This is a genomic window from Acidimicrobiia bacterium (assembly GCA_035651955.1).
Classification (GTDB): Bacteria; Actinomycetota; Acidimicrobiia; order IMCC26256; family JAMXLJ01; genus JAMXLJ01.
In genome coordinates this window covers 1-56,053 of record DASRES010000003.1, presented here as the reverse complement: position 1 = coordinate 56,053, position 56,053 = coordinate 1, and the positions used below count along the sequence as shown (strand labels likewise).

The following is a 56,053-nucleotide window of genomic DNA, read 5'->3' as shown; positions in this document are numbered from 1 at the left end:
GCCGTCATCCACTGACCGCGTCAACGCCGAGCGCGCTCGATCGTCTCCAGCACTACGCGCGCCAGCGCGGCGGGCGCGCGCACCGGGAGCAGGTGACCGATGCCGTCCACCTCGACGAGCTGCGCGTCGGGGATCGCGTCGGCGAGCATGCCGGCCGTCGCGGCCGGTACGAAGTGGTCTCGAGTTCCCGTCACGACGGCGGTCGGTGCGCGCACGTCGCGCAACGAGGCGTTCACCGCAGGCAGCTCGGTGTAGAGCGCGCGTTGCTCGACGAGGAAGCTGCGCCACGTCGGCCGCCGTTGCGCGCCGGCGATCGACGCCTCCGCGGCGCGCCGCGCGTCGTCGTCGATCGCATCGAGACCGACCGCGCGCCGCAGGCGCCGGCGCGCGAGCTGCCCACCGAGCACGAACGCGGGCGCGACCAGCACCTCGCCGACACCCGGCATGGCGAGCACACGGTCGACCCAGTTGAGACAGTCCGGACCGACCGACGCGGCGAGCACGAGCGAGTCGACGCGCTCGGGGAACCGCTGCGCGACCGCGAGCGCGACCCCGCCACCCCAGCTGTGGCCGACGAGCGTCGCAGCGGCGATCCCCGCGTCGTCGAGCAACGAGACCACTGCGCATGCATTCCCGAAGAACCCGGTCGGCGGCGACGGGTTCGCGCCGTAGCCGGGGCGGTCGGGCGCGAGCACGTCGACCGACGACGGGAGCGCGCGCCGCAGCCGCACGGAGTCGACGGCGCTGCCCGGTTGCCCGTGCAGGATGACGACGGTCGGGCGGGTGCTCAAGTGCTCAGCAGAGAGGTGACCACGAAGACGTGCGGAGCAGTCGGCTCTCCCAGTCGTCGCGCACGCGCAGCGCGTCGTGCATCCAGGTGCCCGGCCCACGATGCTCGGCCGGGATCTCGGTCGTGAGCAGCCCGGAGATGCGCGACGGCTCGATCACCTTCTGCCACAGCACGACCTCGCGCCGGCGACCCGAACCCCACGCGGTCTGGAACACGGCCTGCAGCTCGAGCAGCGCGCGCCCCCCGTGACGGCCTTCGGCGAGGCTCGGCGCGTAGTGGTCGTGCGCGGCGGTCAAGTACTCGTCGAGCATCGCCTCGTGCGGCCACGCGGTGTCCTCCATGAACAAGGACAGCGGGCGCTCGCCTCCCTCGACGGGAATCGTCGCGAGGTCGAGCGCGTGCATCGGCGACCACGGAACCTGGACGAGGACCTTTCCGTCGACGCCGTGCCGGTTCCGATCGATCGCGGCCGCCCACTCGCGCAGGTCGCCGGTCTGCACGCGCTCGACGAGACGCTGATACGCGGCGCCGTCGCGCACCACGGTGATCGTCACGACGACGTACGCGCGCCCGCTGCCGTGCGCGTGGTGCAGGAAGTAGAGCAGCCGTGCGTCGTCGTCGCGCGCGAGCGCCGGCATCCAGCCCTCACGGTACGCGGTCTCGAACTCGTGCTCGCGTGCGCCCGCGACCCGGTGGACCTCGTGCACGAACAGCATTCGGCGCTCCTGTCGTCCCGCTAGCCGGCCGTGAGGTTACGCACGATGTCATCGATCGCGCCGTCGGCCAGTGCCCGGACCTCGTCGTCGGTGCGGTCCTGGATCGGGTGCGGGACGAACACGCGGGCCGGGTCGGCACCCAGTGCGTCCGCCTGCACGCTCGCGGCGTCGACGAACGCCGACGACGCGATCATCACGGACGGCAGGCCCCGACTCTCGAGATCGACGATGTCGTGCACACTGCACGACGTGCACGAGCCTCAGTCCGCGAGCGCCTCGATCACGACGTCGCACTGTGTCGCGATCTCGTGACGGAGGTCGATGGGCGCAGGCTTCGTGAACGTCGGCTTCGCGAAGCGCTTCACGGTCAGCCCCCGTCCCGCGAGCTGTTCCTCGACGCGGTCCAGGAACACGTTCCCGCGCGCCTTGGCGATGTCCAGCAGGCCGACGACCTTCCCGTCGAGCGACGCCGGCCGCGCCGCGCGTGCACGCGTCGTGGGTGCGAGCTCGCCCGTCGGATCGAGCAACACGCGTTGGCTCACGTACCGACCTCCCGTGTCACCGCCTGACTGCCGCCTGCGCCGCTCGCCCACCCGCCGATGATCGCGGAGAACAAGCCGGCACCACCGCCCGCATGCACGATCAGCAGCCCGCCGTCGCGGAACTTCGGCAACGTCGCGTCGGCGAGCACCTCGGGCAGACCTTCCGCGATCCCACCCGCGCCGCGGACCATGTCCTTGCCGTCGAGCTGCAGCAGCGCGTTCAGCTCCTCGTGCAACCGCGCTTTCGTCCAGCCGGCCTCACGGAAGACGCGCGCGTGCTCGGGCGAGACGACGAGCATCGCGTCGAACGCGATCGCGATCTTCGGGTGTGTCGTCGTGCGCAGGCACCACGCGAAGCTCCGGGCGAGCGACTCCGGCTCGCGGGAGAGCTGGTCGATGATCCCGCGCGGGCCTTCGCCGGCGAACAGCGTCACGGTCGACGTGTCGCGTCCGAAGCCGCGCTCGACGTGCAGCGGCTCCCACGGCGAGCCGGCTTCGTCCTCCGCGAAGCAGAACGTGTACTTGCCCGGCTGGCCGAGCGTCGCGCGGTCGATCTCGCCCGGCCGTCCGCCGCCGACGTTGCGCACGACGAGCTGGAGCGCGCGGCCGATCGACGCGTTCGCGCGGTTCCCCTGCCCCATGGCGTTGACGCCGGAGTTCATGCCGACCGAGCGTGCGGCCGGCCCGTTGACGACGACGACCGGGCCCGCGAACCACGTCGTCGCGAGCAGCCCGTGCATGTTGAACTCGTCGGTGCACGCGGCCTCGACGGTGGCGAGCACGATCGGGAGGTACTCCGGCCGGCAGCCCGCCATCACGGCGTTCGCGGCGACCTTCTCGACGGTGCACTCGACGAGGTCCGGCGGTACGACCGCGACGACGTCCTCAGGTGCGCGGGTCGTCCCGATCAGCATGCGCGCGACGCGCTCGGGCGTCGGGGGGACGACGGGAAGGCCGTCCGTCCACCCGCGCGCGAAGCAGGCCTCGGCGTCGTCCTCGTCGGAGCCGAGCGTCACGGTGCGCGATCGCAACCTCGGCGTGATCTGCGCGACGGCATGGGCCTCGGCGATCGCCGGGTCCTGCGTGCGCGACGCGCACCCGGGCCGGTGCTCCGGCAGCCCGTCGCCGAGCGCGTCGTGACCCGTGAACTCCTGCCACGCGTCGCGGCTCCACCCGACGACGCGCCCGATCTCGTCGCCGTTCTCGACGCGCAGCAACGTCGGCACGGTGTCGAGGTCGAGGGCGAACGACACGTCGAGATCGCGGTCGTCGACGACGGTCATGCCGTCGGGGAACGAGGGGTCGTCCTGGGAGACGACGGTCAGCTTCTCGTCGTCGCGGGCGAGCTCGGCGAGGACGGGCGCCACGAGGTTGCACGTCGGGCAGTCCCGCTTGACGACGGCGACGAGGCCGTCCGGCACGGGAAGCATGCGGGGAGGATCGCCCGCGCGCCGGGCAATCGTCAACGCGGTCGGATTTCGGTTTCGTCGCACGCCTCCGCGCGGCCACAGTCTCGTCGTGGACTCGATGCGTGCGACGCCCCCGGTCGTGAGCCGGCTGCTCGCGGCTCAGTTCCCGCAGTGGGCAGACCTGCCGCTTCGCCGCGTCGATCCCGACGGCTGGGACAACGTGACGTACCGCCTCGGCGACTCGCTGTCCGTGCGACTGCCGAGCGCGGACTGCTACGCGGCGCAGGTGGAGAAGGAGCATCGATGGTTGCCCCTGCTCGCGCCGCGGTTGCCGTTCGCGATCCCGCAACCGGTCGCGCGAGGCGTGCCGAGCGCGGACTTTCCGATGCCGTGGTCGGTGTACCGGTGGCTCGACGGGGATGTCGCGACGGTCGACCGGATCAGCGATCTGAGCGTGTTCGCGTCGGACGTTGCAAGGTTCCTGGCCGCGCTGCGCGACGTCGATCCTGTGGGCGGACCTCGGCCCGGTCTGCACTCGTGGTTCCGCGGCGGCCCGCTGTCGACGTTGGACGGTCCGACGCGCCGAGTCGTCGCGGCGCTCGACGGAACGATCGATCGGACCGCGGTGTCCGCCGTCTGGGACGGTGCGGTCGATGCAACGACCGAGGGCCCGGACACCTGGGTTCACGGTGACGTCACCGGATCGAACCTGCTCGTGGTCGACGGGCACCTCTCGGCCGTCATCGACTTCGGGTGCTGTGCGGTCGGCGATCCTGCATGTGACGTGGCGATCGCGTGGACGCTCTTCCACGGCGAGAGCCGGCGCGCGTTTCGTGCTGCCATCGGCGTCGACGACGCGACCTGGGAGCGCGGCCGAGGATGGGCGCTCTGGAAAGCACTGATCGACGTGCCCGCGGAGCTCGACGGCGAGACGGAGGCTTGGCGCCGAATGGGATGGCGGGTCAGCGCGCTGGGCGTCGTCGCCGAAGTTCTCGCGGACGCACCGGCGTGACCTGCGTGTTGGACGGTCCCGCGGGACCGGGGAAGACGGGGCACTGAGCTCTTGGCTGCCGCAGTGCTCGGCGCGGTCGCGTCGGACGCGATGTCAACACTCGAGGACGGCGTGACGCCCTCGGCGTGTCGTTCCGGGCGGTGCGGGCGGCCCGAGGCGACCGCAGGTCGCGTCGTCGCGCGTCGGCGACGCGCGCGAGATGTCGTAGATGATCCCGTCATGCTAGCGAGGTGTGCGCACGGCGATGAATCCGAGCGTGCGGCGCCGAGGGGTGCGGACGCGCTACGACGTCATGTCGCCGCCGGCGACGCCGCATGCAGCGTCGACGCGGATCGACCTACCGGGTTGGAGCAGCGCGTCGACCTCGCTGCAGTACGCACCCCGACAGTCGCCGACGACGACGGGTCGCGGCGTGTCGTTGCGAATGACGACGCTGCTGTAGTTCGCCGGGTCCGTCGGGTCGACCGACCCGCATCCGAGGTGATCGAGCACGAGACCGCCCAGCATCGCGATCGTGATCGCCGCTTCGATCATCACGAAGAGGAGCACGACCGCGACGGGCCCGAGCCAGCCGGGGGACGACGACGCGATCAACCAGGTCCAGTGGGTCCCCGTCCACCAACGGAGGCGAGGGCGAGGTCCGTACGGATCGGGATACCAACCGGGCGGTGCCGCGGGCATGACCCGAGTGTGCGCACCTACGGCGGAACGAGCGGCGAGCCGGTGCGATCTCCTCGGAATCCCCCTCGTGTCGACGACTCGTTCACATGGCCGGTCCCGCGGGACCGCTCGAACCGCGCACGAGTCAGGTCGTGGACATCTCGACCACCGCGACGTCACCGTCGCCGTGCACGGCGACGACCCGAAGCCCGGCCTCGCCCGCGAGCGCGCGCAGCTGCTCGACTGTGCGCTCACGTCCACCGAAGAAGGCGAGGAGGCGCAGGTCCATCGCGGTGCGGTCACCCGCGCCCTCACGGACCGGCTTCTCGATCACGAAGACGCGCCCGGCTGATCCTGCGGCCTGTGCGCACCGGCGCAGGATCGTGCGAGCGGAGTCGTCGTCCCAGTCGTGGAGGATCGCGCAGAGCAGGTACGCGTCCGCGCCCGCGGGCATCGGTTCGAAGAAGCTCGCCGCGACCGCGTCCGCGCGCGACGCGAGCCCGGCAGCCGTGAACGATCGGCGGGCGGTGTCCGCGGTCGCGGGTTGCTCGATGACCGTGCCGCGCAGGCGTGGATGCGCGCGCAGCAACGCGATGAGCAACGTCCCGTCGCCGCCGCCCACGTCGACGACGTGATCGAAGGACCCCCACGGGTACGACGCGAGGACGGCCGGTGCCCACGTCGCCACGTCGCTCGCCATCTGCGCGTCGAACCACGCGCGACGCCGCGGGTCCGACGCGACGTCGTCCCAGAACCCGTGGCCGAACTCGAGCGGGAAGCACGCCTCGCCGGTGCGCACCGAGTGGAGCAGGTGCACGAGCGACGCCTCGCTCCTGCCGAGCGCTCCCTCGAGGTCGAGACGATCGCGCAGGCCCGACGGGTGACCATCGCGTAGGGACGCGCCCCGCGCGGTCAGCACGTACCGGCCGTCGGGCTCGTATGCGAACAGCCCGACCGTGACGAGATGGCGGAGCAGACGGTCGAGCGCGTCGGCGTCCGCGTCGACCTGACGAGCGATCTCGGTCGCGGTCCCGCCGTCGCGTCCGACGCGGTCGGCCAGGCCGAGCGTGGCCGCGACGCGCACGGCCATCGCGGTGACGAGGTCAGCGGCGGCCCAGACATCGGCAGCGTCGTCCACGGTCGCGATGATGCACGCGGTGCACGACTCCCGTTGGGGATGGCCTACGTCCGCGGGCGCGCTCGTCGAGATGCAGCACGCGCTCGCGCGCGCCGCACGCGACGTACCGCCGTGGTCACCGGCCGACACAGCCGTCGTCGGCGGTTGCTTCGTCGCGTTCGCGCGGGGCGAGCAGGGCCCCGGCGCGCCCGGCGATCATGCGTGGGCGGGCGCGGTCGCGTGGCACGACGGACGGGTCGTCGCGGAAGCCGTCGTCTTCGACCATGTTCCCGCGGCGTACGAGCCCGGAGTGCTCGCGCTCCGGGAAGGCCCGATCCTCGAGGCAGCGGTGCGTGCGCTCGCGACGCAACCCGACGTCCTCCTCGTCGACGCCACCGGTCTGGACCATCCCCGCCGTGCCGGGCTCGCGCTGCACCTGGGTGCCGTCCTCGACGTCCCCACCGTGGGTGTGACGCACCGGGCGCTCGTCGCGCACGGCGACATGCCCGCCGGCGAGCAGCGCGGCGCGAGCGCGCCGCTCACGCTGGACGGCGAGGTCGTCGCCCACTGGATCCGCACGCGAGCGGGGACCCGCCCGGTGATCGCGCACGCCGCGTGGCGGACGACGCCCAGTACCGCGACGCGCGTCGTCCTCGAAGCATCGCCGGGCGATGCCCGCACACCCGCCCCGCTCCAGCACGCCCGCCGTATCGCACGTGCGGCGCGCCGCGGGCAGGTATGACTAGCGCGTGCGTTCGAGGCAGGGGTTGTCCGCGGTCTGCGCGGCGTTCGTCCTCGCGGTCGGCGCATGCTCCAGCGGCGACCACAGCGCCACGAACGGCCGGTGCAGGGGCCTGCCGGGACACGCGGTCGCGCTCGGCGCGAGCGAACCGTTGACCGTCGAGGTCGGCACCCCCCGTGTACCCGTGTGGTTCGACCGCCATTGGTGGGCGTTGTCGGGCGCCGCGTCGCCCGCGCCGCTCGCGCTGCACGGGACGATGACGTTGGTGCGTCCCGACCTTTCCCTCTTCCGCGCCGACGACGGACGGACGTTCAGCTTCACGACCACCACCGTCGGGTGTGCGTGAGGCTGGCTGGCGTGACGCGGGCTGTCTACTGCACCAAGATGCAACGCATGACCGACGTTGCCACGGCCCTCGACGTCCGCCTCCTGAGCTCGACCATCGGCGCCGAGATCCACGGCGTCGACCTGTCGCAGGACTTGCCGGACGACGTGATCGACGCGATCCGCCAGGTGTGGCTCGATCGGCTCGTGGTGTTCTTCCCCGACCAGCACCTCGACGACGACCGCCACCTCGCGTTCGCCCGCCGGTTCGGGACGCCCACCGAGGGCCACCCGATCGAGCCGGTCGTGTCGGAGCGCCCCGAGGTCCTCCCCATCGACAGCAACAAGGACCGCACCAACTTCTGGCACACCGACGTCACGTACATGTCGCGGCCGCCGATGGCGTCGATGCTGCGGGCCGTCGTCCTGCCCGACGTCGGCGGCGACACGATGTGGGCCGACACCCGCGCCGCGTACGAGACGCTCGCGGAGCCGCTGCGCGAGATGTGCGACCGGCTGATGGCGATCCACTACGACCCGTACTACGCGGAGCGGGTGGCGGCGGGCGAGGGCAACGTCTGGGAGGGCGAGAAGCTCGAGCGCCTGTACCCGGTCTTCCATCCCGTCGTGCGCGTCCACCCGGAGACGGGCCGGCGCAGCCTCTTCGTCAACTCGCAGTTCACCGTCGGCCTCGCCGGCTTCGACGGCCCGCAGGGTCAGGGCCTGCTGAAACTGCTGTACGACCACATGACGCAACCCGAGTTCATCGTGCGCTACCACTGGCGACCGGGGACGCTCGCGTTCTGGGACAACCGCACGACCATGCACTTCGGCATCTACGACTACGGCGACAAGCGCCGCGTCATGCACCGCGTGACGCTCGCGGGCGACAAGCCGCGCGGCATCGGCCTGGAGACGCAGGTCTTCCGGCCACCCGCCTGACGGCACGCGCTCGTCGAGAGCTGCGATGAGTTCGTGACCCCGGCGTCGTCGGAACGGGCGACACCTCACGAGCATCGCGAAGGAGCACTGCCATGCCGAAGCGTGACGGCGCGCCGCTGGGCGCGCCCTGCTGGGTCGACCTCTTCTCGTCCGACACCGACCGCGCCCGCGAGTTCTACGGCGAGCTGTTCGGCTGGAAGTCCGAGCAGACGGGCTGGGAGTTCGGCGGCTACATCAACTTCCTGAAGGACGGCGCGCCGATCGCCGGCTGCATGCTCAACGACGGCTCGCAGGGGACGCCGGACGGTTGGTCCGTGTATCTCGCGACCGACGACGCGCAGCGCACCGTCGACGCGACCGTCGCGAACGGCGGGCAGGTGTACGCGCCCGCGATGGACGTCGGCGACCTCGGCCGTATGGCGGTGCTCGCCGACGTCGGCGGGGCCGCGATCGGGACGTGGCAGCCGGGAACGCACCCCGGGTTCGTCGAACTTGCCGAGCCGAACACGCCCGGTTGGTTCGAGCTGCACACGCGTGACTATGACAAGTCGGTCGCGTTCTACCGGGCCGTCTTCGGCTGGGACACCTTCACGGCGAGCGACACGCCCGAGTTCCGCTACACGACGTTCGGCGAGGGTGACGGCGCGCTCGCCGGCATCATGGACGCGTCCGCCTTCCTGCCCGACGGCGTCCCGTCGCACTGGAACGTCTACTTCGCGGTCGAGGACACCGACGCGACGCTCGAGAAGATCGGCAAGCTCGGCGGCGCGACCGTCCTCCCCGCGGAGGACACGCCTTACGGCCGGCTCGCACAGGCGTCGGACCCGACGGGCGCGCTGTTCAAGCTCGTCGCGAACGCCTGAAGCGCCGCAGGGCGAGCTCGCTCAGGACCAGCCGAGCGCGTCGAGCAAGTAGTCGATCGCGCGCGTGAGGATCGCGACGTCGTCCGGCTCGATGGCCGGGAACGTCGCGATCCGCAACTGGTTGCGACCGAGCTTGCGGTACGGCTCGGTGTCGACGATCCCGTTCGCACGCAACGCGGTCGCGACCGCAGCGGCGTCGACGGGCTCGGCGAAGTCGATCGTCGCCGTCACGTGGCTGCGCTCATCCGGCTTCGCGACGTACGGCGTCGCGTAGCGGTGCGCCTCGGCCCATCCGTAGAGCGTCTCCGCCGAGCGGTCGCAACGCGACGCGGCCCATTCGAGCCCACCGTTGCCGACGATCCACTCGATCTGCTCCGCGAGGAGGAACAGCGTCGCGAGCGCCGGTGTGTTGTACGTCTGGTCGAGCCGGGAGTTCTCGATCGCGGTCGTGAGATCGATCGACGCCGGCGTCCATCGTCCCGACTCGCGGATGCGCTCGATCCGCTCGATCGCCGCCGGCGAGCACAGCGCCAGCCACAGGCCCCCGTCGCTCGCGAAGCACTTCTGCGGCGCGAAGTAGTAGACGTCGAACTGCGACGGGTCGACCCGTAGCCCGCCCGCGCCCGACGTCGCGTCGACGAGGACGATCGCGTCCTCGCGCGCGCCGTCGGGGCGGACGATCGGCATCGTCACGCCGGTCGACGTCTCGTTGTGGGTCAGCGCGTACGTGTCGACGTCACCCGTCGCGCGCGGGCTCGGGTGCGTTCCCGTCGGCGATTCGATCACGTCGGGGTCGTCGAGATGGGGCGCGTCGCGCGTCACCTTGGTGAACTTCGACGAGAACTCGCCGAACACGAGGTGCTGGCTCCGCCGCTCCACGAGGTCGAACGACGCCGCGTCCCAGAACACCGTGGTGCCGCCGAGCCCGAGGAGCACCTCGTAGCCGTCGGGCAGCGAGAAGAGGTCACCGAGGCCCTCGCGCACGCGGTGGACCACCGACTTCACGCCCGGGCGGCGATGGCTCGTGCCGAGATAGCCGGGCGCGGCCTCGGCCAGCGCGTCGACGGCGGCCTGCCGGACCTTCGACGGTCCCGAGCCGAACCGGCCGTCGGAGGGGAGGAGGTCCTTGGGGAGGCGGACGTCCTTCGGATCGCGTGCAGCGGGGGAGGTGGAGGGCATGGATCCGAGGTTAGCGATCGGCCCTCGGGACCCCTTCCGCCGAGCCGGTCAGCTCCTCGTACCAGCGGGGCCGGTGGCGCCGGGCCCACGACGCGGTCACGGACCCGCCGGTCATGCCGTGGAGGGCGACGGGGTCGGAGAACGCGAGCCACACGTGACCGATGACGACCAGCCACAGCCCCAGCGCGAACCAGTCGTGCACGAACTCCGCGCCGGTGCGGTAGTCGGTGGGGAACAGGTTGAACCAGTTCATGATCGACCCCGTCGCGAGCATGACCACGATCACCGCGGCGACGAACGTCGCGTTCAGCTTCTGCCCCGGGTTGAACTTGCCGAGCCGCACGCGCGTGTCGCGGCCCCACGAGAACAGCCAGCGCGAGTCGTCGGGGATCCAGCGGCTCAGCGCGCGCACATCGGCGCGCAGCTGACGGCCCGCACGCAGGCACAGGCCGACGAGCAACGGGACGGGCAGCGCGAGACCTGAGTAGACGTGGATCGTGCGGACGAGCTCGCGCCGTCCGACGAGCGTCGAGATCGGGCCCGCGTACAACGCGGCCCCCGTCAGCATGAGGACGCCGAACAGCGTCGCGTTGCACCAGTGCACGACGCGCTCGACGCGGTCGAAGCGCACGACGGGCGCGTCGAGAACGTCCGTCGTCGCGTCGGCGCTCGTCGGGGCGCGTTCGACGTCAGCTTGTCGGCTGGTCGTCACGACCGTTCGACTTCCCGACCCAGCCGTCGACGTCGTAGCCCTGTTGCTCCCAGTAGCCGGGCTCGACGCGGTCGACGACCTCGATCGTGTCCAACCACTTGAGCGACTTGTAGCCGTACATCGGCGCGACGTAGAGGCGCACGGGTCCGCCGTGCTCGGTCGACAGGTCGTGCCCGTCCAACTGGTACGCGGCGACGACATCCGCGCGGCGCGCCTGCGCGAGCGTCAGGCTCTCGGTGTAGGTGCCGTCGAAGCTCGTCAGCCGGAGGGCTCTCGCGCTCGGTTGCACGCCGGCCCGGTCGAGCAGGTCGGCGAGGCGGACACCGGTCCACCCGACGTCGTGCACTCGCCACCCCGTGACGCACTGGAAGTCGCGCGTGAGGTGCGTGGCCGGCATGGCGCGCAGGTCGGCGTAGTTGATCGTGAACGGCCGGTTGACGAGGCCGTGCACGCGCAGGTTCCACGCGGCCTTGCTGCGGCTCGGCAGGTCACCCGTCACCGTGTAGATGCGGAACCGGCCGAACGGCAGGAGTGACGCGATGCCCGTCCCGTCCTTCGAGACGAGCTGACCGACGGTGCGCTCGAGGAAGTCGTCGACCTTGGCGCCCCACACGATCCCCGCCGCGCCGAGGCCCACGAGGCCGAGGAACACCCGCCGTCCGACCGGTGTGCCACGGGCAGCCTCTGGCGTGGCCATGCACCCGAGGATACGGACGCGGCCGGTCGAAGGGATGGCGCCACTCCTTATCGTTTTGTGAATCCTCATCCACACGATGTGTGGGCGGCTTCAAGGGGTCCGCGCAACGGGCTGGTGAGTGGCTCATGGTGAGTCATTCGATCAGGGGGTTGCGGGATGGGACGGCGTCGGCTGGATGAGGGGGTGCGTCGGGAGATCATCAGGCTGGCGGCGCGGGGGTTGACGTATGGGCAGATCCTCGAACGCGTCGATGTCGCGATGGGGACGGTCAGCAACGTTTTGGTGCCCTTGGGCGGGGTTGTGAAGCCGCACATGTGGGAGCCGTCGCGGGCGCGGCTGTCGTTGGAGGAACGGACAGAGATCCGTGTCGGCTTGGAGTTGGGCGAGTCGTTCGCGGCGATCGGGCGGCGGATCGGGCGGGTGACCTCGACGGTGTCGCGGGAGGTGCACGCCAACGGCGGTCGTCACCGTTACCGGCCGTTCGCCGCGCATGCACGGGCGTGTGTGCGGGCCCGGCGGCCGAAGCCGTCGAAGTTGGCGTGCCCGCGGTTGCGGGCGCGGGTGGAACAGGACCTGCGACGCTTGTGGTCGCCGCAGCAGATCGCGACACGGCTGCGCGACGAGTTCCCGGACGAGCCGGAGATGTGGATCTCCCACGAGACGATCTACAAGAGCCTGTTCGTGCAAGGCCGCGGGGAGCTACGCCGCGAGCTCGCCCGGTGCCTGCGCACCGGACGCACCCAGCGCATCCACCAGCATCGCGACGACCGGCGGGGCCGGATCCCCGAGATGATCCACATCAGCGAACGGCCCGCCGAGGTCGCGGATCGGGCGATCCCCGGGCACTGGGAAGGCGACCTGCTCGTCGGCAAGGACAACAAAAGCGCGGTCGCGACACTCGTCGAACGCGCGACGCGCTACGTGCTGCTCGCACACCTCGCCGATCAGCGGGCCGAGACCGTCCGCGACGCGCTCATCGCACGCGTCGCGACACTGCCCGAACACCTGTGGCGGTCACTCACCTGGGACCAGGGCCGAGAGATGACCCGCCACGTCGAGTTCACCCAGCTGACCGGCATCACCGTCTACTTCTGCGACCCGCACAGCCCCTGGCAGCGCGGCAGCAACGAGAACACCAACGGCCTGCTGCGCCAATACATGCCCAAAGGCACCGACCTCTCGCCACTCACCCAGCAACAGCTCGACGCGATCGCGATCGAACTCAACGGCCGGCCGCGACAGACTCTCGGCTGGCAGACACCAGCAGAGAAACTCACCGAACTTCTTGCGACGACCGGTTGAAACCGCCGTGTCTGACGCTTCAGAGAACGGGCGAGTTCGCTGTCTCACCCCCGTGGTCTCCTCAACGCATGGAAGAACAACTGGGCGTCAAGGAGGACAAGGTCGCGAAGATCGCCGCCGATCAGCATGGTCTCGTGACGTGGGAGCAAGCGCTCGGCGCGGGCATCCACCGCCGAAGTATCGACAACTGCCTCGCGCGTTGCCGTTGGCAGCCCGTACACGAAGGCGTGTACCGGATCGCCGGAGCGCCGAGGACGTGGGAGCAGGACTTGCTCGCAGCATGCCTCGCGGTCGGCGGGCAGGTCGCGGTGTCGCATCGAGCGGCGGCCACGCTCGCGGGCATCCTCCCGACCCAGTTCTGCGGCGTCGAGCTGACGGTCGTCTACGCGCGAAACCCGGCTCCGCGTGATGTGGTGGTCCACCGGCTGCGGGACCTCACCGACCGGTGGATCGTTGAGCAGGACGGGATCCCGGTCACCTCCGTGGCGCGCACGCTCGTCGATCTCGGTGCCGTCGCGCCGTTCGGGGTCGTTGCTCGGGCGCTCGACCGTGCCGTCGGCCGGAAGCTCGTCACGCTCGCCGAGGTGCGGCGCGCGCTTGGCGCCGTCGCGCGCAAGGGTCGCCGCGGCGTGGGAACGATGCGAACGCTGCTCGACGAGCGCGGCGTCGGCGCCGATCCCGCGGGCGTGCTCGAAGCGCGCATGGCTGCGCTACTGCGAGCCCACGGTCTCCCGCCCGCCGACTCCGAGTACGAGGTATGCGACGAGCGCGGGCAATTCCTCGGGCGGGTCGACTTCGCGTACCCGGAGATCAAGCTCGCGGTCGAGGTGGATGGCTACGAGTCGCACGTCGCGCTCGACGCGTTCCGGCGTGACCGCGCCCGCCAGAACGACCTCGTCGAAGCCGGCTGGACCGTCCTCCGGTTCGTCTGGCGCGATGTCGACCGTCTGCATCCGGTAGTCGCGAACCGCATCGCGCGCACCCACGCCCGCCTTCTGGGAAGCGTCAGACACACATGATGTGGAGGACGCTTCACAAAACCGGGAGAAGAGTGGGCTACGCGCCGTACTTCTGGAGACGGCCCGCGTTGGCGAGCATGATCGGCATGAGCGTCTTCATCGGTCGGATGCCGAGGCCGCCCCGCAGGCACCAGCGCTCGCCGTAGCGGTCGACCTCGTCGCGGCCGCAGCGCTCGCTCCACAGCAACGTCGGGACGGGATGCCACGAGTGCGCGGCCATCTGGCTCGGCGTCGCGTGGTCGCCCGTCACCGCGACGACATCGGGCCCGGAGCCGCCCAGGGTGCGCAGCGCGGGCACGACCGCGTCGAGCCGTTCGATCGCCGCGACCTTGCGCGCGCGGTCCCCGTCCTCACCGGCGGAGTCCGTGTACTTGTGGTGCAGGAAGAAGTAGTCGTGGTCGTCCCACGCGTCGCGCAGGATGTCGAGCTGCTCGTCGAGATCGGCCGGACGCCCGAGCACGTCCATCCCGAGCAGACGCGCGATCCCGCGGTACATCGGGTAGATCGCGACGGCCGCCGCGCGCAGCCCGTAGCGGTCCGCGAAGCTCGGCAGCTCGCGGTGCGTGTCGAACCCGCGCAGCAGCAGGTAGTTCGCCTTCGGCTCGTCGGCGAGGATGCGACGCACCTGCGCGCCCAGCTCGGTGACGAGCTCGGCCGTCCGCTTCGAGCCCGGGTCGTGCACCGCGGGTTCGAGCGGCGCGACACCGGTCTGCTGCGGGTCGGTGTCGCCGACGTTCGGCTCGAGCCCCTCGCCGCGCAGCACGACGAGCACCCGGTGCTCGCGCTCGTGGCGGAAGAACACCTCGGCGCCCTCCAGCCGCACCCCGGCCTGCAGCTTCTCGACGACCGCGGCGGCCTCGGGGTCGGGGATGCGCCCGGCGCGCCGGTCCGCGATCGTGCCGTCCGGCGCGAGCGTGCACAGGTTCCCGCGCGCGGCGACGTCGCCCGCCCGCAGTGCGAAGTCGAGCCCCGCCGCGCTGAGCGCGCCGCGTCCGAGCTCGAACGTCTCCGGGTCGTAGCCGAACAGCCCGAGATGGCCGGGTCCCGAACCGGGCGTGATGCCGGGCCCGACCGGCTCCGCCAGACCGCACACGCCCTCGGCCGCGAGCCGGTCGAGGTTCGGCGTGTTCGCCTCCTCGAGCTCCGTGCCGTGCTGCGCGTCCGCGTACCCGCCGAGCCCGTCCATCACGACGAGCAGGATCTTCGTGTCGGCAGCCTGGATGAGCGGCGTGACGTCCATCGGCCAGAGCGTACGCGGCCCCGGCGATGCCACTCTCACGAGCCTGCGCTCACCTCAGGTCGTAGACCTCGTGGATCTTCGCGAGGACGGCCTCCGCGATGCGCTTGCCGCCCGCGGGCTGGAAGTGGATGCCGTCCTGCGCGCGCACCTGCACCTGCTGGCCCGACGCGTTCGGCAGGTAGTCGGCGTAGTGCCCGGTCGGGTCGGCGAGCAACGGCGTGGTCGGGATGAAGAACACCCTCCCGGGCCGGGCCGCGGCCTCGGACTCGTAGATCTGGTCGATCACCTGGTACCGGGCCCAGCGTGCGGGGTCGCGCACGATCGGGATGCCGACCCAGAACACCTGCCGGTTCTGCGCGACGAGCGCGTCCATCAGCCCGCCGACGCGACGCCGGTACTCGGTGATCCACCCGTCGCTCCCGAAGCTGTGCACCTTGCCGTCGGGCGACTGCACGGCTTGGTCGTCGTTCGCGCCGAACGTGAGCACGACGAGGTTCGGGTTGATCTTCTGGACCTGGTCGAGGATGTGCTGCGGCCAGTTGAAGTAGTCCGGACGCGAGATCCCGCTCGAGATCTTGAAGTCCACGCCGTCCGGCACCGAGATGTCCGCGACGCCCGTGACGAGGTTGACGAACTGCTGCCCGGGTGTCTCGGCGAGCGAATCGCCGGCGACGTAGATGCGCAGCGGGTGCGCGGCGTCGAAGATCGGTCTCGGCGGCGCGGTCGGCGGCGTCGTCACCTGCCCCGCGACCGCAGGCACGGTCGTTGTCGTCGTCGAGGGCGTCGTCGGCGACGGTCCCGCGACCGACGCGATGTCGTCGTCGCCATTGCGCCCGACGAGATCCTGGAGCCACTCGCGGGGCCGGTCGGTGTGGAGGAAGTGCGCGACGCGATAGAGCGGCTTGGCGAAGAACAGCGAGATCTCGCGGCGCGTGCTCTCCAGGTTGAGGCTGTGCGCCGTCTTCAACATGCCTCTCGCGTTGAGCAGCGAGCCGACGAACAGCGCGACGAGCGCGACGAGGATGACGTGCCCCGCAGGCATCGGCCGGCGCGGCGGCTCGCCTTCGCGCACCTTCGGCGGTGGCGCGGTGAGCGTGGTGGACGGTTCGTCGCTGATGTCGACCATGGGTCTCAGAACTTGAAGTAGATGAACGGCGCGACGCCGCGGGGCCCGAGGACGTTGATGAACAGCAGTCCGACGCCGAGCATTGCGCCCTGCATCACCGGGGACAGCCGCGAGAACTCCGACATGACGCGTGCGAACGCACGTCCCGGGACGTACTGCGACCCGATGCCGACCGCGATCGCGAGCAGCACCCACGGCGTGACGAGCGGCGCGCCGCCGCCCCAGTGGAACAGCCGGCCGAGCACCGCGGCCGCGTTCGAGAACGAGTCCGCCCGGAAGAACACCCACGCGAGACAGACGATCTGGAACGTCACGAAGCGGTCGATCGCGCGGCGCTGCCACGTGTCCTCGACCTCCGGCAGGCCGCGCGCGATCCGCTCCTCGTGACGCCAGTGCTCGAACGCGAGCACGCCGCCGTGGATCGCGCCCCACACGACGAACGTCCACGCGGCGCCGTGCCACAGGCCGCCGAGCACGAACGTCAGCATGAGGTTGCGGTACGTCGTGAGTCGCCCGCGCCGGTTGCCGCCCAGTGGGATGTAGAGGTAGTCGCGCAGCCAGCGCGACAGCGTCATGTGCCAACGGCGCCAGAAGTCCTGCAGCGAGCGCGCGCTGTACGGCGCGTCGAAGTTCTGCGGGAACCGGAACCCGAGCATCAACGCGAGCCCGATCGCGATGTCCGTGTACCCGCTGAAGTCGGCGTAGATCTGCACCGCGTACGCGTAGATCGCGATCAGGACCTCGAACCCGGAGTGCCGCCCCGGCGACGCGAAGACCTTGTCCACGATCTCCGTCGCGAGGAAGTTCGCGATGACGACCTTCTTGAACAGACCCGACGCGACGAGGAAGAACGCGCGGCTGCCGTCGACGCGGCGCGGGTCGTGCTTCTCGCGGAGCTGGGGGAGGAACTCCGCCGCGCGGACGATCGGGCCGGCGACGAGGTGCGGGAAGAACGACAGGTAGACGGCGAACTCCGGCAGCGGGACCGGCTCGAAGTTCCCGCGGTAGATGTCGACGACGTAGCTCAGCGCCTGGAAGGTGAAGAACGAGATGCCGACGGGCAGGGTGATCGCGATGATCTGGGGCGAGACCGCGATGCCGACGTCGCGCAGGAGGTTCTCCCCCGAGCTGATGAAGAAGTCGTAGTACTTGAAGTAGCCGAGCAGGCCGAGGTTCATCGCGACCGCGCCGACGAGGAACCACCGGCGGAGGCGCTCCTCCTCGCTGCGGTGGATCAGCCGGCCGAACAGCTGGTTCCCGAGCGTCGACGCGGCGAGGAGGAAGACGAACCGCCAGTCCCAGTAGCCGTAGAAGTAATACGACGCCGCGATGATGAAGATCTTCCAGCGAGCCGGCTTCGGCATGAGGAGCCAGCTCACCGGCAGCACGATCATGAAGAAGATCGCGAACGTGACGGTCGGGAAGAGCATGTCGGGCGCCTAGCCTACGGCCGGGGTCTTCGACGCCGGAGGACGTGCGGAGGGGGTCGCGACCCGTCGTCCGGGCCGATCGCGCGTTGCCGTCGCTACTGTGTGCGGCCTCTCGCTACGACCGCCGCGCGCCTCGCCTCGACCTCGGCGGGATCGACGCGCCAGGCGCGGAACACACGCTGCTCGTTCGCGATCGCGTCTCCCGCGCTCAGCCGCGCGTTCTCGTCGTAGAGCTGCTTGAGGTTGCGGACGGCGCGCGGGTCGTTGCCCGCGATGTCGCTCGCGATCTCGACCGCTCGAGGGAGCAGACGATCGTGCTCGACGACCTCGTTCACCAGCCCGAGCTCGTACGCGCGCCGCGCGTCGACGAAGTTCCCGGTCAGGCTGATCTGCTTCGCCATCCGCACCCCGACCGCCTGGGGAAGGAAGACGCTCATCCCGCCGCCGGGCGTCACACCGACACGTGCGTGCGTGTCGCCGAACTTGGCCCGCTCCGAGGCGACGAGGAAGTCGCACGCGAGCGCGAGCTCGAACCCGCCGGTCACGCAGGCGCCGTTGACGGCGCCGATGACGGGCTTCGTCATCTGCCACAAGGCCGCGAAGGGGTTGCCGGTCGCGTCGCCGGCCCCGCCCTTGAGGTTGTCACCCGTGCTGCCGAGCTCGCGCAGGTCGAGACCCGCGCAGAACGCGGGGTCGGCACCGGTCAGGACGACGACGTCGACCCGGTCGTCGCGCTCCGCGTCCACGAGCGCGGTCGCGGAAGCGCGCTGCAGCGCGGTGTCGAGCGCGTTGCGCGCCTCGGGGCGGTTCAGCGTCACGATCCGGACGCGACCGACCGTCTCGGTGAGGACCAGCTCCTGCATGGCCGGGATCGTAGGCAGCGGCGATACCGTCGCGAGATGGCAGCTCCTCCCTTCACCGGCGTCGGCGTGGCCCTCGTCACGCTGTTCGACGACACCGGCGCGCTCGACACGCCGGCCACCGCCGAGCTCGCCGCGCGACTCGTCGACCTCGGTGTCCGTGCCGTCGTCGTCGCGGGGAGCACGGGCGAGGCCGCCACGCTCGACCGCACCGAGCGCATCGAGCTCCTCGACGCCGTTCGCGCCGCGGTCACCGGCGTGCCGGTCATCGCGGGGACGGGCGCCCCCTCCGCGCACCAGGCGGCCCGGTTCACGCGTGACGCGTGCGACCACGGCGCCGACGCTGTGCTCGTGCTGTCGCCGCCCGGCGACGCCGACCAGCGCGCGTACTACGACACCGTGCGATCCGTCGCGGGCCGGTGCCCCGTGCTCGCCTATCACTTCCCCCGTGTGTCGTCGCCCGGCATCCCCGTCGGCACGCTCCCGGAGCTGCCGATCGCGGGGTTGAAGGACTCGTCGGGCGACGCGCGGCGTCTGCTCCAGGAGCTGACCACGTGGAACCGCCCGCTCTACACCGGCGCGGCGTCGCTGCTCGCGCTGGGCGGTCCGGCCGGCTGCGCGGGCGCGATCCTCTCGCTCGCGAACGTCGACCCGGAGCACTGCTCCGCCGCGTTCGACGGCGACCTGGACGCGCAGCGTGCCCTCGCGGAGGCCGACGTCGCGACCCACGAGCGCTTCCCGCTCGTGTTGAAGGAGCGCGTCGCCAAGCGCTTCGGCACGTCGACGACGTGTCGCGCGGTGTGACCGCGTTGTGACCGCGGTGTCGATCCCGGACGCCGTCTACCACCGCGAGGGCGACACGCTCGTGCCGACCGAGCTCGCCCGGGGCCCCTGGTCGCCCGACGCGCAGCACGGCGGACCGCCGGCCGCGCTGCTTGCCCGCGCGGCCGAGACGTTCCAGCGCGTCGACGGTGCGCGCGTCGCGCGACTCACGATCGAGCTGCTGCGGCCCGTCCCGCTCGTGCCGCTGCGTGTCGCGGCGCGGATGGTGCGACCCGGCCGGAAGGTGCAGCTCGTCGAGGCGTCGCTGTTCGCCGACGACCTCGAGGTCGTCCGCGCGACTGCGTTGAGGTTGCGCGAGCAGCCGCTCGCCATGCCCGAGGGCATCCTCGATCCGTCACGCCCGGAGGACGGGACGACCGGTGACGTGGCGTTCGAGCGCGACTGGCCCGTCAACTTCGCCGACGCCGTCGAGTTCCGGACCGTGCGCGGCGGGCCGGGCGGGGAGCCGGGACCGGGGACGTGCTGGATCCGCCTGCGCGTCCCGATCGTCGCGGGCGAGGAACCGACGCCGCTGCAACGCCTCGCGGCCGCCGCGGACTTCGGCAACGGGATCAGCTCGCCGCTCGGCTGGGAGCGCTACACGTTCGTGAACCCCGACCTCACGATCGCGTTGCACCGCGCGCCCGCAGGCGAGTGGATCGGCCTCGAGTCGCGCACGTGGCCAGACGCCGACGGCATCGGGGTGGCCGACACCGCGCTGTACGACGAGCGCGGTCGCGTCGGCCGGTCGGTCCAGACGCTGCTCCTCGACGCCCGCTGACGCCGCGGTTGCGGGCGTGTTCACGGACATTTATTATCCGGATAATGCGCATCTCGGAAGGCCGCGCGTAATGCGCATCTCGGAAGGTGTCGAGTGGGGGCTGCACTGTGCCGTGCTCCTCGCCGCGATCCCGGCCGACGCGGCGTTGCCGACCGGTCGCCTCGCCGAGTTCCACGGCGTCCCGGCCGCGTACCTGGCGAAGCACCTGCAGGCGATGTCGCGCGCGGGGCTGCTCGAGTCCGTGCCCGGCGCGCGCGGCGGGTACCGCCTGGCTCGACCGCCCGCGGCCATCACCGTGCGCGACGTCGTGGAGGCGATCGACGGGCCGCAGCCCGCGTTCCGTTGCACCGAGATCCGCCGGCGCGGTCCGGCCGCGGTCGGCGCGCGCGCGTACCGGTTGCCGTGCTCGATCCACCAGGTGATGGACCGCGCCGATGCCGCGTGGCGTGACGAGCTGGCGCGCACGTCGATCGCGGATCTGGTCGCGATGGTCGCCGAGAACGCGCCGGCCGCCGGTCTGCAGAAGGGCATCGCCTGGGTGACCGACGCGGTGAGCCGCTGAGAGGGGAGGCCGTGATGGACGTCTTCGTGGTCGGAGCAACGGGCGAGCTGGGCCGTCCTGCCGTCGCCCGAATGGTGAAGGACGGGCACCACGTGCGGGGCGTCGCGCGCAGCGACGCCAAGGCCACGCTGCTGCGCGATCTCGGTGCCGAGCCCGTCGAGGTCGACGTGTTCGACCGCGAGGCGATGTCGACCGCGGTGAAGGGGAGCGACGCCGTCCTGCATCTCGCGACGCACATCCCACCGGTGCGGGAGATGCGCCGGCCGGGCGCGTGGGAGCTCAACGACCGCCTGCGGAGCGAGCTCTCGCCCATGCTCGTCGATCTCGCGCTCGAGCACGGCGTGGGCACGGTCGTCGCGGAGTCGATCACGTTCCCGTACCCGGACCGTGGGGACGCCTGGATCGACGAGACGGTCCCCGTCGACGCCACGTTCCCGTCGGTCACGGACCTCGAGCGCGCGGTCGAGCGGTTCCGCGAGAGCGGCGGTCGCGGCGTGGTCTTGCGGTTCTCGCAGTTCTACGGGCCGACCGCAGAATCGACGGATGCCGCGCTCGCGTACGCGAAGTGGCGTCTCGCGATGTCGCTCGGCTCACCACGCGGCTACCAGTCGGCCATCCACACCGACGACGCCGGCGAAGCCGTCGCCGCGGCGCTGGACGCGCCGGCCGGCGTCTACAACGTGTCGGACGACGAGCCGTTGACGCGGCGCGACAACGTCGACGCGTTCGCGGCCGCCTTCGGATGCAAGCACCTGTGGATCGCGCCCTCGTGGTTGGCGCGGGTCGTCGGTGGGTCGTCGAGCGCGGCCCTCGCGCGCTCGCACCGCATCGCGAACGCGAAGTTCAAGGATGCGACCGGGTGGGCGCCCGTCTACCCCAGCGCGCGCGAGGGCTGGACGGCGACCGCGGCAGCGAGGAAGGAGCGAGTGGGCGGTGCCTGAGCGCGCGCTCCAGCGGGTGGGCCTGCTGCTGCTCGGTGTACCCGGGATCGTCGTCGGCGCGTGGGCCGCGTTCGCCCCGCGGTCGTTCTTCGACGACTTCCCGGGACTCGGTCAGCAGTGGGTCGCGCCGGACGGCGTGTTCAACGAGCACCTGGTCCGCGACGTCGGCGAGCTCACGCTCGCCCTCGCGCTCGTCGCGCTGGTCGCCGTCGTTTGGACCACGCCTGTGCTGGTTCGGGTCGCCGCGGCGGCGTCGCTCGTCGACGGCGTCCCGCACCTCGTGTACCACCTGCGCCACCTCGACCCGCTCGCACCCGACGCGCGTGTGGCGAGCATCTCGGCGCTCGCGCTCGGGCCCCTCGTCGCGGTCGCGTTGCTGGCGAGCACGTTCCGCGACATCGGTCGCGCGCCCCGCCGGGCGCGATGACGCTCAGCGACGGCCGGACAGCGGACGCTTGCCGTGGTTGGCCTTGTTGCGGCGGGCCCGCAGCTTCCGCTTCTTCGTCTTCTTGCTCATCACGCGCCCTCGGGTCCGGCGATCGACGGGGGAGGTCGCACGTTAGTCGGCGGCGAGGGCGCCGGTAGCCTGAGCCTCGATGGAGCATCTCGGGCTCGTCGGTCTCCCCGACTCCGACCACGGCCGCCTGTTCAGCGCCCTGACGGGCCTCCCGGCACCGGGCGGCTTCGAGACGACGAAGGGCGTCGCGCAGCTGCCGGACGCGCGCGTCGACCGTCTCGGGGAGATGTCGGAGTCGCGGAAGACCGTCTACGCGACGTTCGAGATCGACTACATCCCGGGGCTCGCGCCCGGCGCGCGCCCTGGCGAGGGACTCGGCGCGAAGCTGCTCGGCTCGCTGCGTGACGCGGACGCGATCCTCTACGTGCTGCGGGGGTTCGACGACACAGACCCCGCCGACGACCTCGCGACGCTCGAGTACGAGCTCGTCCTCGCCGACATCGGATCCGTCGAGAACCGCCTCGACCGGCAGCGCCGCGCGGCGAAGGGTGACAAGTCGCTCGGCCCCGAGATCGCCGCGCTCGAGCACGCGCACGCGCAGCTGTCCGAGGGCGTGCCCGTCTACCGGTCGCAGCTCGAGCGGTCCGAGCGTGCGCTCCTCGCGCCGGTGTTCCTGCTCACGAACAAGCCGGTGCTCGTCGTCGTGAACATCGGGCTGGACCAGCTCGGCGATGCGGACGCGGTCGCCGCGCGTGTGGGTGTCGACGACGCGCTCGCCGTCTGCGTCGAGATCGAGGCCGAGGTCGCGGCGTGCGACCCGGCCGACCGTCCGGAGCTGCTCGAGAGCTTCGGCATCACCGAGAGCGTCCTGCCGCGCGCCGCCCGCGCCGCGTACCAGCTGCTCGGCCGGCGCACCTTCTTCACCACGGGTGACAAGGAGACGCGCGCGTGGACGTTCCGCGCCGGGGCCAAGGCACCCGAGTGCGCGGGTGTCATCCATTCGGACCTGCAGCGTGGTTTCATCCGCGCCGAGGTGATCCACTGGGACGACCTGCTCGACATCGGGTCGTGGACGAAGGCGAAGGAGCTCGGCAAGCTCCGCGTCGAGGGCAAGGAGTACGAGGTCGAGGACGGCGACGTGCTCGAGATCCGCTTCAACGTCTGAGATGGGTGCTGGGAGTCGACACGCCGGCGGGACCGCCTGGCTCGTGCGCGACGGTGACGTGCTCGCGACCGCGGAGCTCGCGACGTCCTGGCGCGCGCGGACGCGCGGGCTGCTCGGTCGCGACTCGTTCGACGGCGCGCTGCTCCTCCGCCCGTGCAAGCAGGTGCACACGTTCGGCATGCGCTTCCCGATCGACGTCGCGTTCTGCACCGGTGACGGCGTCGTGCTGCACATGACGTCGCTGCGGCCGTGGCGGATGTCGCGCGTCGTGCGCCGCGCGCGCTTCGTCGTGGAGGCGCCGGCCGGCGCGTTCGAACGCTGGTCTCTGCGCCCGCTCGACGTCCTCGAGATCAAAGAGTAGGGAGGACGCGCGCGCGTGGCCGGGCGGCTCGTCGTGGTCGCGACGCCGATCGGCAACCTCGGTGACCTGTCGCCACGTGCCGTCGAGACGCTGCGTGACGCCGACCTGATCGCGGCGGAGGACACCCGTCGCACGCGCGCGCTGCTCACGCATGCAGGCGTACCGGCGCGCGGGCGGCTCGTCGCGCTCCACGCCCACAACGAACGGCAGGCGCTCGCCCGGGTCGTCGAGCGCATCGCGGCGGGCGACGTCGTCGCATACGTCACGGACGCGGGCACGCCGGGCGTCTCCGACCCCGGCCAAGCCCTCGTCCGCGCGTGCGTCGACGCCGACCTCGACGTGTCGACCGTGCCCGGCCCGAGCGCGGTGCTCGCGGCGCTCGTCGTGTCGGGTCTCGGCGCCGACCGGTTCGTGTTCGAGGGATTCCTCCCCCGCAAGGGGCGCGAACGTGCCCGGCGCCTGGCCGCGATCGCGGGCGAGACGCGGCCCGTCGTCCTGTTCGAGGCGCCCGGCCGGGTCGCGGCGACGCTGCGCGACGTCGCGGATGCATGCGGTGCCGAGCGCCCGGTCGCGGTCGCGCGCGAGCTGACGAAGCTCCACGAGGAGGTCTGGCGCGGACCGGTGGGCGAGGCGGCCGAGCGGGCCGCCCGCGACGAGCCGCGCGGCGAGCACGTCGTCGTCGTCGGCGGGCGGGAGGGTGACGACGGTCCGGCCGTCGACGAGGACACGCTCGACACCGCGCTCCGCGATGCGCTCGACGACGGGCTCTCGGCACGCGACGCCGCTGCCCGTGTCGCGGCCGCGCTCGCGGTGCCGAAGCGAAGGGCGTACGAACGCGCGACCGCGTTGCGACGGCGCGATGGTCGATAGGCGAACCGCGCTCTCGCGCGCGCGTCCGGTCAGGTCGCGCGCAACTGCTCGGTGCACGAGCGGCACACGAGCTTGCCGGAGAACTCGTGCAGATCGGTCGTCGCGCCGCAGAAGATGCAGTGCGCCTCGACCTTCGCGAGCACGATCCGGTTGTCCTCGACGTAGATCTCGACGAGGTCGCCCTCGCGGATCCCGAAGAGGCGGCGCAGCTCGGCAGGGAGGACGATCCGGCCGAGCTGGTCGACCTTGCGGGCCATGCCGATCGCCTTCACAGGCGGCACCCTCCGGGGGTGAATTCGGCGTCGGATCGCCGGGGACGGTCGGTATCGTAGGTCCGCATGTCGCGCCCCTTCTACGTGACGACGCCGATCTACTACGTGAATGACGTGCCCCATATCGGACACGCGTACACGACGGTCGCGGGCGACGTCCTCACCCGGTGGCGCCGGCTCTGCGGCGACGACGTCGTGTACCTGACCGGCACCGACGAGCACGGCCTGAAGATCCAGCAGGCCGCCGACGCCGCGGGGATCACGCCGAAGGAGCTTGCCGACCGCAACAGCGAGCGCTTCCGCGAGACGTGGCGCAGCCTCGACATCGCGAACGACGTGTTCATCCGCACGACCGAGCCGCGCCACTACCGCGCGGTGCAGCAGTTCCTGCAGGCCGTCTACGACGCGGGTGACATCGAGCTCGGTACCTACGAGGGGCTCTACTGCGTCGCGTGCGAGGCGTACTACACCGAGGACGAGCTCGTGGACGGGATGTGCCCGATCCACGGCCGCCCGGTCGAGCGCGTCACCGAGGAGAACTACTTCTTCAAGCTGTCGCGCTTCGAGGACCGGTTGCTGGCGCACTACGACGCGCACCCCGAGGCGGTCCAGCCCGACGTGCGCCGCAACGAGGTGCTCGGCTTCATCAAGCAGGGCCTGCGCGACTTCTCGATGAGCCGGACGTCGATCTCGTGGGGCGTCCCGCTGCCGTGGGACGAGCGGCACGTCGCGTACGTCTGGTTCGACGCGCTCTTCAACTACTGCACCGGCGTCGGGTACGGCGAGGACCCGGCCCGCTTCGACCGCTACTGGCCGGCCGACTACCACCTCATCGGGAAGGACATCCTGCGGTTCCACGCCGTCTACTGGCCCGCGATGCTCATGTCGGCCGGCCTCGAGCCGCCGAAGTGCGTGTTCGCCCACGGGTTCCTGCTGGTCGGTGGGGAGAAGATGTCGAAGACCGGCGCGAACCAGATCGCGCCGGGCGAGCTCGTCGCGGAATTCGGCGTCGACGGGTTCCGCTACCACTTCATGGTCGACCAGCGGTTCGGCCCCGACGGCGACTTCAGCTACGAGGCGATGGCCGCGCGCTACAACGCGGACCTCGCGAACAACTTCGGCAACCTCGCGAACCGCGTCCTCAACATGGCCGTCAACTACTGCGACGGCGTGGTCCCCGACGCGCGCGAGGACGGGCCGCTCGTTGACGCCGCGGCGCGCGCGTTCGACGGGTTCCAGGACGGCCTCGGGCGGCTCGACTTCTCCGGCGGGTTCTCCGCGGTGTGGGAGCTGATCCGCGCGACCAACGCGTACATCGAGGACCGCCAGCCGTGGGCGCTCAACAAGGCCGGCGACGCGACCAAGACCGCCGCGGTCCTCGGGGACTGCCTCGAGGCGCTGCGCATCGTGACGGTGCTCGCGTCGCCCGTCATCCCGAACGCGTGCGGGGTGCTCTGGCAGCGGCTCGGGCAGGCGGGCCGTCCGGAGGACCAGCGGTTGCCGGGCGCGGCGGAGTGGGGCGGCCTGCCGGCCGGGAACCGCCTCGAGAAGGGCGCACCGCTGTTCCCCCGAGTCGAGGCGTGATCGGCGCACCGCCCGGGCCCTGGGTCGACAGTCACTGTCACGTCCCGTTCATCGACGACGGCGCCGCCCCCGACGCGGTCGTCGCGCGTGCGCGCGACGCGGACGTCGCGTGGATGGTCACCGTCGGAACGGACCTCGTGACGTCGCGCGACGCGGTCGCGCTCGCAGGACGCCACGACGAGGACGTGTACGCGACCGTCGGCCTGCACCCGCACGACGCGTCGCGCTTCGACGACGAATGGGACGCGCTCGTCGCGCTCGCCGCGTCCGCGCGCGTCGTCGCGGTCGGGGAGTGCGGCTTCGACCTCCACTACCGCCACTCGTCCGAGGAGGAGCAGGAGCGCGCGTTCCGCGCCCAGGTCGCGCTCGCGCGCACGCTCGACACGACGCTCGTGATCCACACGCGCGAGGCGTGGGACGAGACGTTCCGGGTCCTGGCCGACGAGGAGCTGCCGCCGCGCATCGTGTTCCACTGCTTCACGGGCGGACCCGACGAGGCCCGGCGGGCGCTCGACACGGGTGCGTTCCTCTCCTTCAGCGGGATCGTGTCGTTCCGCAACGCGTCCGACGTGCGCGCGGCCGCCGCGTTCGCGCCGCTCGCACGCGTCCTCGTCGAGACCGACTCCCCGTACCTCGCGCCCGCGCCGCACCGCGGCCGGCCGAACGAGCCCGCGCTCGTCGGCTTCGTCGGGGCCGCGCTCGCCGACGCCGTGCAGCGGCCGGTCGCGGAGGTCGCGGCGGCGACGGTCGCCAACGCACGGGCCGCGTTCGTCCCGGATCCGCCGCCGAGTCGCTGACCTGCGGGTTCTCCGCGGAGACTGGCAGATCCTTCCTCTCGCATTGCCCGGCTCGGGTGGCGTCGATACGTTCCCGCGGTTGCCTCCCGTCGTATCGGGTACGACGGGACGTCGTTCGAGTGCCATGGCGCACCCGACCGGGAGGGCGGACCCGATCACCGAGCACCTGACCCGTCAGTCGACGCGCCATGCCACGCGTCAGGTCCGTCACGACGCCCGCGCGCGGCGCTACGCGTTGCGCGCCGTGCGCCCGTCGCCCGCCCGGGAGGCGGCGCCCGAGCCCGAGGTCTGGCTGCCGATCGCCGACCTGGGCGAGATCCTCGAGCTCGAGGTCGCGGTGTGGGCCTCCGAGCTCTCCGACGACGTCGCGGACCCAGCCGCCGCGTCGGGGAACGTCAACGTGGTCGCCGCGTCGGCGGTCGCGCCCGCGGTCGCCGACCCGCTCGTGCCCGCCCCCGCGCACGCCGACCCGGTCGCGCCCGCCCCCGACGTCGCGCCCCCGCCGCGAGCGCTCGTCGCTCCCGAGCGCGCCCCGGCCGTCACGCCGGAGCGCGCGCCGGCCGTCGCGCCGGATCCCGTCGTCGCGCCGCGACCGTCGCGGGCGCCCGTCCGCCACCGCAGCGGCACCCGTCCGGTCACGCCACCGCGGCCCCGCCTCGTCGAGGCCGCGGTCCTGGGCGCGACCGTCGCGGCCGTCGCCGTCGGGTCGCTCCTGCTGCTCGGACCGGCCCGCCGGCAGGTGACCGTGCGGATGCACGGCGGCACGTTCGTGCGCGCCTCGGGCGCGGCGACCGTCCGCGCGCTGCTGCATGACGAGCACATCCGCCTCCGACGCGGCGAACGCGTCGAACCGGGGCTCGGCGCCGCGCTCCGCGACGGCATGACCGTCACGATCGAAGGATCGAGCGACGCCGCGGCCGCGGCTGCGCCACCCGCGCCCGTCACGCCGGCTCCCGCGGCGGCCGCGCTCGCGGTCCCACCCGCGACTGCCGCACCGACGACCACGAGCACGCCCGCGCTGTCCACGACGACGACCGCCGCGCCGGCCGCGACGTCGTCCACGAGCGCGACGTCGTCGACGACCGCCGCCTCGCGCACGGTCACCATCCGCACGACGCGTGGGCGCGCGAGCGGCGGCGCGAGCTGGTACCGGAGCCCGTGGGGATCGGATTCGTGCGCGAGCCGGACGCTGCCGTTCGGGACGATCGTCCGCATCGTGAACCGCGACACCGGTTCGAGCACGACGTGTCGGGTCGCCGACCGCGGGCCGGTGAACCGCGCGTGGGTGCTCGACCTCGACGACAACGTCTTCCGGCAGCTCTCGCCGCTCGGCCTCGGCGTCATCCCGGTGTCGATCTCCTGGTGACCACACGCTGAGGGAGCCGTCTCGCACGGCGCGCGTGCGACCATGACGATCGTGTCCCTCTCGCCCGCGGGCGTGCGCGCGCTGCTCGAACGTCACGACGTGCACCCGAGCCGCGCGCTCGGTCAGAACTTCCTCGCCGACGCCAACACCGCGCGTCGCATCGTGCGCCTCGCAGACGTCGGGCCCGGTGGGCGCGTGCTCGAGATCGGCCCGGGCGTCGGCTCGCTGACCGTCGAGCTCGCGCGCGCTGGCGCGCGTGTCGTCGCGCTCGAGCTGGACCGCTACCTGCTGCCCGTCCTCGAGGACGTCGTGCGCGACGCGGGTGACGTGCGGATCGTGTCGGGAGACGCGATGTCGACCGATCTCGATGCGTTGCTCGACGACGGACCCTGGCACCTCGTCTCGAACCTGCCGTACAACCTCGCGACGCCGCTCATCATGCGCGTCCTCGACGACGTCCCGCGCGTCACGCACTTGCTCGTGATGGTCCAGCGCGAGGTCGGGGAGCGGCTCGCCGCGCGCGTCGGCGACGACGCCTACGGCGCGGTCTCCGTGAAGGTCGCGTACTACGCCACCGCGAGGGTCGTCGCGACCGTCCCGCCGACGGTGTTCGTCCCGCGACCCCACGTCGACTCCGCGCTCGTCGAGATCACGAGACGCGCGCACCCGGCCGTCGACGTCGCGGATCCGCGCCGCATGTTCGAGCTCGTGCGGGCCGGCTTCGGGCAGCGCCGGAAGATGCTGCGCGGCGCGCTCCGCGGCGCGCTCGGCCGCGACACCGTCGCGGTGTTGCAGGAGGCGGGGATCGATCCCGGCGCCCGGGCCGAGACGCTGACGCTCGACGACTGGGCCGCGCTCGTCGGTGCCGCGACCCGGGACGTGTGAACGTGCTCGAAGCGGTCGCGCCCGCGAAGCTCACGCTCTCCTTGCGCGTGCTCGGCACGCGCCCCGACGGCTTCCACGACCTCGACGCGCTGGTCGTGACCGTGGACGAGCCCCACGACGTGCTCCGCATCACGCCCGGTGGTTCGGGCGTCCGCCTCCGCGTCCGCGGTCCTGCGTCCGACGGCGTTCCCACCGGCGACGACAATCTCGTCGCGCGCGCGGCGCGTCTGCTCGCCGCGCTCGTGCCCGACGCGACGGACGTCGAGATCGTCCTCGACAAGGCGATCCCGCCCGGCGCGGGGCTCGGTGGCGGCTCCTCCGACGCGGCGGCGTTCCTGCGCGCGATGACGGCGCGCGCCGACGTCGACCCCGCTCGCGTGCACGAGCTCGCGGCCCAGCTCGGCTCCGACGTGCCCGTCTGCCTCCGCGGTGGCAGCGCGCGCATGCGCGGCCGCGGCGACGTCGTGGAGCCCGTCTCCCTGCCCGCGTTGCGCGTCCTCGTCGTCGTCCCGCCGTTCGGGCTGTCGACGCCCGCGGTGTACCGGGCGTGGGACGAGCTCGGCGGGCCGTCGAGCACGCGCGCGGTCACCGCGCCCGACGCCGTCCGACACGTGTGCAAGGAGCTCGTCAACGACCTGGAGCCCGCGGCGGAGCACGTCGAGCCCCGCCTCGCGCGCTTCCGCACCGCGCTGGAGGACGCGGCGGAGCTCCCGGCGCTCCTCGCGGGCAGCGGCTCCGCGTACGCGCTCGTGTACGGCCCCGGTGACGGGTGGCGCGACGTCGTCGGTCGCGTCGAGCGTGCGCTCGGGGTGACCGTGCACGCGGGGCTGACGATGGCGCCGAGCGCGTGACGGCCGCCCCAGAGGGCGGCCGTCCGAGTGCTGGATGGGCCGACGAGGTCTAGCGACCCTGTTGGCGGCGCTGCCAGCGCGTCCGCTTGAGCAGCTTCTTGTGCTTCTTCTTGCGCATCCGCTTGCGCCGCTTCTTGATCAGGGAGCCCATGGCGGCGACGAAGATACCCGTCGCCGTCGCGAGCAGTCACATTCGCGTGGCTCGCGGCGGTCTGGACGTCCGGCGTGCGGCGCTATCGTCGACCGGTCGGGGGTGGTGTAACGGCAGCACGGGGTCCTTTGGAGTCCCAAGTCGAGGTTCGAGACCTCGCCCCCGAGCGGTAGGGGCGAGGAAGTGGCCTGCCGATCCCGCAACGACGCGGAGCGAGGTGGACGATGAGCCAGTACCGACCGTTGGCAGCGGTGGTGCTCGCAGCGGGCGAGGGGACGCGCATGCGTTCGTCGACGCCGAAGGTCCTGCACTCGTTGTGCGGGCGGCCGATCCTGCTGCACCTCCTCGACACGTTGGTCGCGCTGCCGCTCGAGCGCGTCGTCGTGGTGGTGGGTCACGGCGCGGAGCGCGTCACGAAGACGTTGCAGGAGCAGCTCGCGACGGAGACGCCGATCGAGTTCGTCGAGCAGCGTGTGCAGCGCGGGACGGGCGACGCCGCGAGCGTCGGCCTCACGGGGTTCCCCGACGACGTCGACGGGGAGTACGACATCGTCATCATCCCGGGTGACATCCCGCTGCTGCGCCCGGAGACGGTCGCCGCCCTCGCGCGCGAGCACCGCTCGTCCGACGCCACCGCGACCCTGCTGACCGCGGTCCTGCCCGACCCGACCGGGTACGGCCGCGTCGTGCGCGACGAGCAGGGTCGCGTCGAGCGGATCGTCGAGCAGACCGACGCGACCCCCGACGAGCTCGCGATCGCCGAGGTGAACCCGTCGATCTACTGCTTCCGCCGCGGTCTGCTCGCACCCGCGTTGCGGCGCCTGAGCCCCGAGAACGCGCAAGGCGAGTACTACCTGACCGACGTGATCGGCGTGCTGCGCCAGGCCGGCCACCAGGTCATCGGCATCCCGGCCGACGACCCGCTCGAGACGATGGGTGTGAACGACCGCGCGCAGCTCGCGGAGGCCGAGGCCGTCCTGCGCGCGCGGATCAACGCCCGGTGGATGCGCGAAGGCGTGACCATGGTCGACCCCGCGCGCACCTACGTCGACGCGACGGTCGAGCTCGAGCCGGACGTGCGGCTGCTGCCGGGCACGATCCTCGAAGGGCGGACCGTGGTCGCGTCGGGCGCGGTCGTCGGGCCCGACTGCCGGCTCGTCGACACGATCGTCGGCGCGGACGCCGTCGTGCAGAACACCGTCGCGCGCGAGTCCGAGATCGGCGACCGCGCGACGGTCGGTCCGTACGTGTCGTTGCGGGCCGGGACGCGCATCGCGGCGGACGCGCACGTCGGCACGTTCGTCGAGACGAAGAACGCGGAGATCGGCGAGGGCGCGAAGGTGCCGCACCTCTCGTACGTCGGTGACGCCGAGATCGGCGACCGCGCCAACATCGGTGCGGGGACGATCACCGCGAACTACGACGGCCGCGAGAAGCACCGCACGAAGGTCGGGCGCGACGCGCGGATCGCGTCGAACACGGTGCTCGTCGCGCCGGTCGAGGTCGGCGACGGCGCGTACACGGGCGCGGGCGCGATCGTCACCAAGGACGTCCCGCCGGGCGCGCTGGCCAAGGGTGTCCCCGCCCGGGTCGAGGAGGGATGGGCCGAGCGACGGCGGGGACGCGACCAGCCGCGCGACGAGTAACGAGCGACGGCGCTCCGGCGGGTGCGCGAGGATGGCGGGGATGGAGGTCGTCCCGCGCAAGAAGCTCATGCTCTTCTCCGGCCGCGGCAACCGTGAGCTGGCGGAGGAGATCGCCGCCGACCTGCAGGTCCCGCTGGGCGACGTCGTCCTGTCGACCTTCGCCAACGGCGAGCTCTACTGCCGCTACGGCGAGAGCATCCGCGGTGCCGACGTCTTCATCCTCCAGAGCCACTGCGACCCCATCAACGACCGGCTGTTCGAGCAGCTGATCATGATCGACGCCGCGAAGCGCGCGTCGGCGAAGCGCATCACCGCGGTCTGCCCGTTCTACGGCTACGCGCGCCAGGACCGGAAGGCCGAGGGCCGCGAGCCGATCACCGCGCGACTCGTCGCCGACCTGCTCACCGCGGCTGGTGCGAACCGCGTCGTTACCGTCGACCTGCACACCGGGCAGGTGCAGGGCTTCTTCGACATGCCCGTCGACCACCTGACCGCGGTGCCGATCCTCGCCGCGTACCTCGCGGACGTGATCGCGGACGACGAGGTCGTGCTCGTCGCGCCCGACGCCGGCGGCGGCAAGCTGGCGCGGCGCTTCGGCGACTATCTCGCCGACGACGGCGCGGGGAAGCGCACCGAGCTCGCGTTCATCGACAAGCGCCGCCCGAAGGGCACGCACAACGTCGCGGTCGCGACGGAGGTCGTCGGTGAGGTCGACGGCCGGACGTGCGTGATCGTCGACGACATCATCGACACCGCGGGGACGGTCACGAGCGCCGCGAACCTGCTCGTCGACCGCGGCGCGAAGGACGTCTACATCGCGGCGACGCACGGCGTCCTGTCCGGTCCGGCCGTCGACCGGCTGAAGAACGCGCCGGTGCGCGAGGTGATCGTCACGAACACGCTGCCGATCGCCGACGACAAGCACTTCGACTCGCTCCAGGTGCTGTCGATCGCGCCGATCGTCGCCGAGGCCCTCGACGCCGTCTTCGAGGACACGAGCGTCAGCGAGATCTTCCGGGGTGACAACGTCTGACGGGCTGAAGATGCGGCACTCACGTACGCATAGCGTCTGTGAGTGCCGCATCTTCTAGACTGAGCGTTCTTCCTGGTCACCCTCGTCGCGGAGGACGCGCGCGCCATGGCCGACACGATTCTCAGCGCGGAGTTGCGCACCGAGCGGGGCTCCGGCCCCGCGGGACGGCTCCGCCGCACGGGGCGCATCCCCGCCGTGGTCTACGGGCTCGACGCCGACAACCTCGCGGTGAGCGTCCCCGTCCGTGAGCTGAACCACATCCTGGCCGGCGAGTCGGGTGCGAACACGATGATCACGCTCGACCTCGGGAGCGAGCAGGTCCTCACGCTCGCCCGCCAGATCCACCGTCACCCGGTGCGCGGCGACCTCGAACACGTCGACTTCGTCCGCATCCGCCGGGACACCGCGGTGAGCGCGGAGGTCCCGATCTCGCTCGAGGGCGACTCGCCGGGCGTGCGCGATGGCGGGCTGCTCGAGCAGCAAGTGTTCACGCTGACCGTCGAGGCCAAGCCGGCCGACATCCCGACCGGCATCACGCTCGACGTGTCCGGTCTCGAGATGAGCGACCAGCTCCACGTCCGTGACATCCCGCTGCCGCCCGGCGTCACGACGCACCAGGACCCGGACGAGGTCGTGGTCGTCGTCGCGGTGCCCCGGGGCGCCGCGGCCGCGCCGCTGCCCGAGGAGGAGGCCGCCGCGGCCGAGGCCGCGGCCGCGGCCGAAGCGGGCGAGGGCGGCGCGGGGGGCGAGGCCGCGGCATCGAGCGGCGGCGAGTCGTCCGAGAGCTAGGGCCCGGTGTTGCGGCGCGGCGCGCCGCGCGAGCCGCGCACGGGTACGCCGGCCGACCTGCTCGTCGTCGGGCTGGGCAATCCCGGCGCCGAGTACGCGCGCACACGCCACAACGTGGGTGCCGAGGTCGTCGAGCTGCTCGCCGCGCGCCACGGCGGTCGTCTCCGCAAGAGCAAGGAGCGCGCGCTCGTGGACGAGGTGCGCGTCGACGGCCGACGGCTCGCGCTCGCCGTCCCGCTCACGTACATGAACGACTCCGGTCAGGCGGTCGCGCCGTTGGTGCGCCGCTTCGGCGTCGGCCCCGAGCACCTCGTCGTCGTCCACGACGAGCTCGATCTGCCCGTTGCCGCGCTGCGCATCAAGGCGGGTGGCGGTCTCGCCGGGCACAACGGCCTGCGGTCGATCAAGTCGCACCTGCACACCGACGCGTTCCTGCGCGTGCGGATCGGTGTCGACAAGCCGGTCACCAAGGAGCGCGGCGCGGACCACGTGCTCAACAAGTTCTCGAAGCGCGAGCGCGCCGAGGTCGACGTGACGATCGAGCAGGCCGCCGACGCCGTCGAGACGATCCTGCGCGAAGGCGTCGACGCGGCGATGAACCGCTTCAACTGATGTTCATGCGTCGCCGAACGTCGCTCTACGACAACGAGCGACGCACAAACGCTCCTCAGTTGGTCGAGATGTCGTCCGGGTAGTTGGCGAGCCAGGACAGCGTGCCGCGCTGGCGCTTCAGCACCGCGCGCCACAACGAGCCCGGGTTGCTCGCGAGCGCGTCACCCACGTCCGCGTCGACGACGAACCAGCCGCCGACCTGCAGCTCGCCCTCGAGCTGACCGGCTGCCCACCCCGCGTATCCCGCGAAGACGCGCACCTCCCGCACGACGGGCTGCAGCTCGTCCGGATCGCGGCCGAGGTCGACGGTTCCGAGCGGGCCGAGGACGCGCGTCCAGCCGTCACCCTCGCCGTCGCTGTCCGGTGCGCTGGCGGCCACTCCGAGACCGATCGCCGCGGTCGGCGCGACCGGCCCGCCGACGAACACGACTCCCGGCGCGGCCGCGACCGAGTGCCAGCCCGGCAGCGTCTCGACGAGCATCGTGTCGCTGGGCCGGTTGAGCACCACCCCGATCGCGCCCTCGTCGTTGTGCTCGAGGACGAGCACCACCGTCCGGTCGAAGTTGGGATCCGTCAGCACGGGGCTGGCGACGAGGAGCCGACCCTTGAGCGACCGCGGCAACACGCCTCGATCGTCGCGCGCTCCCGCGGCCGCCCCGGGGCGCCGGCGGGCGGCCGGAGCGCCTCCGGTACGCTCGATGCCGACCGCCCCGGAGCCTCCCGGCTCCGGCGTTTCGCGCGCCCACGCCCTTCGGAATGCCAGCTCCCTTCGCCGCCCTGCCCCCGCTCCTCGCCGACGATCCGACCGTCGTCGCGCTCGCGTCCGGCTCCGCGACCGTCGTCGCGGTGCCCGACGCCGCGCGGGCGCTCGTCGCCGCCGCGGTCGGGGCGCTGAGCGGCCGGCGGCCCGTCCTCGTCGCGACGCCGACGCGCGCGGAAGCCGACCGTCTCGCCCACGACCTGGGTGCACTGGTCGACCCGGACGACGTCGCGCTGTTCCCCGCATGGGAGACCCTCCCCTTCGAGCGCGTGTCGCCGGCGCTCGACACGATGGGCCGTCGACTGCGCGTCATGTGGCGGCTGCGTCGCGGCCGCGACGGCGACCGCGACCGGCTTCCGCGCGTCGTCGTCGCGCCCGCGCGCGCGCTCGTGCAGCGACTCGGCCCGCACGTCGAGGACGTCGAGCCCGTCGTCGTGACGCCCGGCGCGCGCGTCGACCGCGACGAGCTCGTCGAGCAGCTCGTCGCGGCCGGGTACCGCCGCGAGTACCAGGTCGAGGCGCGCGGCGAGATCGCGGTGCGCGGGTCGATCGTCGACGTCTACCCGTCGACCGCGGACCATCCCGTGCGCGTCGACCTGTGGGGCGACGAGGTCGATCGTCTCTCGATCTTCTCCGTCGCCGACCAGCGTTCCACTCACGACGTCGACGCGGTCGAGATCTTCCCGGCGCGTGAGCTGCTCCCGACCGACGACGTGCGCGAGCGGGCGCGAGCGCTCGTCAAGACCGCGCCCTGGGGCCGCGAGCAGTGGGAGCGGCTCGCTGAAGGCCAGACGTTCGACGGCATGGAGTCGTGGCTGCCGTGGCTCGTCGCCGACGAGCACCTGCTTCCCGACCTCCTCCCGCGGGGCGCGCTGGTGCTGCTCGTCGAGCCGAAGCGCCTGCGCGACCGCGCCGCGGACCTGCTCGAGGAGGAGGCCGCGCTGGCCGGCACGCTCGCGACGACGTGGGACGTCCCGGAGGGGCAGGACCTGCCGCGGCTCTCGCTGCCGTTCGATCGGTTGCTCGCGCACACACGCGCGGGCGTCGCGTCCGTGTTGAGCGCGCCGGAGGGTCCGTCGACGCCGCTCGTCGCGGCGAGCGCGTTCGACCCCGTGGTCGGCGACGTGGAGGGACTCGCACGCCGCCTCCGGAGGATGACGGACGACGGGTACCGGGTCGTGCTCGCCGCAGAGGGGCAGGGGAGCGCGGCACGCCTGCACGACGTGCTCGCGCAGGAAGATCTCGTCGTCCCCGTCGGCGACGCGCCCTCGCTGCAGCCCGGTGACGTCTCGCTCGTCGTCGCGCCGTTGGAGCGCGGCGCGGTGCTGCCGAGCGTGAAGCTCGCGCTCGTTGCCGAAGCGGACCTCACCGGGCGCCGGCGCGTGCACCGCCGGCCGCGTGGCGCGCGCCGCGGAGCCGACTTCTACGACGACCTCAGGACGGGCGACTTCGTCGTGCACCATCAACACGGCGTCGGTCGCTACGCGGGCATGGTCACGCGCGCGATCGGCGGCGTGGAGCGTGACTACCTGCTCGTCGAGTACAAGGGCGGCGACAAGCTGTACGTGCCGACCGACCAGGTCGGTCTCGTCCGCCGCTACACCGGCGGCGACAGCCCGACGCTGAACCGCATGGGCGGCAGCGACTGGGCGAAGACGCGCTCACGCGTCCGCAAGGCCGTCGCGGAGATCGCGGCCGACCTCGTCGCGCTCTACCGGCAGCGGCTCGCGACGACCGGTCACGCGTTCGGGCCCGACACCCCGTGGCAGCACGAGATCGAGGACGCGTTCCCCTACGAGGAGACGCCCGACCAGCTCAGGGCGATCGACGACGTCAAGGGCGACATGGAGCGCGACGTCCCGATGGACCGGCTCGTGTGCGGCGACGTCGGCTACGGCAAGACCGAGGTCGCGGTGCGCGCCGCGTTCAAGGCGGTGCAGGACGGCACCCAGGTCGCGGTGCTCGTCCCGACCACGCTGCTCGCCAACCAGCACGGCCAGACGTTCCGTGAGCGCTTCGCGAACTACCCGGTGCGCGTCGAGGTGCTGTCGCGGTTCCTGTCGACCAAGGAGCAGGACGCCGTCGTCGCCGGGGTCGCGGACGGCACGGTCGACGTCGTCATCGGTACCCACCGCCTGCTGTCAGACGACGTGAGGTTCAAGCAGCTCGGCCTGCTCGTCGTCGACGAGGAGCAACGGTTCGGCGTGCAGCACAAGGAGCGCATCAAGCGGCTGCGCACCAACGTCGACGTGCTCACGCTCACCGCCACGCCGATCCCCCGGACGCTCGAGCTGTCGTTGACGGGCATCCGGGACCTGTCGCTCGTCAACACGCCGCCCGAGGACCGCCAGCCGATCCTCACCTACGTCGGCGAGTACGACGAGCGCGCGGTCGCCGAGGCGATCCGGCGTGAGCTGCTGCGCGAAGGCCAGGCGTTCTACGTCCACAACCGCGTCCAGGACATCGATCTGGTCGCGGCCGAGCTCCGCGAGCTCGTGCCGGAGGCACGGATCGCGATCGCGCACGGTCAGATGGACGAGGGACACCTCGAGCGCGTCGTGCTCGACTTCGCGGAGCACGAGTACGACGTGTTGGTGTGCACGACGATCGTCGAGAGCGGTCTCGACATGCCGACGGTCAACACGCTGATCGTCGACCGCGCCGACCTGCTCGGCCTCGCGCAGATGTACCAGCTGCGCGGTCGCGTCGGCCGGCGCGGTCAGCGCGCGTACGCGTACCTGCTGCACCCGCCCGACCGCGTGCTCACCGAGGAGGCGTACGAGCGACTGAAGACGATCGGCGAGTTCACCGACCTCGGGTCGGGGTTCAAGATCGCGATGCGCGACCTCGAGATCCGCGGCGCGGGGAACCTGCTCGGCGGGCTGCAGTCGGGTCACATCGCGGCGGTCGGCTTCGATCTCTACTGCGAGATGGTGACCGAGGCGGTCGGCGAGCTGACCGGTGAGAAGCCGCCCGAGCCCTTCGAGGTGACGATCGACGTCGCGGCGGACGCGTACCTGCCGCGCGACTACGTGAGTCGCGACGACGTGCGCATGGAGGCGTACCGGCGGCTCGCCGCCGTCACGACCGAGGCCGACGTCGACGACGTCCGCGACGAGTGGCTCGACCGGTACGGGCCGCTGCCGCCGCCGGCGGAGACGCTTCTCGACGTCGCGCGCCTGCGCGCCGAGTGCGTCCGGCTCGGCATCAACACGGTGACCGTCGCGCGCAACATGGCGCGCCTGCAGCCCGTCACGCTGCGCGAGTCACAGAAGGTGCGGCTGCGCCGAATCGCGCCGAAGGCCGTCGCCAAGCCCGACGGCGAGCTCGCGGTGCCCATATCGCAGAGCCATGTGATCGAGGAGTCCTCAGCCGCGTTCCTCGTCGGGCTGCTGCGCGAGCTCGTACCACCCGCGGCGGTTTCGCCGCCGGCACCCGGGGCGCCGCTAGCATCCGCAGCGCCATGACCCGGTTCCGCTTCCTCGCTCTTGCCGCGCCCGCGCTCGCGATCGCCGTCGTGCTGTCCGGCTGTGGTGTCGCCAGCCATCCCGCCGCGACCGTCGGCGGGCACGACATCTCGCTGACGTCGTTCCAGGACGACCTCTCGCACTTCCGCGACAACAAGCAGTTCCGCAACGTCTACCAGCAGCAGATCGGCTCACCGCTGACGCACACGGACGGCACGGTCGACTCGCGGTGGAGCGCGATCTGGCTCACGCAGCTCGTCGAGCTCCAGCTCACCGACAACCTGTTCGCGCAGCGTCACCTCACGACGTCGGCGACGGACCGTCAGGGCGCGCAGCAGCAGGCCGACCAGTTCTTCGGCTCGGCCGCGGTCTTCAACGCGTTCCCCGCGTCCTTCCGCAACGAGTTCATCGACAAGCTCGCCCGGTTCCAGGCGCTGGCGCGCGACATCACGCAGACGGCGCCCGACCAGACCACCGCGCAGAACCGGCTGTCGACGGAGCTCCTCGGGGCGCTGCGGAAGGCGAACGTGCGGGTGAACCCGCGCTTCGGCACCGTCGACCTCACCTCGCAGGGATTCCAGATCAGCCCGCCGAAGGCGCCGAACGTCCAGGAGCAACGCGGCACCACCACGACGACCGGGACGCCGCTGCTCGGCACGACGCCGGGCGGGTGACGACGGCCGGCGTCGTCGTCGTCGGCCTCGGCCCCGCCGGGGCCGATCTGCTCCTCCCCGCGGCACGCGCCGAGATCGTCCGGGCCACGACCCGCTTCACACGCACCGCGCGCCATCCGGCCGTCGACGACCTCGCGCGCGACGGCGTCACGTTCCGGTCGTTCGACGACGTCTACGAGCGCGCCGCGAGCATCGAGGACGTGTACGTGACGATCGCGTCGACCCTCGCCGGCGTCGCGACGCGCGAGGGCGAGGTGCTGTACGCGGTGCCGGGCAGTCCCGCGGTCGCGGAACGCAGCGTCGAGCTGTTGCGCGCCCGGGACGACGTCGACGTGCGGGTCGTGCCCGGGTTGTCGTTCGCAGACCTCGCGTGGGCGACGCTCGGCGTCGACCCGGCGGGTCGCGGCGGTGAGGTCGTCGACGGGCACGACTTCTCACTCGACGCGACGACGGGTTCGCATCTCCTCGTCGCGCAGGTGGACTCGCGCTTCGTGCTGTCCGACGTCAAGCTCGAGCTGCTCGAGGTCCTCCCGCCCGACGCGCGCGTGACCGTGCTGCAACGGCTCGGCCTGGCCGAGCAGTCGGTGCGCGACGTCGCGCTCGCCGACCTCGACCGCGACGTCGAGCCCGACCATCTCACCGCGCTCGCCGTCGAGCTCGGCGACCGCCGCACCGGTGCGCAGTTCGCCCGGTTCGTCGCGCTCACCGCGCGCCTGCGCGATCCGGGGGGCTGCCCGTGGGACGCGGAGCAGACGCACCACTCGCTCGCCCGCTACGTGCTGGAGGAGGCGTACGAGACGGTCGAGGCGATCGAGACGCTCCCCGGCGACGCGCCCGCCGGCGAGGTCGACACGCGCGCGTACGCCCCGCTCGAAGAGGAGCTCGGCGACCTCCTGTACCAGGTCGTGTTCCAGGCCAAGCTCGCGACGGAAGCCGGCGCGTTCACCGTCGACGACGTCATCCGCGGTGTGCACGACAAGCTCGTTCGCCGTCATCCGCATGTGTTCGGCACCGTCGAGGCCGACACGACCGACGAGGTCCTGCGCAACTGGGAGCACATCAAGCGCGCCGAGAAGGGACGCACGTCGCTGATGGCGGGCGTCGATGCGGGCCTGCCGTCGCTGCTGTACGCGCACAAGGTGCTGCGCAAGGCCGCCGCGGTCGGTCTCGCCGACGAGCGCGCCGACGCGGCCGCGGTGCGGGTGCGTGACGCGGCGGACGCGTACGTGCGCGCACGTGACGACGACGTGGACGCGACCGAGCGCGCGCTCGGCGATCTCCTCGCCGGCGCGGTCCGCATGGCGCGGGCACGCGGCGTCGACGGCGAGTCCGCGCTGCGCGGCTGGGCCGCTCGCTTCCGGGCCCGCTTCGAGGCGATGGAGCGACTCGCCGCGGCGCGGGGCACCGACCTCGCGGACGCGGAGGCGGCCACCGTCCGCGAGCTCTGGGACGAGGCGGGTGACGGCGCCTGAGCGTGCTCGCGCGGCTGCATGACGTGCCCCGTCGGCATCAGAGGACTAAGTTCGTCACACCAACCACACAGGCATCAGGAGGAGCACCCCGGTCGTGAGCGCGATCGCCGAGGTCACGGCACGCGAGATTCTCGACTCCCGCGGCAACCCGACGGTCGAGGTGGACGTCGAGCTCCTGACCGGCGCGCGAGGCCGGGCCGCCGTGCCGAGTGGGGCGTCTACCGGCGCGCACGAGGCCCACGAGCTGCGCGACGGCGGCGACCGCTACGGCGGCAAGGGCGTGCAGCAGGCCGTCGCCAACGTCGACGGCGAGATCGCCGACGCCGTTCGTGGTCTCGACGCCCTCGACCAACGCCTGGTCGACGCGACGCTCCTCGACGTCGACGGCACCGACAACAAGTCTCGTCTGGGCGCCAACGCGCTGCTCGGCGTGTCGCTCGCGGTCGCGAAGGCAGCGGCCGAGGAGTGCGACATGCCGCTGTACCGCTACGTCGGCGGCGCGAACGCGCACGTCCTGCCGTTGCCGTTGATGAACGTGCTCAACGGCGGCGCGCACGCCGACTCGAACGTCGACCTGCAGGAGTTCATGCTCGCGCCCGTCGGTGCGGCGAGCTTCGCGGAGGCGTTGCGCTGGGGTGCCGAGACGTACCACGCGCTGAAGAAGCTCTTGCACGACCGCGGTCTGTCGACGGCCGTCGGCGACGAAGGCGGCTTCGCGCCCGACCTCCCGTCGAACGAGGAGGCGGTGAAGCTCCTCTTCGAGGCGGTCGAGGCTGCCGGCTACCGACCGGGTGACGAGATCGCGCTCGCGCTCGACACCGCGTCGAGCGAGATCTACCGCGACGGGCGCTATGACCTCGCCGGTGAGGGCAAGCAGTTCACGGCGGCCGAGTTCGCCGACTACCTCGCCGATCTCGTCGACCGGTACCCGATCGTCTCGATCGAGGACGGCATGGCCGAGGACGACTGGGACGGATGGGCAGCGCTGACGCGCCGGCTCGGCGAGCGAGTCCAGCTCGTCGGTGACGACCTGTTCGTGACGAACAGCGAGCGTTTGCAGCGCGGGATCGACGACGGCATCGCGAACTCGATCCTGATCAAGGTGAACCAGATCGGGACGCTGACCGAGACGCTCGACACGATGGCACTCGCCGCCCGGGCCGCGTACACGTCGGTGATGTCCCACCGCAGCGGCGAGACCGAGGACACGACGATCGCCGACCTCGCGGTCGCGACGAATTGCGGCCAGATCAAGACGGGCGCGCTCGCGCGCACCGACCGCGTCGCGAAGTACAACCAGCTGCTGCGCATCGAGGGACAGCTCGGCGAGACCGCCGCGTACCTCGGCGGCGGCGCGCTGGCCCGTCGGGTGAGGGGCTAGCGGCATGCTCGACGCGATCCGGTCGCGCGCCGCGACGCTGCGCGTCGTGCTCGCGTCGTTCGCGCTCGTCGCCGGCATGTTCGTGTTCGTGTTCCCGACCCGCACGTGGTGGTCGCAGCGCCAGCAGGTGAACGACGCGCGCTCACAGCTCGCGCTGCTGCAGCAGCAGAACGACGCGCTCGCCCGCCAGGCCAAGCAGCTCCGCAGCGACGCCGAGATCAAGCGGCGGGCGCGCGAGGAGTTCGGCTACGTGATGCCGGGCGAGCATGCCTACACGGCGATCCCGGCGCCGCCGACCACGACCACGACGACGACCGCGCCGCCCGCGACCACCGCGACGACCGCGACGACAGCGACGACGGCCCCGCCGACGACCGCGAGATCAGGGCGCTGAGACCGGTCGCGCCACCGCGAGACCGGCGGGCGCGGTCGGGAGCTGCACGGTCACGCGCAGGCCCCCGGCGGTCCCGGGTGTGAGGGTGACGGTCCCGTCGTGCGCGCCGGCGATGCTCTGCACGATCGCCAGGCCGAGGCCGACGCCCGCGTGGTCGCGGTGCACGCGCGTGGTGCCGCGCTGGAACGGCTCGACGAGCGTGGCGACCACGGGTGGGGCGAGCTCCTCGCCGGTGTTCTCGACGGTGAGCACCGCGCGCTTCGGCTGGCTACTGGTCGTGATCCGTACGGTGCCTCGTTGCGGCAGGTTGTGGACGATCGCGTTGTGCACGAGGTTCGTGGCCATCTGCAGCAGCAGCGCGTGGGAGCCGATCGTCGGTGTGACGTCGCCCGAGATCTCGATAGTGACCCCGTGTCGTTCCGCGAGCGGGAGGAGCGCCTCCGTGGCCTCTTCCACGACGAGGGACAGGTCGACGCGCTCTCGCGTGAACGACCGTTGGTCGGCCCGGCTCAGTACGAGCAACGCCTCGGTGAGATCGATCGCGCGCCCGTTCACGGCGCGGAGGCGATCGACGAGCTCGTCGGTGTCGCGGTCGGGATCGTTGCGCGCCACGTCGAGCAGGCTCTGCGTGATCGCCAGCGGCGTGCGCAGCTCGTGGGACGCATTGGCCGCGAACCGCCGCTGCTCGGCGACGTGCGCCTCCAGCCGCGCCAGCATGGCGTCGAACGCGTCGGCGAGCTCACGGAACTCGTCCTGACGGCCGTCCAGCTCGATCCGGTGGGCGAGAGATCCGGTCGCGGCCGTGCGCGTCGCGTCGGTGATCCGGGAGAGAGGTGCGAGCATCCGACCCGCGAGGATCCACCCACCCAGGAGACCGAACACCAGCAGGAACGCCAGCACAGCGGCGGCCCGCGGCGCGAAGACGTGCAAGAGGTTGGACCGGACGGGAAAGACGCCGTGGAAGTGGGGGTCGGCCGACTTCAGGAACGCACGGTCGGGGACGTAGCGCAGGAGGAACAGCCACACGGCGGCGAGCAGCAACGCGCCGGCGAGCATGAGGAAGCCGGCGTAGCTGAGGGTGAGCTTGAGCCGAACGCTCAAACCGGGCGCCCTATCCACGATCCGCTCCTTCGCGTCCGTCGTTCGGTCCGGTGTCGATGCGGTAGCCGACGCCCGCCACGGTTGCGATGATCCCGGGTTCGCCGAGTCGTTTGCGCAGCGCCGAGACCGTGATGCGCACGGCGTTGGTGAACGGGTCCGCGTGCTCGTCCCATGCGCGCTCGAGCAGCTCCTCGGCGCTGACGACGCCTCCCTCGGCGTCGACGAGCACCTCCAGCACCGCGAACTGCTTGCGGGTCAGCGCGACGTACCGGCTGTCGCGGTGGACCTCCCGGCGGAACGGGTCCAGGCGCAGACCGGCGATCTCTCGTACCGGTGGCCGGTTGCGCGCGCGCCTGCGGTCGAGTGCTCGCAGACGGAGCACCAGCTCGCGGAGCTCGAACGGCTTCGTGAGGTAGTCGTCGGCGCCGAGCTCGAACCCCGAGGCCTTGTCGTCGAGCCCGTCGGCCGCCGTCAGCATGAGGATGGGCATGCCGGTGCCGGACGCGACGATGCGCTCGGCGATCTCGTCGCCCGACGGACCCGGGATGTCGCGGTCGAGGACGGCGATGTCGTAGCCGTTGACGCCCAGCAGCTTCAGCGCGGTGTCGCCGTCACCCGCGACGTCGGACGCGATCGCCTCCAGGCGCAGGCCGTCGCGGATGGCGTCTGCCAGATAGGGCTCGTCCTCGACGATCAACACACGCGTGGCCGGATGCTAACGACCGGGTGCATATCGCCGGCGTATCGAAAACTGCATACGGGCCGGCAACACGACGCTCCCTTGACTGCACGCGTGACCTCGAGCGCGCCGGCCCGGACGACGACCCCGCGGGTACCCAGGGTCCTCGTCGCCGGCCTGCTCGCCGTCGCGGCCGCGATCGTCGGAGCGCTCGGTTACGCGTCGCGGGCGTCGTCGTCGTCGACGACCGCATCGACCGTCGACGTCCATCGCCGTGCCGACCGCGGTCTGCCCGGCGACGCGCTGCCCAGCACGGTGTGGCCGACAGACGGTCAGGCCGCGTTCGTCGAATCGGCAGCGTCGCAGGTCCACGCCGGCCCGAACCAGCACCCGGCGGCGATCGCCAGCGTGGCGAAGGTGATGACCGCCTATCTCGTGCTGCGCGACCACCCGCTGGGGCCCGGTCAGGACGGCCCGACGATCACGCTCACCGAGGCCGACGTCGCGGACACGATCCGCCGGCGCCGACAGCAGGAGTCGGTCGTGCGGATCGCCGCTGGAGAACGGCTGACCGAACGGCAGGCGCTGCAGGCACTGCTGCTGCCGTCCGCCAACAACATCGCTGCGGTCCTGGCGCGCTGGGATGCCGGCTCGACGGACCGGTTCGTCGCCCGGATGAACGCCACCGCGCAGTCGCTCGGGATGCGCGACACCGTCTACACCGACCCGAGTGGGTACGACGACGCGACGGTGTCGACCGCGGCCGACCAGGTGCGCATCGTCGATCGGGCGATGCGCGTGCCGACGTTCGCGAGCATCGTCGGGACGCCGTCCGCCACGCTGCCGGTCGCCGGCACCGTCCACAACACCGACACGTTGCTCGGACACGGCGGGTTCGTCGGCGTGAAGACCGGCTCGGACGACGCGGCCGGCGGCTGCTTCGCGTTCCAGGCCGTTCGCTGGATTGGCGGCCGGCGGACGACGATCACCGGCGTCGTGTTGGGCCAGCCCGGCCGCGACCAGATCGCGGCGGGTCTCGCAGCCGCCGACGCGATGGTCGACCGCATCGCCGCGCGGTAGGTCACGTGCAGGTCCCCGACCCGCACCGGCTGGTCACCTCGCCCCCGGTTTCTGTCACACCCCTCTCGTATGATCGAACTGATGTTCGGTGTGGCGGAGCGGGTGCTCAGACTGCTGGCGGAGCGGGAGCGGCTGGACGCCGAGCTGCTCGATGCAGCGGGGGCGCTCGACGCGTCCGGCGAGTGGTCCGTGGACGGGACGGCGAGCACGCACGCCTGGTTGGTGCATCACGGTTCGGTGACGAGCCCGGAAGCGTCCCGCCTGGTGCGGGGTGGGCGGTTGGTGCACCGGCACGATCGAACGGCGAAGCGTCTGCACGATGGTGACGTGACGTGCGCGCAGGTCGACGCGCTCGCCCGAGCGGCGCGCGGCCACGAAGACCTGTTCGACGAGCACGAGGAGACGCTGCTCGACATCGCGCGCGATCTGCCGCCCGAGGACTTCCGGATCGTCATGCGCCGGTGGCGGGCGATCGCCGACGACGTCGACGGCGGGGGCAAGGAGCCGGATGCTCCGTGGCGAAAGCGGCGCCTGCACGCGTCGAAGCTGGACGACGGCAGCGTGCACCTCGAGGGCCGGTTGGACCCGGTCGCCGGCGAGGCGTTCCTCACCGCGCTCGACACGTTCACGGATCGGACCGTCGACCCGGACCGCTCACCGGCGCAGCGCCGCGCGGATGCGCTGCACGAGATGGCCCGGCGCGCGCTGGGACGCGCGGTCCCCGTCGAGCTGAACGTCGTCGTCGACGCCGACACGCTCGCCGGGAACATGCCTGCCGATCCGCGCACCGCCCGCTGCGACCTCACGCACGTCGGGCCGGTCGCGCCGAGCACGATCCGGCGCCTCGCATGCGACGCGGTCATCCGCCGCGTCGTGTGCGACCGTCACGGTGAGATCCTCGATCTCGGTCGCCGTACCCGGGTGGTGAGCGCGGCGCAACGCAAGGCCGTCATGCTGCGCGACGGCGGCTGCACCTGGCCGGGTTGTGATCGTCCGCCCGATTGGTGCGACCTGCACCACGACGAGCACTGGGCCGACGGCGGGCCGACCGACCTGGGCAACCTCCGCGCGTACTGCCGCTACCACCACGGCAAGATCCACCACGGCTGGACGATCCACCGACGACCTGACGGCACCACCTGGATCGAACCGCCATGACACCGCGGTGACCGACGTCGCGTCCCGACCGATCCCGACTACTTCGGCTCCTACACTCGTTCGACGTGACTCCTCCCGATGTCGTCGACGACGCCGCCGTGCTGACCGAGCTCCTCGGCCGCCCGCCGCGCGCGGCGTTCGACGTCGTCGTGCGACGCGACGACGGGCGGCCGGTGGTGATCCGCAACGCGCCGCTGCTCGACGACGGCACGCCGATGCCGACGCGGTACTGGCTCGTCGACCGCGATCTCGTCACCGTGGTGTCGCGTCTCGAGTCGGCGGGTGGGGTGCGCGCCGCCGAGTCCGATGTCGATGCCGACGAGCTCGCGCGGGTCCACGAGACGTACGCGCGCGAGCGCGACGCGGACATCCCACCGTCGCACCGCGGGCCCCGTCCACACGGCGGCGTCGGCGGGACGCGGACCGGCGTCAAGTGCCTGCACGCGCACTACGCCTACCTGCTCGCCGGCGGCGACGACCCCGTCGGTCGTTGGGTCGCAGACCGCCTGTGAGCCGCGGGGAGGCCGGCACAACCGTGACCGAGCGGTACGCGGCCGTCGACATCGGCACCAACTCGGTGCGCCTGCTCGTCGCGGACGCCGCCGGCTTGGCGCACGCCGGCCGGCTCGTACCCGTCGAGCGACTCATGCGCATCACGCGGCTCGGCCAGGACGTCGACGCGACGCACCGACTTGCCGACGACGCGATCGACCGCACGGTGACCGTCTTGCGCGAGTACCGCGCCGTGATGGACGACCTCGGCGTGACACGCGCGCGTGCGACGGCGACGAGCGCGGCACGCGACGCGACCAACCGTGAGCAGTTCTTCGCGGCCGGACGCGACGCGCTGGGCGGGGTCCCGCTGGAGCTCTTGCCGGGCGAGGAGGAGGCCCGCCTGTCGTTCCTGGGCGCGACGTCGGGCGTCACCGACCCGCCGCCGTACCTGGTCGTCGACATCGGCGGCGGCTCGACCGAGTTCATCGTCGGTACTGACGGTCCCGACGCGCTCGTGTCGGTGGACATGGGGTGCGTGCGCCTCACGGAGCAGTTCGTCCACTCCGACCCGCCCGCGCCCGACGAGCTGTCGGCACTCGTGTCGGCCGTGCGCGACCACCTCGCCGACGTCGCTCGTGACGTTCCCGGCGTGCGTGACGCGCGGACCGTCATCGGGCTCGCCGGGACGGTGACGACGATCGCGGCGATCGAGATGGGCCTCCCCGAGTACGACGCCGAGAAGATCCACCACTTCAGGCTCGACCGCCGCGCGGCCGAGGACGTCTTCCGCACGCTCGCGACCGAGACGATCGAGCAGCGCCGGCACAACCCGGGCCTTGAACCGGGACGGGTCGACGTGATCGTGGCCGGCGCGGCGATCCTCGTGACGATCATGCGGACGTTCGACGTCGCCGAGCTCGTGGTCTCGGAAGCCGACATCCTCGACGGCCTCGTCCGCAGCCTCGCCTGACCCCGTCCCGGCGGCCATGCCGAGAAGCGCGTCTGCCGTCTTTACGCTCGCGTAGTCCGCGAACATCGCCCATCTCTCGAGGACCGGCCCAACGGCACGAACACCGTGAACTTCGGCGAGTTCGCGCAGGCGATCATCGAGAACGGGTCGATCAATCGCCGCCAACATGAACGACATCGTCAAGTGGGGCCACGAGGGCCGGAGGGTCGGGAGGGTCCACCATCCGGCGGGAGCGCCGCGAAAAACTGCTCACGGAAGCTCAACTCCTGCCGAAAGAGTGGCTATGGAGATCAGCGACTTCACCCGGGCCCTGAGCAGGCTGTCGGGCGACGACCTGCGGGCGGTGGCCGCCTCGATCGAGGCCAACCACCAGTCGGCGGGCGACGAGGTCGACGCCTGGCGGGCGGTGCTCCACATCGATGACGTGCTCCGCAGGACGGGCAAGGCCCGGCAGGCGGCGCTCGCGGCGCACAACGCGACCCGCGCTGTGCTCGCGGTCGCGCAGGGCGTCGAGGCCGTCCCCGACCACGAGGCGACGCGCGTCGCCCGTGCCGCGGCGATGGTCGCCCGCGGGATGGTCGCCGGTGAGGACGCGGCCGGTGACGTCCGTCGTCTCCTGGACGACTGGTCGCCCGTCGTGCGCGACGCCGCGGTCTCCGACGCAGCCTGACGCTCGCGACGCCGCGCGTACGATGCCGCGGTGCCCCTTCCCCTGTCGGAACGTCTGCTCCTCGGTCCCGGACCGAGCAACGTCTATCCCGAAGTGGTGTGCGCGTCGACGCGCCCGCTGCTCGGTCATCTCGATCCCGAGTTCCTCGCGCTGCTCGACGACACTGCGGCGCGGCTGCGCGCCGTGTTCCGCACGCGGAACGCGCTGACGCTGCCCATCAGCGGTACGGGATCGGCCGGCATGGAGGCGTGCTTCGTCAACCTGCTGGAGCCCGGTGACACCGCGATCGTCGGTGTGAACGGCGTGTTCGGCGAGCGCATGTGCGAGGTCGCGCGCCGCTGTGGAGCCGAGGTCGTGCGCGTCGACGAGCCGTGGGGGCGGGCGATCGATCCGGAGCGGCTGATCGACGCGCAGCGCACGCATCCCGAGGCACGGGTGCTCGCCGTCGTCCACGCGGAGACGTCGACCGGGGTGCGCAACGACGTCGCGCCGCTACGGGTCCTGCAGGACACCGGCACGCTCCTGCTCGTCGACACGGTCACGTCGCTCGGCGGGATCCCGGTCGAGGCGGACGAGTGGGGGATCGACGCGTGCTACTCGGGGACCCAGAAGTGCCTCGGTGTGCCGCCCGGGCTCGCGCCGTTGACGTTCTCGGCCCGTGCGGTCGCGCGGCTCGAGGCGCGCGCGACGCCCGTCGCGTCGTGGTACCTCGACCTCGGCCTGATCGGCGCGTACGTCGGCGCGCAACGTCGCTACCACCACACCGCGCCGGTCACCGCGGTGTTCGGGTTGCACGCCGGGCTCGGCGCGCTGCTCGACGAGGGCCTCGAGGCCGCGTGGGACCGTCACGCGCAGGTCGGCGCGATGCTGCACGAGCGCCTTCCCGAGCGCGGGTTCCGGCTGTGCGCGCAGGAGGGTCACCGCCTGCCCGAGCTGACGACCGCGTGGCTGCCCGACGGTGCGGACGACGCCGCGCTCCGCAAGGGACTGCTCGAGCAGTACCAGATCGAGGTCGGCGGCGGGCTCGGTGAGTTCGCCGGCAAGGCGTGGCGCATCGGGCTGATGGGCCACAACGCGCGCGAGCGCAACGTGCTCACCCTGCTCGCCGCGATCGACGACCTACTCGCCTGACGCGAGCTTCTCCGCGATGCGGTCGAACTCGTAGAGCAGGTCGAGCGCGGTGTCGATCGTCGCGTCCGTGACGGCTTCGGGGTCGGCGAGCCGTTCGATCTGCAGCCCGAGCCACACCGCGCGCATCACTTGCGCGAACTCGCGGATCGGATACGGGAATTTCCGGCCGCGAGCCGCGTACTCGCTCTCGATGAAGTGCTCGGCCGCCGCGTGCTCGTACCGGTCACGCGCCGCGAGCTTCGCTCGCCCCTCCGGCGTACGACGCGCGTAGAGCAGGAACTCCAGATAGAGCGCCTGCCACGTGTCGTCCCACATCGCGGCGTCGCTCTTCATCAGCTGTCGGACACGCGGGAGCTGCTCGTCGGACGAGTGCTGCGGCTCCGTGTCGAGGATCTCCTCGATGACCGCGAACGCGCGCTCTGCACGGTCGTCGACGAGCGCGAGGAAGAGGTCGTCCTTGTTCTTGAAGTTCGAGTAGACGGCGCCTTTCGTGAACCCGGCCGTCTTCGCCACCTCGTCGAGCGTCGCGCCGTGGAACCCGTCACGGGCGAAGACGATCGCCGCCGCGTCGAGCAGGTGCCGGCGGGTCATGGCCCGCCGCCGGTCCGGGGTCAACGGCTCGAACGCCACCGATTCCTCCTTGCCGTACCGGTCTTCGTGTTCGATACTCGTCGGTATGCAAACAACTCGTCGGAATCTGTCAGTCCTCACGGTATCCGAAGGGGCGAGGCGGGAGGCGCGCGCCTGGGTCGCCGCCCGGCGGGCGTGGGAGGACCGGCTCGACGAGCTCGAACGGGGTACCCGGCGTCACGGTGGGGCGGCGGCGTGATCCCGCTGCTCGACGTCCGCGGCGTCCGGAAGTCCTACGGCCGGACGGTCGCGCTCGACGGCGTCGACCTGACCGTCGGCGAGGGCACGATCCTCGGGCTGCTCGGCCCGAACGGCGCGGGCAAGACGTCGCTGGTCTCGATCGTGGCCGGTCTGCGCCGACCGGACGCGGGCACGGTCCGCGTCGCCGGCATCGACGTCACTCGCGAGGCGCCGCGCGCCCGGTCGATCATCGGGTACGCGCCCCAGGACACCGGCGTCTACTCGTCGCTCGGCGTCCGGGAGAACGTCCGGTTCTTCGCCGCGCTCGCGGGCCTGCGGCGCGGCGAGCTGCGCGCGCGAGTGGATGCCATCCTCCACGCGCTCGGGCTCGATGAGTTGAGCGAGCGACGCGCGTCGCAGCTGTCGGGTGGTGAGCGTCGCCGCCTCCACACCGCGATCGCGCTCGTGCACCGTCCGCGACTCGTCCTGCTCGACGAGCCGACGACCGGTGCCGACGTCCGCACCCGCGCCGAGATCCTCACCCTCGTGCGCGCGCTCGCCGACGACGGCTCGGCCGTCGTCTACTCGACTCACTACCTTCACGAGATCGAGGAGCTCGGCGCGAGCGTCGCGTTCATCGACCGCGGCCGAGTCGTTGCGCAGGGAGACGTCGCGCGGCTCGTTGCGCACCACGGCACGACCGCATTGGAGCTGACGTTCGACGGCGACGTCCCTCACATCCTTCGCGCGGACGGCGCGCTCGTGGACGGGTCGGTCGCGCGCATCCCGACCGACGACCCCGCGGCGACCGCGGCACACATGCTGCGCGAGCTCGGTTCGGCGGCAGGTTCGCTACGCGGCATCGAGGTGATCCGCCCGAGCCTGGAGTCGGTCTTCCTGAGCATCACCGGCCGCCGGTACGAGAGCGCGGAGCACGCCGCGTGAACGCCGCGCGTCGCGTCGGCGTGCTCGTCGCCCACGAGCTGCGGCTCGCCCGGCGCGACCCGACCGCGATCCTCGTGCTCGTCGTGTTCCCCGTCATCATGATGGCGTTCCTCAAGCCCGTGTTCCGTCCCGCGCTCGTCGAGACCGGTCACGCGCACGCGAACGGGGCCGAGCAGGTCGTGCCCGGGCAGGCCGCGATGGCTGCGTTCTTCCTCGTCTCGATGGTGACGTTCGCGTTCTTCGCCGAGCACGGTTGGGCGACGTGGGACCGGTTGCGGGCGAGCGCGGCGACGCCACGCGAGATCGTGCTCGGCAAGTCGCTCCCGTTCCTCGGGGTCGGCCTGGTCCAGTTCGCGGTCGTGCTCGGTACCGGCGTCGCGTTCTTCGGACTCGATGTCCGCGGCGACGTCGTCGCGCTCGTGCCGTTGCTGACGGCGTTCGTCGCGTCGTTGGTGGTGCTCGGTGTCGCGGTGACCGCGCTGTGCAGGACCGCGCAGCAGGCGAACGCGTTCGGCTACTCCGGCATGGTCGTCTTCGGCGCGATCGGCGGGGCGTTCGTGCCGTTCGCGCTGCTTCCCGCGTGGGCCCGGACGGTCGCGCCCGTGACGCCGACGTACTGGGTGATGCGCGGTCTGCGGGCCGTGATCCTGGACGGCCGCGGGCTCGCGGCGGTCGTCACGCCCACCCTCGTGCTCGTCGGGATGGCGGCGCTGTTCGCCGGTGTCGCCCTGCGCCGTCTGCGCTTCGACGACAAGAAGGTCGGCTGGGCGTGACCGCCTACGACGGTGCCGTCCCGGCCGGGTCACCGTCGGGAGCCCGCAGCATCGCGTCGCGGTAGTACCGCAACTCGGCAATCGAGTCGCGCACGTCGTCGAGCGCGCGGTGTCGCTCGCTCTTGCCCGGCCGACGCCGGTACACGTCCGGGTACCAGCGCCGGCACAGCTCCTTCAGCGTGGACACGTCGATGCTGCGGTAGTGGAGGTGCGCCTCGAGCTCGGGCAGGTAGCGAGCGAGGAACCGGCGGTCCATCCCGATCGTGTTCCCGCACAACGGCGAGGTCGACGCGTCCGGTACGTGCGCGCGGACGTACCCGAGCACCGCGGCGCCCGCGTCCGCGAGCGACGTCGTCGACGCCTCGATCGCGGGCAGCAGGTCCGACTTGGTGTGCATCGCACGCACGAAGTCGCTCATGCGGGCGAGCACCTCGGGCGGTTGGTGCACGACGACGTCGATGCCGTCGTCGAGGGGCTCCAGCGCCGCGTTCGTGACGAGCGCGGCGATCTCGACGATGACGTCGCGGTCGACGTCGAGGCCCGTCATCTCGAGGTCGAGCCACACCAGGCGGTCGGTCGCGGACGAGCTCTCAGGTGATCCAGCGGGCGATCCGGCAGACGATCCGGCGGGCGAGTCGGCCATCCGGCTCACGCTAATCCGCCGGTCTCGTCGCCCGAGCCCCGCCCGTAGACTGCGCCCGCGACACGGGGTCGACCGGCTCGAGGGGTGACGCGTGAAGCTGCACGAAGCACCACTGCTCGTCGGCCGCCGGGTGATGCTGCGACCTCTCAAGGGCTCGGACTGGGAGGCGTGGCACCGCGTCCGGACGCGCAGCCGCGACTGGCTGGAGCCGTGGGAGCCGCTGCCCGAACCCGGCAGCCCGGACCCGGTCACCGACGTCGAGGCGTTCCGGGCCCGCTGCGGCGCGTGGGAGCGCCAGCGGCACTTCGACACCGCGTACGGCTTCGGGCTGTTCCTGCGCGAAGGCGAGTTCGTCGGCGAGGTGAGCCTCGGCAGTGTGCAACGCGGGCCGTTCCAAGGCGCGTTCATCGGGTACTGGGTCGATCGCGACCACGCGGGACAGGGCCTCGTGCCGGAGGGCGTCGTGCTCGTCATGCGGTACGGCTTCGAGCACCTCGGCCTCCACCGGCTCGAGGCGTCGATCGTCCCCCGCAACACCGCGAGCCGGCGTGTCGCGCAGAAGCTCGGCCTGCGCGACGAGGGCACCGCGCTGCGCTTCCTCCAGATCCGTGGCGTCTACGAGGACCACGTGCGGTACGCGATGACGTCGGAGGAGTGGTCGGACCGCCGTCACGAGCTGCTCGAGCGATTCGTCCGGTAGGGACGTGCGCGCCTCGCGCAACGCGCCGCGCGGAAACCGCGTCGGCATCGTCGTCCTCGGCTATCCCGCACGGCGCGACGGGACGCCGCACGCGATCGTCCGTTGGCGTGTGCAGACGGCCGTCGACCTGGCGCGCCGCCACGACGCGGACGTCGTCGTCATGTCGGGCGGCCCGACGCGCGGCGACATCGTCGAGGCCGACGTCATGGTGGTGCTCGCCCGGCAGTTGGGTGTCGACGACGCGCGGCTGCGCGCCGAGCGCACGTCGATGAACACGTGGCAGAACGTCCGTGAATCGGCCCGGTTCGTCCGTGACTGCGACGCCGTGCTCCTCGTCTCGGACCCGATGCACGCGAGACGGGCGCGCCGCTACTGGCACGCGCAGTTCCCCGAGGACGTCGACCGGGTCGATGTCGCCCGCGACCGGACGCCGCTCACCCGGTGGTGGCTGCTCGTGCCCGTGACGGTCTCCGAGTGTGCCATCGCCGTGCACGACCGCGTCCGCAGCCCGCTCTGTTAGTCCGCCGACACGCTGAACGAGTCGACGAAGCGTGTGAACGAGAGGTCGTGTCCCGGCGGCGTCTGCACGCCGTAGACGTAGAGCCGCGTCCCGACGACCACCACGCGTCCGTGGAACGACGCGTCGTGCAGCGCGACGACGAAGTCCCCGCGCGGGTGGCCGTCGACGACCGTGTCGCTGCTCGACCGGAGCGTCCCGCCGAAGCTGCGCGCGGTCGACCCGATCGCGGCGAGGACGACGTCCCGCTCGTGGCCCAGCGCGGCGGCGGGCAGATCGAGGTACGTCACGAGGAAACGGAACCCGCTGTCCGGGTCGCTCTCGTAGGTCGCGCCGGTCATGGGCGTCCCGTCGAACGCGCCGGTGTGCGCCGAGCGGTCGGGCGACGTCGGGAACGCGGCGGCGAAGCCGCCGTCGACCACGCGGGTCGGCGCCGGACGGGCGCCGTGCTCGTAGTGGTCGATCGCGGCGCTCGACGAGGTCGGTCGGAGCGCCTCCACGAGCGGGACGAGCAAGACGATCGCGGCCACGACCGCGATCACGGCCGAGGCGACGCGCGTGGCGACGCGGCGGGCGGGATGCACGCCGGGATCCGTCCACTCGAGCCGCGGGACCCGTGTCGCCACCGCGGCATCGTACCGTTATGTCCGGTTTGAGAAAAGGTTCTGTGAAGCGTCAACCACAACATGTGTGTCTGAGGCTTCAGAGAACGGGAGGGTCAGCGGTCGCGCCGGCGGGACGCGGCGACCCGTGCGGCGAACTCCGGCGCCCGTGCGGAACGCACCTGGCGCTCGAGCTCCATGCGGATCGCGTCGTCGAACGAGCCGAGGAACGGCGCTTCGCGCAGCGACGCCTTCGCCTCCGCGGCCAGGTCCCGCGGGACCTCCGACGCGCGCGCGGCGAGCGCGATCGCGGTGTCGAGCAGCTCGCGGTCGGGGACGCAGCGCCACGCGAGACCGGCCCGCTCCGCGGCGCGCCCGTCGAGCGCCTCGCCGAACAGGACCATCGCGGCCGCGGTCTGCGGGCCGACAGCGCGCTCGAGCAGCCACGTGTGGCCACCGCCCGGGTGCAGCCCCAGGCGCAGGAACCGCGTGTCGAACCGCGCCGATTCCGCGGCGATCCGCACGTCGCACGCGAGCGCGAGGTTGAAGCCCGCGCCGACCGCGGGACCGTTCACCGCGGCGACGGTGGGCAGGCGGGAGTCGCGCACGCGCAGGAACCCCTGGTAGATGTCGCGCAGCCCGCTCGACGTGTCGTGCGAGTCGTCGCGCGCGTCGTCGCCCAGCGCGGCGAGGTTGCCGAGCACCGCGCCGGAGCAGAACGCGGGCGGCGCGCCGGTGACGACGAGCGCGCCGATCGCGTCGTCGTGCTCGGCCTCCTCGCAAGCGCGGACGATGTCGGCCACCAGCTCGTCGGAGAGCGCGTTTCGGCGTTTCGGATCGTCGAGGACGAGCACGAGCACGTTGTCGTGACGTTCGGTCCGCAGCGGCATTCAGTCCACCTGGTGTACGACGGCGGGGGAGTGTCGGAAGAACTGCTCGACGTCGCGCTCGTAGCGGTACTGCGGTCGTGCGTCCCCGACGACGCGCTCGAGCCGGAGCGCCCG

Annotated in this window: 62 protein-coding genes and 1 tRNA gene (1 of these 63 cut by a window edge); 40 read left to right on the top strand and 23 right to left on the bottom strand. The window is 72.0% G+C overall.

Features of this window, described 5'->3' with window-relative positions; genetic code table 11:
• The 5 genes in view from VFC33_01210 to VFC33_01190 are tightly spaced (at most 20 nt apart) and all read right to left on the bottom strand, a layout consistent with a single transcriptional unit that may run on beyond the window.
• On the bottom strand, positions 1-8 hold the beginning of the coding sequence (locus VFC33_01210; GenBank protein HZR11842.1) for a hypothetical protein. Its footprint begins 628 nt before the window's first position; the window shows 8 of its 636 coding nt (coding positions 1-8); the start codon lies at positions 6-8; its stop codon lies off the left edge, out of view.
• Positions 9-20: 12 nt separating this feature from the next.
• Complete coding sequence (locus tag VFC33_01205; protein HZR11841.1) at positions 21-791, bottom strand: alpha/beta hydrolase; 771 nt, start codon at positions 789-791, stop codon at positions 21-23.
• A 4-nt stretch (positions 792-795) separates the two neighbouring features.
• Positions 796-1,506: a hypothetical protein gene (locus VFC33_01200; protein ID HZR11840.1), complete on the bottom strand. Its 711-nt coding sequence runs from the start codon at positions 1,504-1,506 to the stop codon at positions 796-798.
• A 20-nt stretch (positions 1,507-1,526) separates the two neighbouring features.
• Positions 1,527-2,048, bottom strand: coding sequence for a UGSC family (seleno)protein (locus VFC33_01195; protein HZR11839.1), 522 nt, complete (start codon positions 2,046-2,048; stop codon positions 1,527-1,529).
• Positions 2,045-3,478 carry a thioredoxin family protein gene (locus VFC33_01190; GenBank protein HZR11838.1) on the bottom strand — a complete coding sequence of 478 codons (1,434 nt, stop codon included), beginning with the start codon at positions 3,476-3,478 and terminating at the stop codon, positions 2,045-2,047. The genes VFC33_01195 and VFC33_01190 overlap by 4 nt, the downstream gene beginning before the upstream one ends.
• Before the next feature lie 97 nt (positions 3,479-3,575).
• Here VFC33_01190 and VFC33_01185 point away from each other — a divergent pair, with 97 nt between their 5' ends.
• A complete protein-coding gene (locus VFC33_01185; protein ID HZR11837.1) occupies positions 3,576-4,469 on the top strand; it encodes an aminoglycoside phosphotransferase family protein in 894 nt (297 codons plus the stop codon).
• A gap of 282 nt (positions 4,470-4,751) precedes the next feature.
• On the opposite strand, the gene VFC33_01180 is transcribed toward VFC33_01185, so the two are convergent.
• Together VFC33_01180 and VFC33_01175 are read right to left on the bottom strand one after the other, a co-directional pair.
• Positions 4,752-5,150 carry a DUF2510 domain-containing protein gene (locus VFC33_01180; GenBank protein ID HZR11836.1) on the bottom strand — a complete coding sequence of 133 codons (399 nt, stop codon included), beginning with the start codon at positions 5,148-5,150 and terminating at the stop codon, positions 4,752-4,754.
• Positions 5,151-5,274: 124 nt separating this feature from the next.
• Positions 5,275-6,267 (bottom strand): methyltransferase, encoded by a 993-nt coding sequence (locus VFC33_01175; GenBank protein ID HZR11835.1) that lies wholly within the window; start codon positions 6,265-6,267, stop codon positions 5,275-5,277.
• Positions 6,268-6,286: 19 nt separating this feature from the next.
• On the opposite strand from VFC33_01175, the gene VFC33_01170 reads away from it, so the two are divergent.
• From VFC33_01170 to VFC33_01155, 4 genes are all read left to right on the top strand, one after another.
• A complete protein-coding gene (locus VFC33_01170) occupies positions 6,287-6,988 on the top strand; it encodes an endonuclease V (protein ID HZR11834.1) in 702 nt (233 codons plus the stop codon).
• Between the two features lie 7 nt (positions 6,989-6,995).
• Entirely contained in the window at positions 6,996-7,334 is a 339-nt protein-coding gene (locus VFC33_01165; GenBank protein HZR11833.1) for a hypothetical protein, read from the top strand.
• A 47-nt stretch (positions 7,335-7,381) separates the two neighbouring features.
• Complete coding sequence (locus tag VFC33_01160) at positions 7,382-8,254, top strand: TauD/TfdA family dioxygenase (GenBank protein HZR11832.1); 873 nt, start codon at positions 7,382-7,384, stop codon at positions 8,252-8,254.
• Positions 8,255-8,346: 92 nt separating this feature from the next.
• Positions 8,347-9,117 (top strand): VOC family protein, encoded by a 771-nt coding sequence (locus VFC33_01155; GenBank protein HZR11831.1) that lies wholly within the window; start codon positions 8,347-8,349, stop codon positions 9,115-9,117.
• A 21-nt stretch (positions 9,118-9,138) separates the two neighbouring features.
• Here the strand turns inward: VFC33_01155 and serC are convergent, their stop codons facing one another.
• Genes serC through VFC33_01140 form a run of 3 tightly spaced genes read right to left on the bottom strand, consistent with a single transcriptional unit; the run spans position 9,139 to position 11,705 of the window.
• Positions 9,139-10,296, bottom strand: a complete 1,158-nt coding sequence (gene serC, locus VFC33_01150; GenBank protein ID HZR11830.1) for a phosphoserine transaminase — start codon at positions 10,294-10,296, stop codon at positions 9,139-9,141.
• Positions 10,297-10,306: 10 nt separating this feature from the next.
• A complete protein-coding gene (locus VFC33_01145) occupies positions 10,307-11,008 on the bottom strand; it encodes a cytochrome b/b6 domain-containing protein (GenBank protein ID HZR11829.1) in 702 nt (233 codons plus the stop codon).
• Positions 10,986-11,705, bottom strand: a complete 720-nt coding sequence (locus tag VFC33_01140) for a molybdopterin-dependent oxidoreductase (GenBank protein ID HZR11828.1) — start codon at positions 11,703-11,705, stop codon at positions 10,986-10,988. Before VFC33_01140 ends, VFC33_01145 begins: the two co-directional genes overlap by 23 nt.
• Before the next feature lie 183 nt (positions 11,706-11,888).
• Here VFC33_01140 and VFC33_01135 point away from each other — a divergent pair, with 183 nt between their 5' ends.
• Positions 11,889-13,007 (top strand): IS30 family transposase, encoded by a 1,119-nt coding sequence (locus VFC33_01135; protein HZR11827.1) that lies wholly within the window; start codon positions 11,889-11,891, stop codon positions 13,005-13,007.
• Between the two features lie 68 nt (positions 13,008-13,075).
• On the top strand, positions 13,076-14,026 hold the full coding sequence (locus VFC33_01130; GenBank protein ID HZR11826.1) for a type IV toxin-antitoxin system AbiEi family antitoxin domain-containing protein: 951 nt from the start codon (positions 13,076-13,078) through the stop codon (positions 14,024-14,026).
• A gap of 37 nt (positions 14,027-14,063) precedes the next feature.
• Here VFC33_01130 and VFC33_01125 read toward each other — a convergent pair whose 3' ends face one another.
• The 4 genes from VFC33_01125 to VFC33_01110 form a co-directional block, all read right to left on the bottom strand.
• On the bottom strand, positions 14,064-15,266 hold the full coding sequence (locus VFC33_01125; GenBank protein ID HZR11825.1) for a 2,3-bisphosphoglycerate-independent phosphoglycerate mutase: 1,203 nt from the start codon (positions 15,264-15,266) through the stop codon (positions 14,064-14,066).
• Between the two features lie 49 nt (positions 15,267-15,315).
• The gene (locus VFC33_01120) at positions 15,316-16,392 is read right to left on the bottom strand and encodes a DUF459 domain-containing protein (protein ID HZR11824.1); all 1,077 of its coding nucleotides are present in this window, start codon (positions 16,390-16,392) and stop codon (positions 15,316-15,318) included.
• A 5-nt stretch (positions 16,393-16,397) separates the two neighbouring features.
• A complete protein-coding gene (locus tag VFC33_01115) occupies positions 16,398-17,822 on the bottom strand; it encodes an MBOAT family protein (protein HZR11823.1) in 1,425 nt (474 codons plus the stop codon).
• Positions 17,823-17,917: 95 nt separating this feature from the next.
• The gene (locus VFC33_01110) at positions 17,918-18,685 is read right to left on the bottom strand and encodes an enoyl-CoA hydratase (protein HZR11822.1); all 768 of its coding nucleotides are present in this window, start codon (positions 18,683-18,685) and stop codon (positions 17,918-17,920) included.
• A gap of 36 nt (positions 18,686-18,721) precedes the next feature.
• On the opposite strand from VFC33_01110, the gene VFC33_01105 reads away from it, so the two are divergent.
• The 8 genes from VFC33_01105 to rsmI all read left to right on the top strand — a co-directional run bounded on the left by VFC33_01105 (position 18,722) and on the right by rsmI (position 24,641).
• Complete coding sequence (locus VFC33_01105) at positions 18,722-19,486, top strand: dihydrodipicolinate synthase family protein (GenBank protein ID HZR11821.1); 765 nt, start codon at positions 18,722-18,724, stop codon at positions 19,484-19,486.
• Positions 19,487-19,493: 7 nt separating this feature from the next.
• Positions 19,494-20,285: a thioesterase family protein gene (locus VFC33_01100; protein ID HZR11820.1), complete on the top strand. Its 792-nt coding sequence runs from the start codon at positions 19,494-19,496 to the stop codon at positions 20,283-20,285.
• A gap of 70 nt (positions 20,286-20,355) precedes the next feature.
• Positions 20,356-20,847 carry an Rrf2 family transcriptional regulator gene (locus tag VFC33_01095; GenBank protein ID HZR11819.1) on the top strand — a complete coding sequence of 164 codons (492 nt, stop codon included), beginning with the start codon at positions 20,356-20,358 and terminating at the stop codon, positions 20,845-20,847.
• A gap of 14 nt (positions 20,848-20,861) precedes the next feature.
• Positions 20,862-21,788 carry an NAD(P)-dependent oxidoreductase gene (locus VFC33_01090; GenBank protein HZR11818.1) on the top strand — a complete coding sequence of 309 codons (927 nt, stop codon included), beginning with the start codon at positions 20,862-20,864 and terminating at the stop codon, positions 21,786-21,788.
• On the top strand, positions 21,781-22,215 hold the full coding sequence (locus VFC33_01085) for a hypothetical protein (protein HZR11817.1): 435 nt from the start codon (positions 21,781-21,783) through the stop codon (positions 22,213-22,215). Before VFC33_01090 ends, VFC33_01085 begins: the two co-directional genes overlap by 8 nt.
• A gap of 169 nt (positions 22,216-22,384) precedes the next feature.
• Complete coding sequence (locus VFC33_01080) at positions 22,385-23,410, top strand: DUF933 domain-containing protein (GenBank protein HZR11816.1); 1,026 nt, start codon at positions 22,385-22,387, stop codon at positions 23,408-23,410.
• A 43-nt stretch (positions 23,411-23,453) separates the two neighbouring features.
• The gene (locus VFC33_01075) at positions 23,454-23,771 is read left to right on the top strand and encodes a DUF192 domain-containing protein (GenBank protein HZR11815.1); all 318 of its coding nucleotides are present in this window, start codon (positions 23,454-23,456) and stop codon (positions 23,769-23,771) included.
• A 15-nt stretch (positions 23,772-23,786) separates the two neighbouring features.
• Positions 23,787-24,641: a 16S rRNA (cytidine(1402)-2'-O)-methyltransferase gene (gene rsmI, locus VFC33_01070; protein ID HZR11814.1), complete on the top strand. Its 855-nt coding sequence runs from the start codon at positions 23,787-23,789 to the stop codon at positions 24,639-24,641.
• A gap of 29 nt (positions 24,642-24,670) precedes the next feature.
• Here rsmI and VFC33_01065 read toward each other — a convergent pair whose 3' ends face one another.
• A complete protein-coding gene (locus tag VFC33_01065) occupies positions 24,671-24,913 on the bottom strand; it encodes an AbrB/MazE/SpoVT family DNA-binding domain-containing protein (GenBank protein ID HZR11813.1) in 243 nt (80 codons plus the stop codon).
• Between the two features lie 66 nt (positions 24,914-24,979).
• Here VFC33_01065 and metG point away from each other — a divergent pair, with 66 nt between their 5' ends.
• The 5 genes from metG (at position 24,980) to ispE (ending at position 30,396) form a co-directional block, all read left to right on the top strand.
• Positions 24,980-26,497, top strand: a complete 1,518-nt coding sequence (metG, locus tag VFC33_01060; GenBank protein ID HZR11812.1) for a methionine--tRNA ligase — start codon at positions 24,980-24,982, stop codon at positions 26,495-26,497.
• On the top strand, positions 26,494-27,294 hold the full coding sequence (locus VFC33_01055) for a TatD family hydrolase (GenBank protein ID HZR11811.1): 801 nt from the start codon (positions 26,494-26,496) through the stop codon (positions 27,292-27,294). The genes metG and VFC33_01055 overlap by 4 nt, the downstream gene beginning before the upstream one ends.
• A 124-nt stretch (positions 27,295-27,418) precedes the next feature.
• Positions 27,419-28,660: a septal ring lytic transglycosylase RlpA family protein gene (locus VFC33_01050; protein ID HZR11810.1), complete on the top strand. Its 1,242-nt coding sequence runs from the start codon at positions 27,419-27,421 to the stop codon at positions 28,658-28,660.
• Between the two features lie 42 nt (positions 28,661-28,702).
• On the top strand, positions 28,703-29,545 hold the full coding sequence (rsmA, locus tag VFC33_01045) for a 16S rRNA (adenine(1518)-N(6)/adenine(1519)-N(6))-dimethyltransferase RsmA (GenBank protein ID HZR11809.1): 843 nt from the start codon (positions 28,703-28,705) through the stop codon (positions 29,543-29,545).
• Positions 29,546-29,547: 2 nt separating this feature from the next.
• Positions 29,548-30,396: a 4-(cytidine 5'-diphospho)-2-C-methyl-D-erythritol kinase gene (gene ispE / locus VFC33_01040; GenBank protein ID HZR11808.1), complete on the top strand. Its 849-nt coding sequence runs from the start codon at positions 29,548-29,550 to the stop codon at positions 30,394-30,396.
• 49 nt (positions 30,397-30,445) lie between these two features.
• On the opposite strand, the gene VFC33_01035 is transcribed toward ispE, so the two are convergent.
• On the bottom strand, positions 30,446-30,547 hold the full coding sequence (locus VFC33_01035; GenBank protein HZR11807.1) for an AURKAIP1/COX24 domain-containing protein: 102 nt from the start codon (positions 30,545-30,547) through the stop codon (positions 30,446-30,448).
• 96 nt (positions 30,548-30,643) lie between these two features.
• On the opposite strand from VFC33_01035, the gene VFC33_01030 reads away from it, so the two are divergent.
• The 5 genes from VFC33_01030 to pth all read left to right on the top strand — a co-directional run bounded on the left by VFC33_01030 (position 30,644) and on the right by pth (position 34,627).
• Positions 30,644-30,714 (top strand) — tRNA-Gln (locus VFC33_01030).
• Positions 30,715-30,771: 57 nt separating this feature from the next.
• Positions 30,772-32,193 carry a bifunctional UDP-N-acetylglucosamine diphosphorylase/glucosamine-1-phosphate N-acetyltransferase GlmU gene (glmU, locus tag VFC33_01025; GenBank protein ID HZR11806.1) on the top strand — a complete coding sequence of 474 codons (1,422 nt, stop codon included), beginning with the start codon at positions 30,772-30,774 and terminating at the stop codon, positions 32,191-32,193.
• A gap of 40 nt (positions 32,194-32,233) precedes the next feature.
• Positions 32,234-33,226 (top strand): ribose-phosphate diphosphokinase, encoded by a 993-nt coding sequence (locus VFC33_01020; GenBank protein HZR11805.1) that lies wholly within the window; start codon positions 32,234-32,236, stop codon positions 33,224-33,226.
• A gap of 105 nt (positions 33,227-33,331) precedes the next feature.
• Positions 33,332-34,015: a 50S ribosomal protein L25 gene (locus VFC33_01015; protein HZR11804.1), complete on the top strand. Its 684-nt coding sequence runs from the start codon at positions 33,332-33,334 to the stop codon at positions 34,013-34,015.
• Between the two features lie 6 nt (positions 34,016-34,021).
• Positions 34,022-34,627 (top strand): aminoacyl-tRNA hydrolase, encoded by a 606-nt coding sequence (pth, locus tag VFC33_01010; protein HZR11803.1) that lies wholly within the window; start codon positions 34,022-34,024, stop codon positions 34,625-34,627.
• A 55-nt stretch (positions 34,628-34,682) separates the two neighbouring features.
• Here pth and VFC33_01005 read toward each other — a convergent pair whose 3' ends face one another.
• Complete coding sequence (locus VFC33_01005; protein HZR11802.1) at positions 34,683-35,252, bottom strand: YqgE/AlgH family protein; 570 nt, start codon at positions 35,250-35,252, stop codon at positions 34,683-34,685.
• A gap of 131 nt (positions 35,253-35,383) precedes the next feature.
• On the opposite strand from VFC33_01005, the gene mfd reads away from it, so the two are divergent.
• The 5 genes from mfd (at position 35,384) to VFC33_00980 (ending at position 42,775) form a co-directional block, all read left to right on the top strand.
• Positions 35,384-38,854, top strand: coding sequence for a transcription-repair coupling factor (gene mfd / locus VFC33_01000; GenBank protein ID HZR11801.1), 3,471 nt, complete (start codon positions 35,384-35,386; stop codon positions 38,852-38,854).
• Complete coding sequence (locus VFC33_00995; protein HZR11800.1) at positions 38,851-39,528, top strand: hypothetical protein; 678 nt, start codon at positions 38,851-38,853, stop codon at positions 39,526-39,528. The genes mfd and VFC33_00995 overlap by 4 nt, the downstream gene beginning before the upstream one ends.
• The gene (mazG, locus tag VFC33_00990; GenBank protein HZR11799.1) at positions 39,525-41,000 is read left to right on the top strand and encodes a nucleoside triphosphate pyrophosphohydrolase; all 1,476 of its coding nucleotides are present in this window, start codon (positions 39,525-39,527) and stop codon (positions 40,998-41,000) included. The genes VFC33_00995 and mazG overlap by 4 nt, the downstream gene beginning before the upstream one ends.
• A gap of 94 nt (positions 41,001-41,094) precedes the next feature.
• Positions 41,095-42,381 carry a phosphopyruvate hydratase gene (eno, locus tag VFC33_00985; protein HZR11798.1) on the top strand — a complete coding sequence of 429 codons (1,287 nt, stop codon included), beginning with the start codon at positions 41,095-41,097 and terminating at the stop codon, positions 42,379-42,381.
• Positions 42,382-42,385: 4 nt separating this feature from the next.
• Positions 42,386-42,775, top strand: a complete 390-nt coding sequence (locus VFC33_00980; GenBank protein HZR11797.1) for a septum formation initiator family protein — start codon at positions 42,386-42,388, stop codon at positions 42,773-42,775.
• On the opposite strand, the gene VFC33_00975 is transcribed toward VFC33_00980, so the two are convergent.
• Entirely contained in the window at positions 42,764-43,894 is a 1,131-nt protein-coding gene (locus tag VFC33_00975) for a HAMP domain-containing sensor histidine kinase (GenBank protein HZR11796.1), read from the bottom strand. The two genes, VFC33_00980 and VFC33_00975, sit on opposite strands and share 12 nt — an antisense overlap.
• Complete coding sequence (locus VFC33_00970; protein ID HZR11795.1) at positions 43,887-44,576, bottom strand: response regulator transcription factor; 690 nt, start codon at positions 44,574-44,576, stop codon at positions 43,887-43,889. The genes VFC33_00975 and VFC33_00970 overlap by 8 nt, the downstream gene beginning before the upstream one ends.
• A gap of 93 nt (positions 44,577-44,669) precedes the next feature.
• Here VFC33_00970 and VFC33_00965 point away from each other — a divergent pair, with 93 nt between their 5' ends.
• From VFC33_00965 to VFC33_00940, 6 genes are all read left to right on the top strand, one after another.
• Positions 44,670-45,635 (top strand): D-alanyl-D-alanine carboxypeptidase, encoded by a 966-nt coding sequence (locus VFC33_00965; protein HZR11794.1) that lies wholly within the window; start codon positions 44,670-44,672, stop codon positions 45,633-45,635.
• Between the two features lie 81 nt (positions 45,636-45,716).
• Positions 45,717-46,793 (top strand): DUF222 domain-containing protein, encoded by a 1,077-nt coding sequence (locus VFC33_00960; GenBank protein ID HZR11793.1) that lies wholly within the window; start codon positions 45,717-45,719, stop codon positions 46,791-46,793.
• Between the two features lie 65 nt (positions 46,794-46,858).
• Positions 46,859-47,305: a DUF501 domain-containing protein gene (locus VFC33_00955; GenBank protein HZR11792.1), complete on the top strand. Its 447-nt coding sequence runs from the start codon at positions 46,859-46,861 to the stop codon at positions 47,303-47,305.
• 23 nt (positions 47,306-47,328) lie between these two features.
• Entirely contained in the window at positions 47,329-48,258 is a 930-nt protein-coding gene (locus VFC33_00950; GenBank protein HZR11791.1) for a Ppx/GppA phosphatase family protein, read from the top strand.
• Positions 48,259-48,541: 283 nt separating this feature from the next.
• Positions 48,542-48,928 (top strand): hypothetical protein, encoded by a 387-nt coding sequence (locus VFC33_00945; protein ID HZR11790.1) that lies wholly within the window; start codon positions 48,542-48,544, stop codon positions 48,926-48,928.
• 30 nt (positions 48,929-48,958) lie between these two features.
• Positions 48,959-50,059, top strand: a complete 1,101-nt coding sequence (locus VFC33_00940; protein HZR11789.1) for an alanine--glyoxylate aminotransferase family protein — start codon at positions 48,959-48,961, stop codon at positions 50,057-50,059.
• Here VFC33_00940 and VFC33_00935 read toward each other — a convergent pair.
• On the bottom strand, positions 50,048-50,689 hold the full coding sequence (locus tag VFC33_00935; protein HZR11788.1) for a helix-turn-helix domain-containing protein: 642 nt from the start codon (positions 50,687-50,689) through the stop codon (positions 50,048-50,050). The genes VFC33_00940 and VFC33_00935 overlap by 12 nt on opposite strands.
• A 195-nt stretch (positions 50,690-50,884) precedes the next feature.
• Between VFC33_00935 and VFC33_00930 the strand changes: the two genes are divergently transcribed.
• A complete protein-coding gene (locus tag VFC33_00930) occupies positions 50,885-51,814 on the top strand; it encodes an ABC transporter ATP-binding protein (protein HZR11787.1) in 930 nt (309 codons plus the stop codon).
• On the top strand, positions 51,811-52,587 hold the full coding sequence (locus tag VFC33_00925) for an ABC transporter permease (protein HZR11786.1): 777 nt from the start codon (positions 51,811-51,813) through the stop codon (positions 52,585-52,587). The genes VFC33_00930 and VFC33_00925 overlap by 4 nt, the downstream gene beginning before the upstream one ends.
• A gap of 4 nt (positions 52,588-52,591) precedes the next feature.
• On the opposite strand, the gene orn is transcribed toward VFC33_00925, so the two are convergent.
• Positions 52,592-53,230 carry an oligoribonuclease gene (orn, locus tag VFC33_00920; protein ID HZR11785.1) on the bottom strand — a complete coding sequence of 213 codons (639 nt, stop codon included), beginning with the start codon at positions 53,228-53,230 and terminating at the stop codon, positions 52,592-52,594.
• Between the two features lie 91 nt (positions 53,231-53,321).
• Here orn and VFC33_00915 point away from each other — a divergent pair, with 91 nt between their 5' ends.
• Positions 53,322-53,930 carry a GNAT family protein gene (locus VFC33_00915; protein HZR11784.1) on the top strand — a complete coding sequence of 203 codons (609 nt, stop codon included), beginning with the start codon at positions 53,322-53,324 and terminating at the stop codon, positions 53,928-53,930.
• Positions 53,931-53,934: 4 nt separating this feature from the next.
• Complete coding sequence (locus tag VFC33_00910; GenBank protein HZR11783.1) at positions 53,935-54,450, top strand: YdcF family protein; 516 nt, start codon at positions 53,935-53,937, stop codon at positions 54,448-54,450.
• Here the strand turns inward: VFC33_00910 and VFC33_00905 are convergent.
• Both VFC33_00905 and VFC33_00900 read right to left on the bottom strand, forming a co-directional pair.
• Positions 54,447-55,073, bottom strand: a complete 627-nt coding sequence (locus tag VFC33_00905; protein HZR11782.1) for a hypothetical protein — start codon at positions 55,071-55,073, stop codon at positions 54,447-54,449. The two genes, VFC33_00910 and VFC33_00905, sit on opposite strands and share 4 nt — an antisense overlap.
• A gap of 92 nt (positions 55,074-55,165) precedes the next feature.
• Positions 55,166-55,939, bottom strand: a complete 774-nt coding sequence (locus tag VFC33_00900) for an enoyl-CoA hydratase (GenBank protein ID HZR11781.1) — start codon at positions 55,937-55,939, stop codon at positions 55,166-55,168.
• Positions 55,940-56,053: the final 114 nt, after the last annotated feature.

Excerpts from the sequence above, each read along its gene's own strand:
- VFC33_01200 (HZR11840.1), bottom strand. The coding sequence starts at position 1,506 with ATGCTGTTCGTGCACGAGGTCCACCGGGTCGCGGGCGCACGCGAGCAC.
- VFC33_01190 (HZR11838.1), bottom strand. The coding sequence starts at position 3,478 with ATGCTTCCCGTGCCGGACGGCCTCGTCGCCGTCGTCAAGCGGGACTGC.
- VFC33_01185 (HZR11837.1), top strand. The coding sequence starts at position 3,576 with ATGCGTGCGACGCCCCCGGTCGTGAGCCGGCTGCTCGCGGCTCAGTTC.
- VFC33_01180 (HZR11836.1), bottom strand. The coding sequence starts at position 5,150 with ATGCCCGCGGCACCGCCCGGTTGGTATCCCGATCCGTACGGACCTCGC.
- VFC33_01160 (HZR11832.1), top strand. The coding sequence starts at position 7,382 with ATGACCGACGTTGCCACGGCCCTCGACGTCCGCCTCCTGAGCTCGACC.
- VFC33_01155 (HZR11831.1), top strand. The coding sequence starts at position 8,347 with ATGCCGAAGCGTGACGGCGCGCCGCTGGGCGCGCCCTGCTGGGTCGAC.
- serC (HZR11830.1), bottom strand. The coding sequence starts at position 10,296 with ATGCCCTCCACCTCCCCCGCTGCACGCGATCCGAAGGACGTCCGCCTC.
- VFC33_01140 (HZR11828.1), bottom strand. The coding sequence starts at position 11,705 with ATGGCCACGCCAGAGGCTGCCCGTGGCACACCGGTCGGACGGCGGGTG.
- VFC33_01130 (HZR11826.1), top strand. The coding sequence starts at position 13,076 with ATGGAAGAACAACTGGGCGTCAAGGAGGACAAGGTCGCGAAGATCGCC.
- VFC33_01125 (HZR11825.1), bottom strand. The coding sequence starts at position 15,266 with ATGGACGTCACGCCGCTCATCCAGGCTGCCGACACGAAGATCCTGCTC.
- VFC33_01120 (HZR11824.1), bottom strand. The coding sequence starts at position 16,392 with ATGGTCGACATCAGCGACGAACCGTCCACCACGCTCACCGCGCCACCG.
- VFC33_01115 (HZR11823.1), bottom strand. The coding sequence starts at position 17,822 with ATGCTCTTCCCGACCGTCACGTTCGCGATCTTCTTCATGATCGTGCTG.
- VFC33_01110 (HZR11822.1), bottom strand. The coding sequence starts at position 18,685 with ATGCAGGAGCTGGTCCTCACCGAGACGGTCGGTCGCGTCCGGATCGTG.
- VFC33_01105 (HZR11821.1), top strand. The coding sequence starts at position 18,722 with ATGGCAGCTCCTCCCTTCACCGGCGTCGGCGTGGCCCTCGTCACGCTG.
- VFC33_01095 (HZR11819.1), top strand. The coding sequence starts at position 20,356 with ATGCGCATCTCGGAAGGTGTCGAGTGGGGGCTGCACTGTGCCGTGCTC.
- VFC33_01090 (HZR11818.1), top strand. The coding sequence starts at position 20,862 with ATGGACGTCTTCGTGGTCGGAGCAACGGGCGAGCTGGGCCGTCCTGCC.
- VFC33_01080 (HZR11816.1), top strand. The coding sequence starts at position 22,385 with ATGGAGCATCTCGGGCTCGTCGGTCTCCCCGACTCCGACCACGGCCGC.
- metG (HZR11812.1), top strand. The coding sequence starts at position 24,980 with ATGTCGCGCCCCTTCTACGTGACGACGCCGATCTACTACGTGAATGAC.
- VFC33_01050 (HZR11810.1), top strand. The coding sequence starts at position 27,419 with ATGGCGCACCCGACCGGGAGGGCGGACCCGATCACCGAGCACCTGACC.
- rsmA (HZR11809.1), top strand. The coding sequence starts at position 28,703 with ATGACGATCGTGTCCCTCTCGCCCGCGGGCGTGCGCGCGCTGCTCGAA.
- VFC33_01035 (HZR11807.1), bottom strand. The coding sequence starts at position 30,547 with ATGGGCTCCCTGATCAAGAAGCGGCGCAAGCGGATGCGCAAGAAGAAG.
- glmU (HZR11806.1), top strand. The coding sequence starts at position 30,772 with ATGAGCCAGTACCGACCGTTGGCAGCGGTGGTGCTCGCAGCGGGCGAG.
- VFC33_01020 (HZR11805.1), top strand. The coding sequence starts at position 32,234 with ATGGAGGTCGTCCCGCGCAAGAAGCTCATGCTCTTCTCCGGCCGCGGC.
- VFC33_01015 (HZR11804.1), top strand. The coding sequence starts at position 33,332 with ATGGCCGACACGATTCTCAGCGCGGAGTTGCGCACCGAGCGGGGCTCC.
- mfd (HZR11801.1), top strand. The coding sequence starts at position 35,384 with ATGCCAGCTCCCTTCGCCGCCCTGCCCCCGCTCCTCGCCGACGATCCG.
- VFC33_00995 (HZR11800.1), top strand. The coding sequence starts at position 38,851 with ATGACCCGGTTCCGCTTCCTCGCTCTTGCCGCGCCCGCGCTCGCGATC.
- VFC33_00980 (HZR11797.1), top strand. The coding sequence starts at position 42,386 with ATGCTCGACGCGATCCGGTCGCGCGCCGCGACGCTGCGCGTCGTGCTC.
- VFC33_00960 (HZR11793.1), top strand. The coding sequence starts at position 45,717 with ATGTTCGGTGTGGCGGAGCGGGTGCTCAGACTGCTGGCGGAGCGGGAG.
- VFC33_00945 (HZR11790.1), top strand. The coding sequence starts at position 48,542 with ATGGAGATCAGCGACTTCACCCGGGCCCTGAGCAGGCTGTCGGGCGAC.
- orn (HZR11785.1), bottom strand. The coding sequence starts at position 53,230 with ATGGCCGACTCGCCCGCCGGATCGTCTGCCGGATCGCCCGCTGGATCA.
- VFC33_00900 (HZR11781.1), bottom strand. The coding sequence starts at position 55,939 with ATGCCGCTGCGGACCGAACGTCACGACAACGTGCTCGTGCTCGTCCTC.